The organism is Lacrimispora amygdalina (assembly GCF_003432035.1).
In the GTDB taxonomy this organism is placed as follows: domain Bacteria; phylum Bacillota; class Clostridia; order Lachnospirales; family Lachnospiraceae; genus Lacrimispora; species Lacrimispora amygdalina.
The window spans coordinates 1-57671 of the sequence record NZ_QOHO01000027.1 but is presented as its reverse complement, the minus strand read 5'-3'; the positions used below and the strand labels follow the sequence as shown (position 1 = coordinate 57671).

The window sequence follows — 57671 nt, the reverse complement described above, 5'->3', positions numbered from 1 at the left end:
TTTGGTTATAAAGCTGAAGATAGTAAAATTATAGAGCAAAAAGAAATAGATTTAAAAACAAGAATACATATTAATGTCTGGTAAGGCACGTAAATTTATAATTAGAGCATATGTAGAAAATTATGTTATATGGGAATGATTTATTATGTGTTCGATTGGGGTATATTTAAACATTGCAAAAGGGGAAATACTTCCAGGACAAACTCATATGGAATCAACCCTTTTCCTCCAGGTCATGGAGGATGCAAAGGTTGTCACAGATGGTAACGGTTTCATAAGCCCCCCCAATGTCAATTTTTCAAAAAATCCCTTTAATAAAATATAGAAGTCTCTTTTTACTTCAATCTGGATTATTGCAATTTCAGGATACTTTCTGGGAAGTTCAGTTATGTTATTAAAATAAAAAAATATTTCTTTTGATGCTCAACATTCGCTTTTAATAGATCATTGAATTCTTCAAAAGTCATCTCCTCAGTACATTTTCTGCATTGTCTCTGCATTGCTGTTGCACGATTGCATAAATAATATCCTCTTTTTTCTTAAAATGTTATGTGAGGTTCCCTGGGCTAATGTTTAGCGCTCCTGATATATCTCTCATTTTAACTGATTCGAAGCCATATATGTTAAATAGATCCAATGCTTTATTAAGAATCTTTTCTTTTATATCTTCGCTCATTGAGATAATCCTTTCTTACTTTTTGATTAGTATAATTGTACTAAAATTACCTGGGTTTGTATATAGATAAGTAAAATAATTGTTGACAGAAAAAAGAAATAAATACCTTCTTCTGTTATGAAAGAGCCAGATATTGCTAATTCAGTTATTTACAAAGTTGAAGATGTTGTTTATGTGTTCGACACAGGTGCTACAACTTTTTTTGGAAGGAAATTAATTAAGGCAATTGAAAGGTTCAGGCCTTTTCGAAAGTTAGTCCTTTTTAATAGTCAAATGGATTCCAAACCGAAGGTAAGTACAGGAAAATAATATTTTGTAGATTAATTAACTTAATTTCTGCCGTTCTGGCCTTTTCTTTATCTATAAATATTGTTTTGATAAACATTTATCTGGGAAATGGGGTATATTAAAGTTTAAGATAAAATGAAGGGAGAATTTATCCATGAACAAATTTATTTTCACTGATTATTTTCATGATCCTCAGGGAAAAATCGCTAAACGGATGCTTTTCAAAAGCGATAATGTAATTGCGTTTATTCTAAACATCGCAAAAGGGGAAATACTGCCAGGACATACACATCTGGAATCAACTCTTTTACTGCAGGTTATGGAGGGGGACGCCAAGGTTGTCACGAATGGCAATGAAACTCCGCTGCAGGCGGGGGAGCTGATGCAGGTTGACGGACAGGAAAGCTTGCAGGTTATAAACATCGGCGAAAACGTCTTGCGCCTTTACGTTACAATTTCCCCAATGGGTTCAGAGGCATTTGCAGCAGATGCAAATGTATAACCTATCTTATCTAAAACCCTCAGTACGCTGGGGGTTTTATTATAAGTGGTGCATGGATTTTATTTATGATACGACTAAATTGTGCACAGAATATCGGATATATAAATGTATCCTATGATATTATGGTTGATGAAAGGAGGTTGTTTTATGGATTCAATAAGCAGTATGAATGAAGCATTATTATACATTGAAAATCACTTGACGGAAGATATCGATTATGGTGAGACAGCAAAAATCGCTAATTGCTCCGAATATCATTTTAAACGAATGTTTTCTTTCTTATCAGGCATCAGTTTATCTGAATATGTTCGAAGAAGAAGATTAACATTAGCAGCACTTGATTTGAGGGATAAAAATTTCAGAATAATTGATGTTGCTGTGAAATACGGTTATAACTCAGCTGATTCATTCGCCCGTGCTTTTCAAAGCATGCATGGTATTCTGCCCTCTGAGGCAAGAGGTGAACAGACAAAACGAAAGGCTTATCCAAGAATGACTTTTCAATTATCAATTAATGGAGGATGCGAAATGAATTATAGAATTGTGGAAAAAGAATCGTTTAAAATAGTAGGATTTAAGAAAAGAGTACCAATTATTTTTAATGGTATAAATCCGGAGATTGCAAAAATGTATGAACTTCTGACTCCTGCAATTATAGAACGATTGAAAGCGCTGTCAAATATTGAACCTACAGGTATTGTCAGTGCTTCAACAAACTTTTCCGAAGAAAGAATGGAAGAAAATGGAGAACTGGATCATTATATCGGTGTAGCAACCGCAAGCAGAGAAACAACCGGATTTGACGAGTTAGACATTATTGCTGGTACCTGGGCCGTTTTTGACTCGGTAGGACCATTTCCTGAAACGCTTCAAAACGTGTGGGGAAGGATTTACTCAGAATGGTTTCCTGCGTCGGGATATGAGGCAGTAGAGGGACCTGAAATTCTTTGGAATGAAAGTAAGGATACTGAGAATCCGAAATACAGAAGTGAGATCTGGATTCCGGTAAAGTAATCCAGAGGCATTGAGAAAGAAAAATCTCGATGCCTCTGCTTTTATATGGTACATGTTTTTTCCTCCTAATGTAAAGCTTCATTTAATTTTGTACACACCAAATCAAGAGCATCCCGGGCTTCCTCAACCGTTCTTTGCATATTGAAAAAGCCGTGAATAATTCCGTCATATCTCTTAAGGCATACGTCAGCACCAGCTTCTGATAAGTTCTTTGCATAGTGTTCGCCTTCATCTCTTAGCGGATCATATTCACATGTAATAATGCATGCATCTGGTAGATCTTTGAAACTTTCTGCTAGTAACGGTGAAGCCAGGGGATTCTTAGCTTCGCTTAAATCATTTAAATATTTAGGAACATACCATCCTTCAATTGCATGTGTTTCCAGTCTGTATCCCTTTGCGTTTTCAACTCTGGATAAAGGCTTTGTTATTCCAAGCAAATCAAACATTGTATTAATCAATACGTGATAAGTAATTGAAAATTCTTTTCTTTCTCTTGCCATCTGAGTAACCGCTGCCGTAAGTGTTCCGCCGACACTGTCACCACCAACCGCAATTTTATCCGGCTGTATATTTAATTCTGCTGCATTGTCATATACCCATTTTATAACGGAATAACATTCTTCCCCTGGATCAGGAAATTTGTGTTCTGGAGACAGACCGTAATCGATGGATACTACAGTGCAGTTCACTTTGTTTGTTATTTTGCGGCATATAGAATCGTAAACTTCCATGCTTCCAAAAATAAATCCTCCTCCGTGTATCCAAATAAATGCAGGGTGAATACCCTTGGTTTTGGGGTTATAAATTCTGATTGGAGTATCTCTTTTTGCAGTTTTAATGGTACGATTGATCACAGTTCCTACATCAATTACATCTCCTTTAAAATCATCCCAGCTTTTTTCATAATACTCTCTAAACTGTTCAATACTAAGGGAATACATACTGTCAAAATCTGTTTCTAGTAATTTGTTAAATATTGGATTTAACGGCATAATAAAAACCTTCTTTCTTAAATAATAATTTTATATTAGTTAACTAATGACGAGATTATAACAAAACTAGTTGAATAAATCAACTAAAATAAACTATTTTTATTTTAAAAGAAACTATCTTTTTATAAAAATTCTATTTAGAGATTAATCTTTACATTATAATATATATTATACTAACATGCGAAATGACAAAAAAACACTGTAGTAATAAGTTGACAATATATAGTAAAATATATATAATATAGTTGAATATTTCAAAAGTTATAACTGAACATAAGACATTGCCGTGTAAATAAGAATAAGAAAGGAAAACTATAATTCAATCAACTTAAAAAGGAATTATTGGATTATACGAGACAAAAATGAATATAAAACATGATACAAGATATTTTGGGATTCTAAACAGACAACTTCAAACTTATATTAATCTTGCTTTTAAAGAATTAGATTTGGATTACTGGGAATGTATATTTATGGTAAATTTGTATGATAACGAGGGAATTAATCAGGAGAAGCTTTCTTCCATTCTTCTGATAGATAAATCAATAACTACAAAAACTATAAATTCGCTGGTAAATAAAGGATTAATAATAAGAAAAGTTTGTGAAAAAGACAAAAGAGCTAAAAACCTTTATATATCAGATAAAGGAAAGGAATATAAAGAGCAGATTATTTATTTAATAGAAAAATGGATCGATTATATTTCGGATGGAATAGATAAAGAAACCCAGGAATTCGTACTTAATAAGCTTCGTATTATGGCAGAAAAAGCCAGAGATGCAGATTTCGACTGGATTCTGCAGATGAAAGCGGACTGCAGGCACCAGGATCCCTCCAATAATAAACCTATTCTATTATAATTTATTTCACTATCATGGTCGATTGGACTTTTAGGGGGTATATATGAATACTGATTTTATAAACTTAACAACAGAAAACCTTGCAGGTGAACATTTATGCTGCATTATCCGAAGTAAAAAAATGCATCCCGGGGTTGAAGCAAAGCGGCAATGGCTCTCGGACCGGTTAAAGGAAGGGCATGTCTTTAGAAAGTTAAATGAGAAGGCGACAGTCTTTATTGAATATGCCCCTCTTGAAACCGCCTGGGTTCCCATAATCGGAGATAACTATTATTATGTGTATTGCCTGTGGGTGTCTGGCAGCTGCAAAGGGAAGGGGTATGGGAGAATGCTGATGGAGTATTGTCTTGCAGATGCCAAAGAAAATGGTAAGTCGGGTATTTGTATGCTTGGAGCAAATAAGCAGAAAGCCTGGCTTTCTGATCAGACCTTCGCGAAAAAGTTCGGTTTTGAAGTTGTTGATACTACCGAACAGGGATATGAATTACTTGCCCTTTCATTTGATGGAACAACTCCCAGGTTTGCTCAAAACGTTAAAAACCATGGAATCGAAAAAGAAGAGCTTACAATTTATTATGATATGCAATGCCCCTATATCTTTCAAAAACTAGAGACGGTAAAGCGGTATTGCGAAATAAATGAAGTTCCGGTATCTGTCATTCAGGTGGATACGTTGCAAAAAGCGAAAGAACTGCCCTGTGTGTTCAATAACTGGGGTGTGTTTTATAAAGGTAAATTTCAGACCGTGAATTTATTAGATGCCGCCAGCTTAGAACGAATATTGAAAAAAGAGTAATTATGAGAATGAAAGGCAAAAACCGATAAAAGATGGTTTTTGCCTTATTATATATGTGGACATACAGATCTGTTAATGTGGACAAAATTAGATAAAAATAGTCGAGAAAAAATTTAAGTAAATGTTATAATTATATGAGGAGGTGACAGTATGCCAAAGGAACAGTCTCTTCAAAAAGCCATGGATTATATTGAAAAAAATTTAATCAATGATATCAGCTACTATGATATTGTACGGGAAGCCGGCCTTTCAGTACCGCATTTTTACCGGCTGTTCAAGAGATTGACGGGGGACACCGTAGGTGCCTACATAGTAAGGCGCAGGTTATCAATGGCTGCAAATGATTTGGCGGATCGAAATAAATCTATTGTAAGTATAGCATTTGAATATGGTTTTGAATCACATGATGTATTTACCAGAGCATTTACCAGAGTATATGGAATGTCTCCAAGCAAGTACCGTAAAAGTGCTGCATCAGCACCCTTAAAAAGACTGACAGCAATAAGTGATCCATCTGTGAATGATGAACATCAAATGAAGTTCAGCTTGTTGCATACGGAAGGCTTTGCTGTTGCCGGACTGGAGTGCAGGGCCGTGAAGTGGGATAGTGACGGAGCCGTAGGTAAAATGTGGAGTGATTTTTTAACTCACCTGGAAAAAATAGAACTGAAACAAGATGCAGTAACCATGTATGGTATTTGTGAACAAGAAACCTGCAAGAATGGAGATTTTACATATATGGCTGCAATCGGCATCGATTCTGGAACTGATGTACCGCCTGGTATGACAAAGAAATTCATACAACCCCAGAACTTTTTTCAGGCAAGTGTTCCTGATCGTATCAGCACGCCGGATGCTTATGCTGGTGCAATTGGTTACGCGAGAAGTCTGGGGTATACTTTAAAAGACAACGATATTATTGAGGCTTATGATGGAATCTTTCATAATCCGGATGTGAACAGGTTCCGGTTATTGATTCCAATTATGTGATAAAAATAAGAATAGGAGTGTGTTGACATGGCAAAGATATTTAAAAATGTTGACTGTATTGAGCTTTATGTTTCTGATTTAAATGAAGGAATACAATATTATTGTGACGGTATGGGTTTAAAACTTCTCTGGCGCAATGAGGATATGGTTGGACTGGGAATGGAGAACGATATTACCGAGATAGTTTTACAACGCCAAAGAAAACAGGTTCTTGTTGATATAAAGGTGGAGTCTGTGGATGAATCCATAGAAATAATTAAAGAAGCAGGCGGAACAGTAGAATATGGTCCGTTTGATGTTCCTATCGGACGCTGTGCGGTGATCCTTGACAAATGGGATAACAAATATGTGATATTGGATATGACAAAGGGCAGATATGTCACAGACGAAGATGGTAACGTAACCGGTATAAGGAAAGAATAATGGCGGATCAGTGTACTGCTGAATATGGGGTGAAAAATATTGATGAATCAAATATTATGGAATGCGTAAGGCAGGGATATCGATTTAATTATTTCACAAGATGATTATCATGCACTTTCTGAAAAGTATCCGGATAACAAAAAAGAGCTGTATGGTGATTTGGGCTTTATTATAAATACATTTGAGATCTGGAGGAGCATTGCACTTATTGACTATGATTTTTTTCTTAAGGATGCTGTTGAGGAAGGAACTGTTTTAGTTGTATCCATAGACAGGCTTCTATGGATGAGAGTCAGTGCCATGGAGGTTGAGAAGTACAAAAAGGATTTGGACTTAATGAAAGAATATTATTATAGAAATTATAGAAATCAATGTTACCTGAGGAATATAGTGTAATGAATCATCGAGTTAATTTTGAAGAAAGGGGGGCTGTATGCTTCTCTTTTTTTACTTATTGCTCAAATCTCTAAAAATGGATAAAATTTATGGTATTTTGATACAGAAAAAAATTTTACAAGAATTTTACGTATAATTCACATAGATAATGCTTTAACTTTTCTTAATTCATGTATAATTAATAATCGGTGTAAAAAAGTTGTAAAATCAAAGTATAGTAAAGGATAAGTGTTTCTTATTAGATTATAATAAGGAGCCAAATAGTGAGGGTGACGAATGGATGATCTTATGTTAAAGTCTGGGCACAGAGCCAAGATAAAGACAGATGCAGTAAACCTTTTTTATGGCAGCTTCCAGGCTCTTAAAAATGTTACAATGGATATTGAAGAATGCGCTATAACAGCAATCATTGGTCCTTCAGGCTGTGGGAAATCTTCACTTCTGCGTCTGTTTAACCGTATGAATGACCCGATACCGGGAGTCAGGGTAGAAGGTAAAATTTTACTTGATGATACTTCGATCTATGATAAAAGTATGGATGTTGTTGCGCTGAAAAAAAGAGTGGGTATGGTTTTCCAGAAGCCGAATCCATTTCCCATGTCTGTATATGATAATATGGCTTTTGGCCCCAGACATCATGGAGTAAAGCAAAAATCCAGTCTTGATGAGATTGTGGAGAAGTACTTAAGTCAGGTGGCTTTATGGGACGAAATAAAGGACAAACTGAAGGGACCTGCTTTTGACCTTTCCCCAGGACAGCAGCAGCGGCTTTGCATTGCCCGCGCACTGGCTGTAGAGCCAGAAGTTCTGTTAATGGATGAGTCCTGCAGTGCGCTGGATCCGGAATCCACCATGCAGGTCGAAGGATTAATGGAAGAGCTTGCTCAGAAATATACCATTATCATTGTAACTCATAGCATGGAACAGGCGGCGAGAGTGTCTCATATGACTGCATTTATGATGATGGATGAGGACAGAGCAGGGACATTGGTGGAATACGCTCCAACAGAACAGATTTTTGCCAATCCCAGGGATAAACGAACCGAAGACTATATTACAGGCCGGTTCGGATGACAAGTATACCAGAGAACATGTAGTTCTTTCTATATTCTGAGAAATGGAGGAAATCAGGCATTCGAGTTTGATGTTTGATTTTTGTGAAGATATGAAAAAAAGGATAGTAACATGTAAATTATTAAAAGGAATAAAAGTATCTGCCTGTGCAGTGATACTGACCCTTTCTATGGGTTTGCTGTCTGCCTGCAGCCAGGCACCTGAATCGGCGACCATCGTTGCCGGATCAACTTCGGTGCAGCCATATGCTGAGATTCTGGCTGAAGAGTTTATGGCTCAGGACCCGGAGGTCGTGATTGATATCCAGGGCGGAGGATCCTCCGCTGGTATTACAGCAACCCAGACACACAGTGCTGACATAGGTATGTCTTCCCGTTCATTGGAAGATGGTGAGAAAAATCTGTGGAGTGTGGAAATTGCCAGGGATGGACTGGCAATTATTGTGAACCCTGAAAATCCGATAAAAAACCTTACCTCAGATCAGATCCGCGATATTTATGCTGCTGAAATTACCGACTGGAGTCAGGTGGGAGGTACAAAAGCCAGGATCAATATTATTGCAAGAGAAGAGGGATCCGGCACAAGAAGTGCTTTTACAGAACTGCTCATGGGCAAGAAAGAGATAACTCCCAAAGCCATCGTCCAGGACTCCAATGGAGCAGTACGCCAGTTGGTTGCAGATGACCCCAATGCCATCGGATTTATTTCTTTAGGGCTGGTTTCGGATGAGGTAAAAGCGCTTAACTTAGACGGTGTTGAAGCGAAACGGGAAAATATCATGAATAACAGTTATAAGCTGTCCAGACAGTTTTTGTTTGTCACAAATGGTGAGCCAACAGGAATACAGAAGAGTTTTATTGATTTTACCCTTTCTTCGGAGGGGCAGAATTTACTGAGCAAAGAGGGACTTATCCCATCAGCAGAGGGGGCAGCAAAATGAAAAGCTTTAAGGAAAAATTAACGGAGCGTGTGTTTCTCTTAATCGCTCTTTCTACTTTATCAGTATTGGCGCTCATCACCGTATTTATCTTTATAAAAGGTGTACCGATTATCGCCAAAGTAGGTATTATTAAATTTGTTTTTGGGATGAAATGGGCTCCCAGCCAGGGTTACTACGGAATTTTCCCCATGATCGTGGGATCCGTATCGGTTACTTTGGGAGCAGCAATCATAGGAGTTCCTATCGCCATTTGCTGCAGTATTTTTCTGGCTGAGTTTGCTCCTGTAAAACTTAGAAATATATTCAGGCCCGCCATTCAGTTACTGGCTGCTATTCCTTCCGTTGTATACGGGTTCTGGGGAGTTTTATTCGTTGTGCCTGCGATCCGTAAATACCTGGGAGGGCCTGGCTTAAGCATACTGGCAGGTTCCATAATTCTGGGTATTATGATTTTGCCAACCATAATAAGTATCACCGAAGTATCCCTTCTTGCTCTGCCCCGCCATTACAAAGACGGAGCACTTGCACTGGGGCTGACACAATGGCAGACAATCCGTTCCCTATTGCTGCCCGCTGCCAAATCAGGCATTGTTGCTGCTATCATTTTAGGTTTAGGAAGAGCAATTGGTGAAACAATGGCGGTAATTATGGTTCTGGGTAATGCGGTTGCACTTCCTCAGTCCGTTCTTGATCCTGTCAGAACGCTGACCACAAATATCGGTATTGAAATGGGATATGCATCCGGTGAACACCAGCAGGCGCTTTTTGCCACGGGTATTGTATTATTTGTTATTATCATGATATTAAATGCTACTGCCCAGTACATTACACGAAAGAGGTGAGGTCACTATGAGAATGAATGCAAACACTTCACAAAAGATAGCAAAATTCACAATTTGGACAGCGGCTCTTTTTGTTATAGCCATTCTTTTTTCCATAATTGCATATATACTAATAAAGGGTATCCCTATGCTCAGCTGGGAATTTTTAACAGATATTCCCAGGGACATGGGGCGTTCCGGCGGTATTGCCTCCTCTATTGCCGGGACTCTGGTTGTAACTGCAGTGGCCGTTATTGTGGCAACACCATTTGGAATTGGAACAGCGATCTATCTTACTGAGTACACAAGAGAGGGAAGAATCACCCGTATTATCCGTTTCAGTGCCGAATCTCTGGCAGGGATTCCTTCTATTGTATATGGACTTTTCGGTTTTATCTTTTTTGTGATATACTTAAAAATGGGCTGGTCAATTTTATCCGGCGGATTAACCATGGCGATTATGATTCTGCCTACAATCATACGTACATCCGAAGAGGCAATCCGTACTGTTCCCCAGTTGTACAGAGAGGTAGGCTTCTCTCTGGGATTGACGAAATTACAGACCATAACCAGGACGGTACTCCCATCAGCGCTTCCTGGTATTGTAAATGGAGTGATATTAAGTATCGGCAGATGTGTAGCTGAAACAGCAGCTGTTATTTTAACGGCCGGTTCAGCGCTTCGTATGCCTGAATCACTGTTTTCCCCAACCCGGACGATGGCAGTACATTTTTATATACTGGCGAGGGAGGGAATATCCATGGATAACGCTTACGGAACGGCAGCGCTCCTTATTATTCTGATTCTTCTGCTTAATGTAGGTTTCAATATGCTGGTCAATCGCTTCATAGCGAAGGGCCGTTAAGAGGTGAAAAATGACGCAGAAAGCAAAAATAGATATAAAGGGATTGAATTTCTATTATGAACAAAATCAGGTTATTAAAGAAATGAACCTGGAAATACCCAAAAACCGGATTCTTGGTATTTTCGGTCCGGCAAACAGCGGTATCACAACACTGCTTCGCACATTGAACCGTCTTTGTGACTTAACTGTGGGAGCCCGTCAGGAAGGTGAAATACTTTTAGATGGGAAAAACATCTTCGATCCGGACGTTAATGTGACAGAACTGCGCCGCAGGGTAGGGATGGTTTTTGATGTACCAACGCCTCTGCCTATGTCCATTTTTGACAATGTGGCATTGGGACCCCGTATGGGAGGAATGAGATCTAAGACAGATCTGGAAGAAAAAGTAGAAACGTCTCTGCGTATGTCTGCTCTCTGGGATGATGTCAAAGACAGACTGGATACTCCCGCAGCCAGATTATCAGGCGGCCAGCAGCAGCGTCTGTGCATTGCCAGGGTTCTGGCTCTTGAGCCGGAGGTTATTCTGCTCGACAGACCATGTTCGGCACTTGACCCCATATCAACAGCGAAGATTGAGGAATCTTTAGTTCAGCTGAAAGAGCAGTATACCATCGTCATTGCTCCCCACACGGTTCAGCAGGCCGGCCGTATTGCGGACCGGGTAGCATTCATGCTGATGGGAGATTTAATAGAACAAGGCTATACCCAGGAAGTTTTTTCATTCCCCAGGGATAATCGGACTAACGACTACCTTACCGGTAGATTCGGCTAAAAAAGGAGATGGGAATTTTGGTTAGAGAACATTTTACACAGAAGATGACTGAAGTAAAGCAGAAGGTAGTAGAAATGGGAGCCCTGGTCGATCATATTATTGAAATCGCAGTCACTTCTTCACAGACACAGAATCTTGATCTAGCTAAAAGCGTAAGTGATAAAGATGACGAAATAGATGAGTTAGAGCTTGAAATTGAAAAGGAGTGTATCATGCTTCTTGCTCTTCAGCAGCCTCTCGCCAAGGACTTAAGGACAATTACATCAGTTCTGAAAATTATAACAGATCTGGAAAGAATGGGAGACAATGCGGTAAATATTGCAAATATTACACTTGAGATAGGAAAAGAACCAATCATTAATTCCATCACCGATATACCAAAGATGGCAGAAATTGGCCGGAAAATGTTAAAAATGAGCATTGACGCCTTTGTAAATCAGGATATTGTTCTGGCAGAAAAAGCTGCTGAGAGGGATGAGGAGGTTGACAGCCTCTATGAAACCGTTATTAATGATATCCTTAATATTATTACAGAAAAAAGAGAACTTACAAAACAGGGGACGAAACTTATGTTCTTAGGACGGTACCTTGAAAGAATTGCTGACCATTCCACAAATATATGTGAAAGAACCATATATATGATTTCAGGTGAGTTAAAGGAAATAAATTAATTGCTTAGACGAAAACCCTCAGTACGCTGAGGGTTTTCGTGTTAACTCATTCAAAGAGAAGCCTTTGTTCATTGGCATACAAATTCATTTTGGTTCCTCTTGCAAAACCAGCCAGAGTTACATTATATTTTTGGGCCATTTCAATAGCCGCATCTGTGGGAACCGAGCGGGCCACCAGGATGGGGATTTTTGCTTTTATAATTTTTATTATCATATCATTGGGGACTCTGCCACTGGTAATGAGAACGGTTTCAGACAGGTCAATGTCGTGATCAATGGCGAAGCCCAGGACCTTATCCACGGCATTATGCCTGCCAATATCCTCCATCAGATAGAGCGGCCCGCGGTCATTATACAATGCACAGGAATGGATTCCCCTGGTTGTTTTATAGATGTCACTGCTTTTTTGAAAGTCATTCATATAAGATAAAACCGTTGAAAAGGTAATGGTAAAAGAGCGTTCCAACGGAGTCAGATCTCCATCGTTCATAAGATAATAAGCGATAGAATGCTGTTTTCCACAGGCAGTGGTAACTGTGCGGATTCCTTCGGTTGCCTCAATCATATCTTTAAATATATCGTTTCTGGTTAATTTCACAAATGCTTTTCCCTGGTCTTCTTCGATTTCAATGGATATTATTTCTGATATTTTGTGAATAATCCCTTCCGTAAATAAATTTCCGAGAACTAATTCATGTAAATTCTTATGGGTGCAGATCAGGTTAACATAACGAACGCCGTTTACGTAGATGGCTAACTTGTATTCGATGAGGATCTGCTGAGGTTCTTCCGACTGTGTATCACTGCAGCATACTAAAATATTATAATTTTTACTGATTTGATTTGTATCTGGCATGGTATTCTCCTTTTCTTACATAACATGTGGTTAGAAAGCTTCATCAGGCAGATATAACAGAACATTTACAGTAAAGAGTCCTTTTTTTCCTTCCTGAGGTTCGCCGTAATTACATTCAAAAACTCCGTTATATTTTTTGATGGTATGATTAACGGAATTCAGCCCGATTCCATGCCAGGTCTTATCTTTTTTTGTAGAGTATGGTTTTCCGTCTTTGATACTTAGCTGGGAGGAATCATAGGTATTTACCACCTGTATAGTAAGAACACCGTGGAGAGCGGAAACTTGGATGAGGATCTCCCTTTGCTCTCTTGGAAGTTTAATACAGGCTTCCAGTGCATTGTCCAAAAGGTTTCCTAAAATAATGGTGAGGTCCATCTTATCTATTTCAAGAATTTTGGGCAGACGGATATTTACATCCGTTTTAACATAAAAATGCTGGGAGAGATAAAGCTTATTGTTAATTAATGCATCAATAACGGGGTGCCCGCTGTTGATCCCGGCTTCCTGGACTTTTACATTGACCGTAAGCTTTTTAATATATTCGATCAATACTGCGTTTTGCCCCTGTTCAGCCAGACCGGATATGGCTGCCAGATGATTGTGCAGGTTATGGCGGTCTTCCCGCAGACTTTTTTGAAACCGCTGGATCAGAACCGATTGCTTTTCGTAGGCAGCGTTCTGCTGGGAGAGCAGAAGATTCTCATACTTTAAATTCTCTTCCAGCAAAAGCTTATCATATAAGTAAAACAGTAAAATATTAATGACCAGCATAATAAGAGTTGCACTTGCCAATAAAAATGAAGATTCAGTCTGATTGGAGATTATCTCCAATGTCATACTGTTTAAGATATAGATACTTCCCGCAGGAATCAAAAACATAGCCAGCCAGCGAAGCGGTTTAATATCTGCGTTATAAACCTCCTGTTTATAAAAAAAGACTTTACTCCATTTAACCAGACCAAACATCATAGTATTTGATAAGATGATTCCAATGATTACAAAATGGTCCTGTTGTATTATGGTTTTAAAAGAAGCTCCTATAAAAAGAACGAGTGCTGCCGCCGTACAATCTTCGCTTGTAAGAGACAGGATGTAAATAAAAGAAGCAGCAAGGAGGCGCTTAAATACTGAAGTTTTATATAAAAAACAAATTACAAAAAAGGCAGTCAGATTAAATGCGATATTTAAAATTGGATTAAATAAATTAAAATACAGATATGCCCCTGCAAGATAGTAGGCCGTATAAGCAATTCCAATGACCCAGACGGGGGCTTTCCTTTTTTTGAGGAATGTATCAATAAAATCATATATCACATAAGTTCGAAGGATATTCATAAATAAATATGTAATAATTACGTTCATCTGTCATCTTCCTTATTTTTCCTGAGCTGCATATAGTTCGCCCTTATTTCCTTCCGTTTTGGGCCGCTGATTGCCAGTTCAGCGTCATTAGACATGAGTACTTTCTCATAAGAGATCTGCCTGATATGATAATAATTGATCAAAATGGAATGATGAATCAATAAAAATCCTTTTGTTTCTAATTTCTTAAATGCCTCCGATAGTTTTCCATAGAAAACATAGATGATGTCTTTCGTTATTACATTGATTTTATGACCTTTGGATATTTCTAAATAGATAATATCTTCAATGGGAATATTACATTGTCCTCTGGTGATATCTTTAAAACAAAAAAAATCATCCCGTATTTCACTTAACCGGTTACAGGCACTTAAAAGATCTTTTTTAAAAAGCTCAGGATCAATGGGCTTTGACAAAAAGCGAAAAGTGTCTAAGCAGAAAACTTCTTTTGCCCGGTTATCATAGGAAGAAATGTAGATAATAATCGTTTTTTTAATTTGAAAATAGTGTCTCAATCTTTCCCCGGCTTCAATGCCGTTCATACCATTCATACTGATATCCAGAAATGCCAAATCATAAAAAGTACCTCCTTTTAGTTTTTCACACAAACTCTCCCCTGATGTGAAAGAATCGGTTAAGTAAGAGATTTGTGCCCCTGATAATGTGCTTTTTATCATGGATTTAATCTGCTCAATAAATATGGGCTCATCATCACAGATTGCAATTTTAATCATGATATTCTCTGTCTCCTTCCATTCTTTTACTAGATAACATTTTATCATAGTAATGTTAAAAAAAGTAGAAAAAAAGTGCGGTAAAATGAGAAAAAAAGAGAAGAAAAAAGAAATATAAGAGAATTTGCTTATTTTTACAGAGAAAATGAAAAGATATTTCACAGCGAAAAAGGTTATGCTATACTATGCGAAATTAAGTAACTTAACTTAATATTCTAATACAAAGGAGTGTATAAAAATGAAAAAATTATCTGTTATTATGGGAAACATGGTGTCTGGTCTTGCTCTTGTTTCCGCAGTGACAACAAGTAATGTGGCGTGTGGATATATTTATTATCAGCCAGAGATGCCAAAAGAAGTAAAGAAATTAAGAAAATTCTAATGCTATGGTCAGTAAATTAAGCAATATGATAGCTGATCAGCTGATCTCAATGGGGAGATTTAAGGAAGAGGACAGGACTGTTTATCAGTTTGGTCTTGAGATTCTGTTACTGAATATTTTTAACATTTTAACCGCAGCTTTAATAGGAGCTGCAATGGGGCAGATACTGGAAAGTTTTCTGTTTCTGGCACTTTTCATTCCTCTTCGCTGCCATGCGGGAGGGTATCATGCAGGTAACCCATTGTTGTGTTATTTAATGTCAAATGCGGTAATCGTTATCATTCTCCTGCTTTTGCGCACCCCTCCCGAAATGGTGGAGCGGGGCGCAGGTCTGGTATTCCTGATTCTGTCCTCCTGCCTGGTGGCATTTCTGGCTCCTGTGGAAAACTTAAATAAACCTTTAGATGAAGTGGAGAAAAAAGTTTATGGGATCCGTACCCGAATCGTACTGGTAATAGAAGTGCTTATTGGTCTTGTGTGCTATGCAGCCGCCTGTTTCCAGGGAGTATGGATTGTTATACTCACTATTGTTCTCATGGTGATAACTGAAATTTTGGGTCTTTTGCAAAATACCTATACCCGCAGCCGAACTCCGGAAAAAACAGGCGGATACAGCAAGGAGGCTGGTGATCGTGGAAGATACTCATGAAAATCAGATTGCTTATATTAATTTGACCACTGGTGATGTGAAATTAGAAGCGATCACCAGAGAACTTAGAAAGAACTACATAGGAGGGCCAGGAATCAATACAAAGATTTTGTACGACTCTGATGCGGCAGAATATGATGCGCTTTCAGAAAAAAATTTATTGATTTTTGGTGTCGGGCCAAGTGTAGGTACCGGACTTCCGGCCAGTAACCGTTGTACAATTACGGCAAAGAGTCCCATTACCGACGCATATGGAGATTCCAATGTGGGCGGAGAATTTAACGTCAGACTCCGCGCGGTGGGTATCGATCATCTGGTATTTTCCGGAAGGTCCGGTCATCCGGTGTATGTTCTCATTAAGAGCAGCGGGGAGATAGAAATCTTAGATGCCGCCGGGCTCTGGGGAATGCAGACGGAGAAGGTCACCGATCTGCTGGCAGAGCGTCATGGAAAAGGTTCGGAAGTTACATGCATTGGGCCTGCGGGAGAGAATCTGGTGCGTTTTGCAAGCGTCATCATGTCCAAATGCCATGTGGCAGGAAGAACCGGCATGGGTTGTGTCATGGGGGCGAAGAGGCTGAAAGCCATTGTAGTAGAAAGAAAGATTGGAAAACCTCAGGTATTTGATTCACAGCAGATTAAGGAAATCCGGGATCAGTGGATCAAAAAATGCCGTGCATCGGTCATTTTAAAATCCGGAAGCATTCAGGGAACTTTAATGCTGATCAAACGGTATCACAAACAGGGAGCCTTGCCAATCCGGAATTTTCAGGCGGCCGATGATAAAAAGGTCAAAGACTTATATGCCGAAAACTTTTTATACAAACATGAGACGAAACGAAAAGCATGTATCTACTGCCCGGTTGGGTGCGCCAGAGAATATGAGATCAAAGAAGGACGGTATAAAGGAGAAAAAGGAGATCGTCTGGACTATGGAGCCGTAGCAGGTATTGGCCCGTTAAACGGTATCTTTGACTGGGCCAGCATACTTCATCTGAAAAATCTAAGTGATAATCTTGGGTTTGACGCCATTGAGGGCGGCTCCACCATTGGGTTTCTCTTAGAGTGTTATCAAAGAGGAATCATTAAAGATCCGGAAAAGACCTATGAATTTGGTAATCCAGATGATGTGGAAGAATTGATGTATAAGATCTGCCGCAGGGAAGGGATTGGAGATATTGCCGCTGAAGGTGCCTACCGGGCCTCCATCGTGCTGCATGCAGAAGAGTATGCATTCTGTATCCGAAAGTCCTCTTCCGGGCTTCATTCAAATTCTCATCTGGCCAAGTCCTTAAGCTATCTTACTTCCACCAGAGGGGCAGATCATCTGAAGGGTTATGTATTTACCGCAGTTTTTGGCGGATTTTTCTCCGAAGTCGTTTCAAAACATATTTTTAAAACAAAAGCCGAGAAGAATTTTTCCAAGGTGGAGAAAAAAGGCCGAGTGGTGTGCTGGCATGAAAATTATAAGTACGTTATTGACTGCCTGGGACTGTGCCTTTTTGCCATAACTGCACTCCCAAGTGCGGGCGCTGCTTATTTTAATGAATTCGCAGAGGTCACAAATGCAATATTCAATATGGATTTAACCGATGAAGACATGTACTGTGCAGGAGAGCGTATTTATCAGCTTCAAAACGCTTTTAATGTAGCATGTGGTTTGAAACTGGAAGATTATCACTGGCCCCAGCGAAAGAAAGAAAATGGCGTAGAAGATAAATTCATTAAAGACACTACCATTAAAGTTGGAGGAGAAGAAGGTATGCTGCCGGAATATTTCCGGTACAGAGGCCTGACTCCAACAGGGACACCTACCGTAAAACGCTTTCAGGAATTGGGCATTTCCATGTACATAGATAAGGCAAAAGCCACAGAAGCTGACGATGTTATTTCCATTGAAGCTTTATTAAAAGAAATCGGACTAAATGCAGAATTGACTAAAAAAGAAAACAGGATCAATGAGATTATGAGCTCCCTGATTTGCAAACTGATGACAAAACAGGACGAAAAGGCACTGCGTCATATGAAAAACGAGTAGTATTCCACAGAGGCGGATATTCCATGGATTGGTTAAAGAATGAAGAAAAAATAGAGATACGGTCACAGGTTTTTATTCCCATTTCAAAGAATCATATAGACATAGTTTTTGAATATGTGTATGACAGAGAAAAGTTCCATAACTGGTTTGACTTCATACCAGCCCTCTGGATCAGCTTTGATCGTAAAAAACTGGAAGTAGGCTGCATTGGAACAATCTGTTTTACCATGCCGCTGTTCTATTACAAATTAAAGGTGACAGAAGTGGTGATGGGAAAATCAATTGTCCTTAGCGGAGCAGGCGGCCCCATGAGCGGGAGGGCATACTTTAATTTACACCCCGCTGATGGCGGAGTCATCCTGGAAAATATTCATATACTATCTGGAAAAAATAAGTTTGTGCATAAATATTATGTTTTTTGCCTGGTTCCAAATCATCTGGCTTTTATGAATTGGAGATATTCTGTTTTAAAAAAACAAATAAAAAGGGAACTTGAGAGAAACAAAAAATCACATAAGTAGAGAGGTGCTGTTTATGAGAGGTGTTATTTTAGCAGGAGGTCACGGAACGCGTCTTAATCCGTTAACGATCATTACCAACAAGCATTTGCTTCCAGTCTATAAAAAACCCATGATTTATTACCCCATAGAGACCCTGGCTAAAGTGGGAATCAAAGATATCCTCATCGTAACAAGCGGAGAATATTTAGGGCATTTCTACAAGCTGTTAAAGACCGGTGAAGAATTTGGGGTAAAGCTTCATTATGAGATTCAGGAAGGCAACGAAGGAACCGGAGCAGCCTTATTATGTGCGGAAGAATTTGTAAGAGGCGACGAGTTTATGGTCATTCTTGGCGATAATATCGTGACGGAAGATTTAACCTCCTTTGTAAAGCTTTTTGAAACAGAAAAGGAAGAATTCAGTGCTAAGATTCTCATTACTCAGTCGGAAAATCCAAAGCTTTACGGCGTTGTTGAATTTAAGAAAAATAAGATCACCAGGCTGGTGGAAAAGCCGAAAGAGCCCTTTTCCAATTATGTAAACACCGGTTTATGGATTTTTAAGCCAGAGGTATTTGAACTGTTGAAACAGATGAAACTAAGCGCAAGAAATGAATATGAAACCACTGATGTTCTCCACCATTATGCAGAACAGGGAAAGCTTACCTATGGAATTTTAACTTCCAAATGGACCGATGCGGGAACCTTCGAACAGTTATATGAGGCAACAGTTTTAATGAAAGAGTTAGAAGAGAAGGAGAAAAAGGAAATTGAAAAAGATCATGTTTATCAGTCTTCCGGTATCAGGACACGTAAACCCGCAGCTCAACCTGTGTAAGGAATTGTCCCGGCGAAATGTAACCCTTATCTACTATACCTTTGAGCAGTATTTCCACAAGTTTGACCAGATGGATGGAGTGGATTTACGGAAATATCCTGATGATTTCTATCATTATTACAATACGCTTGCTGCAGACGAGAAACTCCAGTCCCAGTTTATGAATCTGCTTTATATATTTTATACATTTACGGAGAAGATTCTTCCCTTCATCATGAAAGAGGTAGAAAAAGAGAAGCCGGATCTTATTATATGCGATACCTTAGCCATCTGGAGCAAGATCGCTGCCAGGTACTTTCAGATTCCGTATGTGTATTTTGTAAGCAGCTTTATGGGAGATAAGATCATGATGAAAGAAACGCCTGCATTTACACTGAGTCTGGTAAAAAGCGCGGCGGTTTCCATTCCCTATATCATGAAATTTAACGCTATCATTAAACGGCTGGAAAAGCAGTATGGCAAGGTGGTTGACAAACCATGGAATATCATGGAGCCGGAAGGAAAATTCACCATGGTGGTGACATCTAAGGATTTTCATCCCGGCGGCTATAAATATCCTTCTAATGTTAAATTTGTAGGCCCCGCCTTTGTGGATAAAGAAACTCTCACCGAGAAAAAAGACACCATATTTATCAGCCTTGGGACCATCTGCTTCAGCCATACCTACTGGGATATCTGCATTGATGCCTCCAAAGACTTGGGATATCAGGTTGTAGTATCTTTTGGCGGCAACAAAAACAATAAAGTGAATGAAGTCAACTTACCGGATCATGTAAAGATATACGAAAACCTCAGTCTGGAAGAATACCGCAACGTACTAAAGCGTTCTGTATTGTTTATCTCCCACGGAGGTTTTAACAGCATCAGTGATTCTATTCTTTATGAAACTCCCCTTATTATATGCCCCGGGCATGCAGAACAGGCCAGCAATGGACGAGTAGTGGAAGCGGATGGCTGCGGAAAGCTGTTTATGGCAAATACCCAAGAGTTCAGGAAAGATAATTTAAAGGCGTTGATTCTTCAGGTAATAAAAGATGAGAATATGAAAAAGAATTTATCAAAATATCGCCAATCCTTTTTAGAATCCCCTGGTTTTAAAAGGGTGGTTGATGAGATGAACCAGGAATTTCAATTATTCTGATACATACACAAGGGAGATGAATGATGGCTTTTATCGTAAATACGGCACAATACCTGCCGTCCAATGAAATATCCAACCATGACTTAACCCAGTTTCCGCCAAAATACCGGCAGCTCATTGAAGAAAAGGCAGGAATTAAGACAAGAAGGCACGTAACAGATGAATGCACTTCAGATATTGGAGCTTTGGCAGTGAAACAGCTCTTTCATAAGACCGGTATCGATCCGGCTAAGATTGATGTCCTTATTTGTGCCACATCATCTCCTGACCGGATACATCCTGCGACTGCTACCAGAATCCAGGAAATCTGCGGATTAAAAAATGCCTGTGCTTTTGACATTAATTCAGTCTGCAGCGGAGGAATCTACGGACTGAAAATCGCATCTTCTCTTATAAAGGATGGGGCAAAGAACGTGATCGTGGCGGCTTCAGAGGTATACAGCAAATTATTAAATCCCAAAGATATTGCCACGTACCCCTATTTTGGAGATGGGGCGGCGGCCGTTCTTTTATCCGGTCATGGAACCTATGAGCTTATGGATATTCAGCTTTTTTCAGACGGAAGCGGCTGTGATGTAATCCAGGTTCCGGCAGGAGGAAGCATGCTTCCGGCATCAGCAGTAAAAAAGGAACGGGATTATTATTTTTCCATGGAAGGACAAAGCGTGTACCGCTTTGCCTGTGAAAAAGGAAGTGAGTTGATTGAACTTCTGTCAAAAAGGAATGCGGTGACGGCAGACAGGATCATCACGCATCAGGCCAACTTAAATATTATCAAAGAAATCGCCCGGCGTACGGACATTTCCATTGAAAAATTTTTTATCAATGTGGAAAAATATGCGAATACAGCTGGTGCTTCTGTTCTCATTGCCTTAAATGAATATCTTGAGTCGGAAGAAGCCCACAATGAGGATCATGTATTTCTTGCAGCTTTCGGAGGTGGTCTTTCCTGGGGTGGATGCTATCTAAAGAAAGAAAATGATAAAAAATAAGCGGAATAGAAAAGGGGAATGGAACTATGTTAGATATGATTATGACACTTGCCGCAGATGTTTTTGAGGATGACGATATTCGGCCCTCTACCAGGCTGGAAGAGACAAGGAGATTTGATTCCATGAATCTGGTTCAGTTCATTATTGAACTGTGCGGGATGCTGGATATGGATATTGAAGATGAAGAAGTGGATAAAACCATGACATTTGCGGAGCTGGCAAAGAACCTGGAAGCAAAAAAATTACTTAAGTGAAACCAATGATGTGAGGTATGTGCCATGGAAATCAGACTGCTTACGAAAGAGTGGGAGAGGCTTGCGTTTGTGGAAGGCTGGGAACATGCATTTAACCGGTCCTTTGAAATGCGGGATTATAAATGGATCTTTCATCCCCGTAATTTTGTCTATGGAGCCTTTGATCAGAAGGTTTTGTGTGCAGGATACTGTATCCTGCGAAGTCAGGCTGTCTTTCATGGGCAGCTGGTAAAAAGCGGGCTGTGCAACAATGTGTTTGTTACACCAGAATATCAGGGGTGCCATTTGTTTACAAAGCTTGGGCGGTATGTGCTTTTAGAAGCCGGTGAACAGGGAATAAAAATTTTAATTGGATTGCCAAATGAAAATTCCCTTCCGGGCCACCGGAGAGTAGGGTGGACCATATTTCCCAGGAATTATTATCTGGAAAAAAAGATGGAAGAAGAGGTTTTGGGTGAAAGGAAGGATGATAGCATCATTCCCATCACTCCTCTGGATTTTCCGTTGTGGAAAGAGAGTTTATCGGAATTCAGCTTAAAAATTTCTGCCGGAAGATCGTTTTCCATACTAAAAGAGGCGGATTATTTTTCCTGGCGTTATCTGGAACGTCCCTCGGTAGATTACAGGATATTTATCTGTCAGGAAGAGGAGAAAGTGCGGGGATACGTGGTTTATAAATATTACCAGCCGTTTCAACGGATTCATATTCTTGATGTGGAAGCAGAAAATGAGACCATTTTTCTCAAATTATTAAAGGCAGCGGGGACTATAAAAACCCCGGTTTCCCTCATTAATGTGTCAGGCTCTACTATTTATGCGGATTATTTTAACCATGCCGGATTTAGTAAAAGTACAGAATACAGTAACCTTATAGCATACACGCCCCTTACAAAGTCCCCGGTCAATCTTGGAGATACTTGTAATCTGGTGATTGGAGATAATGAAGTTTTTTAGTACAACAGATAAAGGAGATAAAGCGGTGGCATATGCAAATGCAAGCGTCGTGATAGACGGAGAATTAGATCAAATCTTTGAATTTATATTAGATGGAAGGAACAATAAGAAATGGCGTCCTGGTGTGAAAACCGTAGAATACCCGTCAGAGGAGCCCATCGGCCCTGGCGCTGTCTTTTTACAGGAGATGAACGGCCCTCCCTCAAGAACAATAAAGGCAGATTATAAAATCATTGAATGTGACCGCTATAAAAAAATATCCTTTTTTATTTTAAACGGTCCCTATACACCGGTAGGCAGCTTTTCATTTGAAGTGACTGGCAATCAGGTATCTGTGGAATTTTCAATGGAGGAAGCAGGTGTGGTCAGCCCTGAACGGGAAAAACATTTTCAAAAGGTTGTAAACGACATTTATAATCTCCAGGAACATTTCGAAAGGAAATGATATACGTATGAAAAATATACTTTTAGGAAATGAAGCAGTTGCAAGAGGTGCTTATGAATATGGAGTAACGGTTGCATCAGCCTATCCGGGGACACCCAGCACGGAAATCACAGAGAATATAAATAAATATGAAACCATTAATACCGAATGGTCTCCCAATGAGAAAGTAGCCTTAGAGGTGGGAATCGGGGCTTCCATCGCAGGAGCGAGAACCATTGTTTCCATGAAACATGTAGGTTTGAATGTAGCGGCTGATGCGCTTATGTCGGTATCCTATCCGGGAGTGAATGCGGGGCTGCTTCTTGCAGTAGCAGATGATCCCAGCCAGCACAGTTCTCAAAATGAGCAGGATACCAGATATTTTGGAATGGCGGCTAAGGTTCCCGTTCTGGAACCCTCGGACAGCCAGGAATGCAAGGATTTTGTTGGCTGCGGGCTGGAAATCAGTGAGACATTTGATACGCCGGTGATCCTTAGGCTGAATACGAGAATCTCCCATTCACAAAGCATGGTGGAGCTGTCAGAAAAAATGCCCTTTCAGTTAAAGGAGTATGATAAAAATCCCAATAAGTACATCGTGGCTCCGGCTGTGGCAAAAAAGAGAAGAGTCATAGCAGAGGAACGGCTAAGAAAGCTGGAAGAATTTGCAGATACCACGGAGCTTAACACGGTGGAATATAAGAGCAGGGACATTGGAATCATTACAAGCGGAATTGCGTATCAATATTCCAGAGAGGTGCTTCCGGAAGCTTCTTATTTAAAACTTGGCCTGACTTATCCCCTTCCCAGGAAAAAGATTACGGAATTTATCAGGAAGTGTAATACAGTCTATGTCATTGAAGAACTGGAACCTATTATAGAAGAGAAGATCAAGTCCTGGGGGCTTTCGGTTATTGGGAAAGAAGTGATTCCTGTGATAGGAGAGTTAAATCAGGAGATCATCCGGGCAGCAGTGCTTAAGGAGACCGTAGCAGGAGTGAGGGCAGAACTGTCAAAAAACATTCCCGTAAGACCGCCGGTTCTTTGCCCGGGGTGCCATCACAGAGGTGTGTTCTATGTTTTAAATAAGCTGAAACTTCATGTCTCCGGGGATATCGGCTGTTATACCCTGGCGGCATTTGCACCTTTAAGTGCCATGGATACGTCCATCTGCATGGGTGCCAGCATTGGAATGGCTTTTGGGTTTGAGAAGGCCAGAGGAAAAGAATTCTCAAAGAAAACCGTTGCAGTGATCGGGGATTCCACCTTTGTTCATTCCGGCATTACGGGTCTGATTGATGTGGTATATAACCAGGGAAATATTACGGTTATTATCCTGGATAATTCAACCACAGCCATGACCGGACACCAGGACCACCCGGGGACCGGATGTACCATTCGGGGTAAAAAGAGCCAGGCTGTTGATTTTGTGGCCCTTGCAAAGGCCATTGGTGTAAAAAGAATCCAAACCGTAGATGCCTATGATATCACGGAGCTGGAGCGGATCGTCACAGAAGAGACACAGGCCGAAGAACCTTCCGTGATCATTACCAAGCGTCCCTGTATACTTCTTAAAAACACCTCTTTGATTCATGAACCTCTAAGCATCATCAATTGCCGAGGATGCAAAGCATGTATGAAGATCGGATGTCCTGCCATATCCTTTTCCCGCGGCAGGGCAGAGATAAAAAAAGAACTTTGTGCAGGCTGCGGGCTTTGCGCCAGAATCTGCAAATTTGATGCTATTAAAAAAGAGGCGTAAAAGGGGGAAGTGAGATGAATATTCTTATAGCAGCAGTTGGGGGACAGGGAGCGGTGCTCGCCAGCAGAATTCTTGGAAAGATGGCCCAAAACAACGGGCTTGATGTGAAAGTTTCCGAAGTGCACGGCATGTCTCAAAGAGGCGGAAGTGTAGTAACCTATGTGAGGTTTGGTGAAAAAATTTATTCTCCCATCATAGAGAGAGGAACTGCAGACATAATTCTTGCCTTTGAGATGCTTGAAGGGGCCAGGTACGTGGAATGGCTAAAGCCGGGCGGAACCTTAATTACAAGCAGACAGCGGATTGATCCTATGCCGGTAATCACCGGCACAGCAGAGTATCCGGAGGATTTGGAGGAGCAGCTTCATGCTTTGCCAATTCATTATATGAGCATTGATGCCCTCACCTATGCCAAAGAAGCGGGAAATCAAAAGACCGTAAATGTGGTGCTGATCGGAGCATTGGCAGCCACCACGGACATAGAGGCAGAAATTTGGCGTACAGCCATAAAAGAAGCAGTACAGGAAAAACTGGTGGGTATCAATTTAAAAGCGTTTGAACTTGGGTATGAAAACAGCAGATTTATGAAATCTAATGGGGAGAATGATGAGATATAGAAAGTCAATCGGTTTGTTAACCATTTTAATCGTTATACTGGCCGCAATTGCGGCTGCCTGCGGAATCTTTTTAACAGGGGGAAGCAGAGAGATCCCGCTGCGGTCCATCCACCACAATCTGGTGATGGCTTATGGACAGGGGCTTTATAAGAATGATTCCGTATCTATGGCATTACAGGCAAGAGCCCAGGACTGGGTAACTCTGGTTCTTGGCGTTCCAGCGCTTTTGTGGTCGTTCTTTCTTGCGGGGAAAGGTTCTTTAAAAGGCAGATTTCTGCTGCTTGGACTTTTGGGCTATCTTCTTTATACCTATACCACCTATTCTTTTGGAGCGATGTATAACGGACTGTTTCTCATATATGTGGCATTGCTGTCGGCTTGTTTTTTCGCTTTTGTACTGACCTTTCTGTCTTTATGGGAAGTAGATATACAGTCCAGATTAAACGAGGGATTTCCAGAAAAGGTTGTAGGGGTCATCCTCATTGTAACGGCTGTATTGGCGGGCATGATGTGGTTAAAACGGATTTGTGTACCACTGATCAAACAGGAAGTTCCAGGTGAACTGGAACATTACACCACACTGGTGATTCAGGCGCTGGACCTTGCCATTCTGCTTCCTGCAGGAATCCTGGCAGGCATCTTACTTATGAAAAAAAATAAGTTTGGCTATCTTTTGGCTCCGGTTATGGTTATCAAGCAGATGGTACTTGTCATAGTTATCATTGCCATGTTTATCAATCAGTCAATCAATGGAGTTACCACAGATAGTTCAGAGCTTGTTGTTTTTTTGTTGATTGCAGTCATCTTAAGCAGGTGCCTGTACTTATTTTTAAAAAATATCAAAGAATGATCGAAAAGAACGAAGGAGAAATCATATGAAACAATTAAATGAAGAGACAAAGAAAGAAATCAAAGAGATGGTGTACTCATTTTTAGCAGATGAGTGTGAGGTTTCCATAACAGAACTTAAGGAAGACTTATCTGTAATTGACGATTTAGATGGAGATTCTCTGATGTTTGTTGAATTGATTGAGCAGTTAAAGAAGAAATACAGCTTAAACATACAGATGCAGAACATTGGAAAATACCTGCTGAAGAATCCGGCTAACACGATTAAAGAAGTGGTGGAGACTGCCTGTCTGGTCTATGAAAAGGAAAATGCCATCGTAGAGGCCTTATAATCATGAACAGAGAGTCTGCTCCCATGGTGGAATATGATACGGCGGGAGAGAACATCGGAGTATTAAGACTTCATAATGGAAGAGATAATATGGTGGATCATGCCGTTTTTCTGGATCTTACAGAGTTTAAACAGTGGCTGCATCATAATCCTTTTAAGGGACTGATTATCACAGGAAACGGAAGGAACTTCAGCAAAGGTGCCAATATAGAGCGGATCAGGGCGTATAAAGATTGTCCGGAGATTCTTCAAAAAGAACTGAATGAGGGGAAGAAGATCTTATCCTACATAGAAGGCCTGCCGCTTATAACGGTTGCAGCTATTGAAGGAGCCTGTTTTGGAGCTGGGCTTGAAATTGCTCTCAGCTGCAATTACCGGCTGGCAGCTGAACAGGCTTTGTTTTCCTTCCCGGAGATTACACTGGGGCTTTTGCCCGGATTCGGAGGAACGATAAGACTTCCAAATCTAATCGGACAAAGAAATGCAAAAAAACTGATTTTATCAGGTGATATGATCACAGGTAAGGAGGCTCTGCGTCTGGGGCTGGTGGATGAGACGACTGGAAAAAGAGAAGCACTCTCAAAAGCGGTGGACTTGATTGAGGGACTGGCGTACCGTTACACTGCCAGACAAAAGGAATGCTTCGATCAGATCTGGGATCAGCCGGAGACCGATTGCTGGCCCATGTACGAGAAAGAAAGCAGATATTTTACGGAGCTCATAAAGACTATGGATATCTGACTGGACAGGAGATGAATATTATTTTAACCAATCAGTGTTGGTTTGAAGTTCAGGGACATGAACTGGATTCTTTCAAACATGTAAATAATTCCGTTTATTTAAATTATTTAGAAACCGTGCGCTGGAATTTCTTTCGTGAATTTTCCATGATGGAGGATTTAGAGCGGGAGAAACTATATCCGGTTGTCATTGAGGTAAACGTCAGATATATGAAAGAACTGCGGTTGTTTGATCAGTTTGTTATAAACAGCCGCTACTGGATTGAAGACAACTATATCGTATCCGACCATAAGGCGGTGTGTAACGATCGAAAAGCCACCATGATGAAAGCAAAGGTAAAGATGCTTCTGGTGTCCGAGGACCGCATTGTGTACGATATTCCGCCTCATATCAGAGAGCTGTTTTCAGCCGGAGAACCAATCCTGGCCCACAGGGGGGAATGACTTGATGGAAAACCAGATGTTAATCTGCCAGATCATGTCCGAAAGGGATCTGGCACCATTTGTAAGGGGAGCCATTGAGACAGGAGAGAAGAACATCATAGTCCTGCACCTGAAAAAGGACTGTTTAAGTGACCTGCCGGACAGAGATTTTCTGCAGATAAAAAAAGTTCTTCTTGATCCTTATATCATATCTGTTTTAGTCATTGACTGTGAGTTTGCTATGAGTCTATGCGAAAAGATATATATATTTGATATGTGCTTTCTATCCGATCAGGGAACTCTGCGGTATGATCCGGAGCATAGGACTGGCCGTTATTTTTTGCAGCTGCTGTCCGCACCCAAATTTTCATTTGGAAAAGAAGCCCGTATCATGAATTGTGAAGAACTTATAAACCATGGATTTGCCAATGCCATTTTAAGGAACGAAAGCTTTAATGAAGACCTGGAAACACAAATGTCAGACCTTACGATGGAACGGACGAGAGAACAGCTTCATGGGATTAAAAGTTGTATGGTTGCCTACAAAGATTGCTGCCTGTCAGGAGAAGCACTCACAGCTGATCCTGAGACCGGTTATTTTTGTAAACTGGCACTTATAAAAATTGAGGAAGATACGAAGTGATGAGACTTAAATTTGAGACAATTGTTTACGAAGAATTGGAAGGCATTGCATATATCTGCATTAATATGCCTCCAGCCAATAAAATGAAATCCCAGTTCCTTTTCGAGATTTCAAAGGTTATAAAAGAATATGCCCTGTCCACAAGTGCTTCGGGAATCATTATATATGGGAGCGGAAGGCATTATAGTTCCGGGGCAGATGTTGGAGAACTGTTAGATTTTATCAGCTCCCATGCTGAGGTAGAAGACGGTGTGGTGACTCATTATCCGGAATGGTATTTGGATTGTAAAGAAAGCTTTAAGAAACTGTTTCATATGAAAATTCCAGTGGTAAGTGCCATTGGAGGCTTTTGTATCGGATCCGGATTTGAGCTGGCGTTATCTTCCCATGTAAGAATCTGTGAGTCAGGTGCCAGGCTTGGTTTGCCGGAATCCACCTTTGGACTTTTACCTGGGGTGAACGGAACCTTGAGACTTTCGGAAGAGGCAGGATTTTTTCATGCCTATGAAATGATTGTAAAGGGCAGCCTGATTGATTCCCAGGAAGCGGACAGGCTGGGAATCATTGATCTTCTGGTACCAAGAAAGAGCTCCTTGGATTATGCAAGAAAGCTCATTGCTTTTATTAATGAACATTGTTGCGATTATGATTTTGCCAACCGGTTTCATTTCATAGATGGGTTTAAAGAATATTATTTTACTTAAAGAGGGGAGTCTATCCGATGGCTATCAATGTAAAATTATCTGGCGCAGGTACATACCTTCCTGGAAATCCCATTGATTTTGACGATATCAATGATTATCTGGGAGAATTTAGTGAGGCGCCTAAAAAGATCAGAAACTGGGCAGGAAGAGTCCAGCCTATTATTAAAGAAATGCTTGGGATCAATCACTGCTACTATGCCTTTGACAACAAGACAAGGACATTTGTGGATGACAATTTAACAATGTCAGTCAAAGCGGCTGAAAAGGCCATGGAAGAAGCCGGTGTTTTGGCAAAGGATATTGATCTTTTAATATACGGCGGTGCTTATTCCCATCAGATTCCACCCCTTACTACCAGAATACAGGAAGAACTGCGGATCGATATGTGCGGAGAAATCCACATTCATTCCAACTGCACTTCTATCTACAAAGCAATTAAGCTGGCCCATGTCATGCTTGCCTCAGGGGAATATAAGAATGCGCTTGTGATCTCTTCCAGTGTGGCAAGTTCCTGTTTTATCCCCGAATTTTATAATCAGACCCTTATTACCAAAGAAGACATTTTCCTGCGCTGGTATCTCTGTGACGGGGCAGGTGCCATGGTATTTTCTGCGGTGAAAAATGAAATGGAAGGGCTTTATCTGGAAGATACCTACTTTGAATCCGCTGGAAGCAGAAAAAAGTCAGCTATGGGAAACAGCTATCCCTACCACTGGACCAATCCCAAAGAGGATTATCAGAACGGCTGCCATCATATCCGCCAGATTTACTTAAATGAAATGCGGGATTATGCAATGGAAGAAAATGGGAAAACCATCTTTTATAATGCCCTGGTTCGCATGTTAAATGAAAAAAATATTGATTTAAAAGACTTAAAGCATTTTGTAGTAAATATGCCCTCTAAATTTGTGAGAGAGCTGATTATTGAAGAATGCCTTGGCCTTGGCATCCGCAAAGACCAGTTTTACAGTGCAATCGAAGATGTGGGATATGCGGGTCCTCCTGCCGCTCTTATTTCCATTGACAATCTGTTAAAGGAACACACTTACCAGAGCGGGGATCTGATTTTCAGCTTTGTCATGGAGGTTAGCAAATTCATGCAGGCAGGTTTTACATTAAGAAAAATATAAAGTGAGGAGCAGGAAATGAAAATACTATTGGTAAATCCGCCCATTCCCAGAGTCTTCCGTATGTTTGATTTTGCTGACGAGGCCGTAAGAAAATCGTTTGGAAGAAGAGTCATGGTGGGTCCGCCTCTTGCTTTAAATGAGCTGGCAAGCATGGTACCTGACGATGAAGTGGTGATTCTGGATCAAAAAACAGAAGAAGATAATATACCGGGATATGATTTTGCCCAGGCGTATGTGGAAGAGTTAAAACGGTTTTCACCTGATTTTGTGGGAGTTACCTGCATTACCGCCCAGTATAATTCAGTACTGAAAATCTTAAATATCACAAAAGAATATGACAAAAACATTTTAACTATGGTAGGCGGCATACATCCCACCCTCTGCCCCGATTCTTTTTCAGGCTCCAAGGCCGATCTTGTTACAGTTGGTATTGGAAAATACAGCTTTAAAAAGATGATAGAGATATTTAAGGCGGACGGCTGGCTGGCAGATTTCAGCAAGATTCCAGGACTTGGGCTCAATAGAGGAACCAGCATTTTTTATACCCAGTCCATCTGCAGTCTCAGCACAGAGGAGATTAAGGAGCAGCACATCCTGGATACTGTTATGCCAAACCGGAAGCTGACGGATAAATATAATTATACCATTCGGCAGATGGGAAAAAAGATTCACTATATCAGTACCTCCCAGGGGTGCACCCACAAATGTAACTTTTGCAGCATCTGGCAGACCACGGGCGGACGGTATTTTCATAAAGATGTGGAATGCATAATCCGGGAATTAAAGACAATGGATGAATATCCCATTATCCGTTTCTGCGATGCCAATACCTTTGGTGATATAAAAAAGGCCAGACTTTTATTTACCAGAATTATTGAAGAAGGTTTAAATAACCATTATTATCTGGCAGATGTGCGCACGGATACGGTGATCCGGCATCCGGATATTATTGAGCTTGCTGTAAAAGCAGGGCTTCGGATCACAATCTGCGGATTGGAAGCTACCAGCAATGAAGAGCTGGAAGCTTATAATAAGCAAAACACCATCGAGAATATTTCCGGTGCCTTAAAGTTTTTAAACAGCCTTGGGATCTTAGTCAACGGCAACTACATTGTAAGACCGGAATATGTGGAATCAGATTTTGACCGGGTGGCACAGTTTGTAAGCGATAATCCCATTTATCATGCCGGCTTTACGGTACTGACTCCATTTCCGGGAACAGAGCTTTATGAGACTATGAAAAAAGACATCATCAACCATAATCTGGATTACTACAATTTGACCAATGCTGTAGTAAAGACCGTGTTACCGGAACCGAAATTTTATGAACAGGTTGGAAAACTATATAAGACCAGCAAAATTGCAGGAGATGAATATCGCCTTAAATTTGGAAGTGACCTGCTGGTAGAATAGGAAAAAAATGACAATAGGAATCGTTGGATCAGGAAGAATGGGACAGGATCTTTTCTATTCGCTGATGGAATATGACTGCCAGGTCATCCTGGTCTCCAGAAACCAGGATCAGATTGATAAGATCACAAAGAGAATACAGAAAAAACAAAGAAGAGACCCGCAGCTCATGGGGGGAAAAACTCCCATAATCACAGACAAGCTGACTGACTTAGCTGACTGTGATATAATGATAGAGACTGTAATAGAAGATTTAAACGTCAAGCAGGAAATCTTTCAAAGATTGGAAGGGATTGCAAAACACACCTGTATCTTCGCAACCAATACCTCTTCTCTAGACGTAACAGATGTGTTTTTTTATGGAAAGGCGAAAGAGCGATGTCTGGGACTTCACTATTTCTATCCGTTAAAAGTGATTTCTGCAGCAGAAGTAAATGCGGGTCCGGATACAAGTGAGGAGACGGTGAAAGAAATGGTCAAATTCCTTTCTATGACCGGAAGAAAACCTTTGGTATTACGGGGGGAAAGCCGCCTGGTGTTATCAAAGCTTTTGATCTCATTGGCCGCATATGCCTATAAGCTGTCATTAGAAGGGGAACTTACTTTAAAAGAGCTTGACCAGATCACAAAGCAGGTGCTTCTCTTTGGAATCTTTGAAATGGTGGATTCGACCGGTTTTCCAATCATCTCTCAGTGTCTGATTAATCTGCCGGATCACCTTCATTCTAACCTTTTTAAGCCTCTTCTTTTACAAGTCTCTGATTTCATGAAGCAGGGGAAAGACGGAAGAAGGGGAGAGGGGTTTCTATCCTCAGAAGATTCCGGTAAGAGAGCTGCCGCTTATATTGTAAACCGGGAAGAGTGTTACGAGGCATATGGGATAAGATTTCTTTCCTTTCTGCTTAATGAAATTGCGCGGTACATGGAAGATCCGCTCTTAGACAATAAGCAGTTTCAGGAAACTATAGAGGAAGTCTTAGGCGTATCTGCATCACTAAAATCTCTTTATCAGGAGCTGAAAGAGGAGACGATTTTAGAAACCTTAATGACTGAATATAAAAAGACTTTGGATCCGTTGTTTCTTCCGGCAGATTTTAAGGTATATCGTAAACTTTAGGGGGTATCCATGAAAGATAACAAGACCGTAATTACAGGTATGGGAATGATAAATGCTTTAGGAAACACCATGGAAGAAAGCTTTTGTAAAATGATCAGAGGAGTCTCTGGAGTAAGACCGATTACGCTGTTTGATCCGACCGGATTAGAGACAAAGATTGCTGCTCAGGTGGATAACAGCTTTTTAGAAAAGGCAAAAGAGCTGATAAAAAAGAGAGAGCGCGGCAAGATGACCCGCTTAACCCAGATGGCGTTAGTGGCTGCGGACGAAGCCGTGAAAGACAGCGGAATCGATTTCGATTCCTGTGACAGAAGCCGGGTGGCAGTGATTTTGGGAATCGTAACGACTGCTTACAGTGACGCGGAAAAAGAACAGTCAGAAAGTAACAGTATTGTTAAATCAATGCCTAATGCTCCCAGTGCATGGATCTCTATCCGATACGGACTTAAAGGTCCGAACTTTAATGTATCCACAGCCTGTGCCTCATCTGCCTATGCCATTGCATTGGGGCAGCAGCTGATTCAATCCGGTTTTGCAGATGTGGTCATTACCGGAGGCGCCGACTCACACATTCAAAAAGACTATATCAAAGGCTTTAATCAGATTATGACACTTTCCGTAAAGAACGAAACGCCGGAATCTGCCTGCTGCCCTTTCTCCAGGAACCGGGATGGATTTGTTATGGGGGAAGGGGCCGGCATTATGATCCTGGAATCAGAAGCACATGCAAAGAAACGGGGAGCCAGAATCTATGCTGAGGTAGGAGGCTGTGCCATAACAAGCGATGCAGGAGACATCACGGCACCGGAAGCAGACGGTGTTATGATGGCAAAGACCATGAAGCTTGCCATGGACCAGGCGGGAGTGAACCCGGCAGACATTGATTATATCAATGCACACGGAACCTCCACCTATTTAAATGACAAATACGAGACGATGGCAATCAAATCCTGCTTTGGCTCCCATGCAGATGACCTTTATGTATCTTCCACCAAATCCATGATCGGCCATACAGTGGGGGCATCCGGAGTGATTGAGGGGATTGTTACAGTTTTAACTATGGATCGGAGTATCATTACTCCAACCATCAATTATAAGGAGCCAGACCCGGAACTGGATTTAAATTATGTACCCAATGTCCCGATCCAAAAACAGGTGAATATGGCAATCTCTAATTCCTTTGGTTTTGGAGGGCATAATGCCAGTATATTATATAGAAAATACGAAGGAGAATAAAAATGAAAAAATATTTAGTTACTGGCGGTGCCGGATTTATTGGTTCAAACTTCGTGAAATATTTATATGAAAAGGAGACCGATATCCATGTGACTGTGCTGGATAAGCTTACATATTCCGGTAATATGGATAATCTGGCAGATGTTACAGACCGGGAAGATTTTACGTTTGTTAAAGGAGACATCTGCGACTCTGATCTGGTAGAAACGCTGATGGAGGGGATTCATGTTGTAGTCAATTTTGCAGCAGAGGTTGCAGTGGATCGTTCCATCGGAAACACGCAGGACTTTTTAATGACCGATGTGATTGGTGTATATGTCCTTTTGGAGCATGCATTAAAAAACCGGGATACTCTGGAAAAATTCATTCAGATCTCCACAGATGAGGTGTATGGCCAGATTCAGGAGGGGAGTTTTTATGAAACCTCAGAATTAAAGCCCAGGAACCCTTATTCTGCCTCAAAGACAGGAGGAGATCGTCTGGCTTACAGCTATTTTGCTACCTACGGTCTTCCTGTCTGTATTACGAGGGCTTCCAATACCTACGGACCGTACGCATATCCGGAAAAGGTAATTCCCTTATTTATCACCAATCTTTATGAAGGAATTCCGGTTCCCGTGTTTGGTGACGGCAGCCAGATCAGAGACTGGCTGTATGTAAAAGATCATTGCAGCGGAATCTATCACGTAATCAAAGATGGAAAAGACGGAGAAGTTTATAACGTGGGCGGTGCTCAGGAAGTTACAAATTTAGCTCTGACGAAACAAATATTATCTCTTATGAGAAAAGACGAATCCCTTATCCGTTATGTGAATGACAGACCTGGCCATGATCTTCGTTACAGTTTAAATACGGATAAACTCCGGGCGCTTGGCTGGCAGCCAGAATATGATATCTCTACCGGGCTTTCCCAAACGGTGGATTGGTATGTCAATCACACGGAGTACTGGAAAAAATTAAGAGATGGAATGGATCAGCGTTATTTCAAAGGGTTTTGGAACTGAGAGCGCTGTGTACGGTCTTTTAACTCTTATGAAACTTGGGGCAGTCATTCTCTTAAAAGAAGACGTGTATCTGGCTGACTTAGACCAATGCAGAGCAGTAAGTGGGATCCCTTATGAAAATTATTTATCAGAAGATGAAAAAAAGCGGTTAAGCCTTATCACGGTTTCACAGTCAAGAAACACAATGATGCTCCGGCGTTCCCTGACCAGAATGATAATAAGCAGTTATCTGAATTGTTATCCGGAAAAGATACGATTTTACAGGAATTCCTACGGAAAACCTTCAGTCATAGAACCAGTCACAGATTTGAAATTCAATCTCTCCCACAGCGGAAAATATCTGATTCTGGTTACAGACAGAAATCGGGAGGCAGGTGTTGATATAGAAACAGCACATTCCTTAAGAAAAAGAAAGTATGAGGTCATGGAATCCCTCTACTCCCCGGAAGAATCCGCCTTCTATCAGAGTCTTTCTAAAACGGAGCAGTACCAGATGTTTTGCAGAACCTGGGTTATGAAAGAAGCAGTCATAAAGGCACTTTCACTGGGACTTACTGCAGATTTGGGAAAGATCTCTCTTCCGGCTGCTGCAGATCGTTCCGGTTCCATACTGACTTTGGATTTTTATAATGCAGTGCTAACAATACAGTGGATCATAAAAGAAGACAGTCACATTGCAATTGCATATCGGGAGGAAGAAATATGAATGTGCTGATCACAGGCATCAATGGTTTTGTGGGAGGGTATCTTTTTTCCAGACTCAAGTCTGATGGACATAAGATCTATGGGCTGGGAAGGGAGCTGACTTCCCGTTATGACCTAGACGGATATTATCCGGTGGATATTACAAAAAAATTTCAGCTGGATCGGGAATTTGATTTTGTTATACATCTGGCTGCTTTAAACCGTACTAATATTGGAGCAGGTATCGACAGCCGGATTTTTTGGCAGGTAAATGTGGAAGGAACAAAAAATCTCATTGAATCCTGCGGATATTCTAAATTTATTTATATTTCCACTGCTGCAGTTTACGCGAGAGAAGGTAAGATCATCACAGAAGAATCTCCTGCCGTTCCAGAGGGAAATTACGCTAAGACAAAATATGAAGCGGAGCTCCTCTGCCAGAGCCTGATTCCCTGTAAGAAGCTGATGATTCTCCGCCCTGTTAACATCTCCGGAGCCGGGCAAAAGAAAATTGCAGCGGTTCCCCTGTTCTTTGACCGGGCAGAAAACCATGAAGCATTGGAGCTTTTGGTATCTCCTTCTAAGATCATTCAGTTACTTGATGTAACTGATTTTACCCAGGCCATCAGTCAGTGCCTTGATTATTTTTGCAGCGGGATCTTTAACTTAGCCCCGGACGATTCTATGACTATGCTTCAATTGATAAATAAAATACGCAAGTTATGCGATTCTAAGTCTTCACTGGTTATAAAGGAAGTAAAAGAGGAGGCTCCTTCCCTTATTTGTGCTGAAAAAGCCCGGCAGAAGTTGTCTTTTCAGGCATCAAAGTCCATGAATCATATACTGGAGGATTACTATGAGTCACGAAAGGGAGGAACGAAACAATGAAAGTACTGGTAATAGCATCCCATATTGATGATGAGGTGTTAGGGTGCGGAGGAACCATAAAAAGACATACAAAAGCAGGAGACCAGGTTTATGTGGTGTTTATCAGTTCAAAGTATTCCAGGCGCTTTGATGAAACGCTTATGAATACAAGAAAATCACATGCAAAGAAAGCTGCAGAAGTGTTGGGGATTCAGGAGATATTCTTTGCAGACCATCCCCTCATTATGTTAGATACCATTCCCCAGCTGGATATAGTAACGTCTCTGGAGCAAATTATCTTTGAGATAAAGCCAGAAGTTTTATACTGCCATTATGATGCGGATATGAATTCGGATCATCGGATCGTTTCTCAGGCAGCCATGGTCTGGTGCCGGCCGTCAAAAACTCCTTTTCTAAAAAAAGTATTATTTTATGAAATATTTGCTTCCACACAAAAGTTTGATCCCAATTACTATGTGGATATCAGCGATGAGATCGAGGATAAGCTGGCGGCTCTTTCTGTATATTCTACAGAAAACAATGCCCAGACCAGAACCTTAGACACCAGCAGACTGGTGGCAGGATATCGGGGAGCGGAAATCAATACGGCCTATGCGGAAGCATTTTATTTATACCGGCAGATTGTTTAGAGGTACTTATCTTGATTGGAGAGGAGTGTGGATGTGGTGTTTAATGGAATAAAACTGTTATTGATGTGTGCCACTGCTATCATGTTATCTTCCGTCAGCTGGTTTGTATGGAACAGGCGGACAAATAAAATCTATTTTAAAATCAACGAGGACCAGAAAGATATAGGAGACAGAAGTGGAACGTAACCTTGAAAAGAAAAACAATATGGCAATGATGTTTGCCGGAATCGGTACGGATTACCGGAAGGCAATCCATAAAATTCCCGAGAAGGAAAGAAAAAGAATCCGTCAGCTGTCAGCCGTATTAAAAGACAGATATGAACTGGATATTGATGCCTATCTTAATGGCGATCCCCTGGATACGGAAAATAATTTCTATAACTGGCTGACGATCTATACCTGTGATTATACCATGTATGAGTGGTATGTCTCCCACGGCGCCGTTCCTAACTATCTGATTGGGTACAGCATGGGACTCATAACAGCACTGGCTTGCAGTCATGCCATTACGTTTGAGGATGGGGCTTTTTTGCTTTATGAAATCAACCGGAAAGAAAGTAAAAAAGAGGGTATGGCAACCATCATCGGATTTGAAAAGGATGAGCTTGTTCAGATTATAAAGGACAGCCAGTGTGAGAACAAGGTGTTTATCGCCTGCGAAAATAATCCCTATTGCTTTGGAATTTCAGGATATGAGAATTTCATTCAGTCGGTATGTGATTTGGCAGCAGAGAGGGGGGCGCTCAATATTTATACCATTGATTCCAAATTTGCATTTCACACTCCCCTGTATCATATACCGGAGAGGGATTTGTCGGTCAGCGCAGCGAAGATCAAAGTGGTTGATTCCGCTATTCCTGTGGTGTCAGCCATCGATCAGAGCATTTTATGGAAAGCTGACGATCTTTCGGAGGAGTTGATACGAAACATGTACAGCACCGTGAAGTGGGGAAAATTAATTTCCTCACTCGCCCAGTCAGGAACCAGACATTTTATTGAGGCAGGACTTGGGAAGGGATTGACTAAAATCTCAAGATCCATGGAAGATGCCTGCCGGTTCGATACTTTTGACACCATATGCAGGGAAAATGTGACCACTTTAATATAGTAACTTAAGCCTTATTTACGAAATAATGGCAAGATTAAATGGACTGTAAGAGTTAAAAGAATGAGCAGGTTGAACCTTATTCATGTAATAAGGTTTTATCTGTTCATTCTTTTTCATTTTTTCTTTTTCAGGATAAAAACTATAAAAAATGTAACAATATAATATTGTGCTGTTTTTTTATAAAAATAGGCAAGCTAACTAAAAAAGATGACATTATATTTGAAGGATTTCTTAAATAAGGAGGAGCTTCTATTGCAGATCTTTCTGGATAAAATTAATTTTAACATAAATTCACCGTTTCTGCCGGTCATTTTATTAATTCTGAGTTTCTTAATCTGCCTGATTCTGTTTCTGTTATATTACCGGCTTTACCATTTTAATAAGAACGTGCGTTTTCCGTCCTGCTTTCAGGAAACAGGAAATAAGCCGGGGCCGGCTGAATGGGAGAAGCAGATGTTTGAGCTGGCAGAAGGACACAGTCAGGTGAGGCTGACCGGGAACAGCTTTGTTCTTAATGATTACAATCAGGCTGCTTATAAAAAACTCAATAAGATCAGAGACACGATCTCTGCTCTGTCTCCAGGCATCATTTCCCTGATACCGGCTGCACGCTGGCTCTATGATAATTTCCAGATGATGTACAGGGAGATGAAAAAAGTACGTACTTCCGGAACGAGCTATGCTGTATTGCCAATTCTGAAGGTAAAAGAATACTATAACTTTCCCCGGATCTATGTTGTAGCGAAAAAGATGGTGTCTCTTACCGGCGGACATCTGAGTGAAGAAAACATCTCAGTGATGCTGACAGCTTATCAGCAGAAGATAGCACTTACAGACAAGGAGATCTGGGTTCTGCCGGAAATGCTGGGCTTTTGCATTCTGGAAGAAATTATTGCAGTTGCAGATGAAATTCTTCATATGATTGAAGTGAAGTCCAGGGCGGAACAGTTTTTAAGGGAAAAGCTGGAGCGCAGCCAGGGACCGGCTGATTTATCAGCGCTTCTTTGCAAAACAGAGGACAGCCTTCCGTTTAACTACTCATTTCACGCTCATGTCATCTATCTGATGAAAAATATGTCCTTTGATGAGGCATCCATTCAAAGATACCTGGAATATCATTTTGGATCAAAGGACAGACAGGTGAGAAACTCTTCTGTATTCCAGGAAGAAGGAAAAATCCAGTCATTTCTCGAGACAAATATCAGGACGTTAATTGTCAGCTTAAGAGACATGAATGAGATCGATGAGGAAAAGTTTTTTGAAAAATACTCCTGTCTGGAGCAGATTTTGTCCCAGGATCCGGCAGGTGTCTATTCAAATATGGATTTGGAATCCAGAGGCATGTACCGCGGAATAATTGTGAAATTATCTCTCCGTTACCGGCTGATGGAAGAAAAGATTGCAAAAGACTGCCTGGAACTGGCAATACAGGGACGGGAAGGTCTGCATTGTTCCCATCATGTGGGGGCCTATCTGTTAGGAAAGGGATATCCGGTTCTAAAAGCAAAGGCATTGGGAAAGCCGATTCCCCTAAGGATTAAGAAAAAATGGAATGCAAAAGGTTTTCTTTATTTCTTATCCCTGTTTCTTATGTTTCTGGGGCTGGGAGCATGCCTGCTGTGTGCGTTTCGGACACTTGGAAAAATGCAGACGGTAAGCCGGTCTGTGATTATCCTGCTGGCGGTCATGCCGCTGTTGACCGGCATTTCCATGGAAATTATTAATTTCATTTTCACCAGAAGAATAACGGTTAGAAAAATTCCGGCCCTTGATTATCTTAAGGAGATCCCGGAAGATGCAAGAACCTTTGTAGTCATGCCGGTCATCGTCTCCTCAAAGGAACAAGGGCTGGAATACATGGAGCGTCTGCAAAAGCATTATCTCGCAAACCGGCAGCCAAACCTCTTTTTTGCATTGCTCCTTGATTTTGAAGATTCCGGGGACCAGTTCATGCCAAAGGATGATGTAATCCGCAATGCCCTCGCTGCCCGCATGAATGAACTGAATGAACTCTATCCGTCAGAGCATCAGCGCTTTTCCCTGTTTTTCCGCTGCCGTAAATGGAATGAGGCAGAGAACTGTTATATGGGCTGGGAGCGCAAGAGAGGAAAACTGGAAGAGTTCAATAATCTCTTAGACGGTACAGGAAAAGAGAATACCACTTTTTCCGATGTTTATTGTGAGGAACAACTGCTTACCACCTTCCGGTATGTGATTACACTGGATGCAGATACGAATCTCATTCGTGACAATGCGGCAAAACTGGTGGGGTTAATTGATCATCCATTAAATAAACCAGTTCTGGATCCGGCAGGTCAGAAGGTTTTGGAAGGTTATGTCATCATTCAGCCTTCGGTTAGAAACCACATTCCGGATAGAAATGGCAGCAGATTTACAAAAATTTTCGGAGGAGAATCTGGTCTTGCACATTATGGAACCGTAATATCAGATATTTATCAGGATATTTTTAATGAAGGGATCTATATCGGGAAGGGTATCTATGACAGAAAAGCCTTTCGCACGGTGCTTCATAATAAAGTACCGGAAAACCGCATACTCAGCCATGATCTTTTTGAGAGCTGTTATGCACGGACGGCTTTCTCCAGTACAGCTAAGATTATGGACAATTTTCCCAACAGCGTTTTATCCTTTACGAAAAGGGAGCACCGGTGGCTGCGCGGCGACTGGCAGCTTCTGCCATGGCTGTTCGTGAATAAGACGGGGGATGGAAGAAGTCTGAGCCTGTTATCGAAATGGAAGATTTTTGATAACCTCAGACGCAGCCTGGTTCCTTTGAGCAAAACCTTGTTTGTATTGCTGAATCTGCTATGGATGCCAGAAGCGTTTTATCTTTGGCTGCCTCTTGTTTTCTTTAATGATCTGTTTAATCTGGTTATTTTATTATTTGCTGTGGGTACCCAAAAGCTTATCCGGCCAAAGCTTGCGATAGTGTATAAGGGCTTTTTAAAAGACCTGGCTGTGATGTTGATAAGAGCATTCCTGGAGTTTACGATTACACCCTATCGTGCTTATGTTGCACTGGATGCAATCGTCAGAACCCTGTACCGGATTTTGATCAGCAAAAAAAATCTGCTTCGCTGGAATACGGCAGAGGCAGTGGATGCTTCTGTCATCAATACCAGAAAAGGTTATTTTCTCACCATGTGGAGTTCCCTCCTCCCGGCATTTTGTCTTTTATTCATCTTATGTTCGGGGAATCTGCCCCTGCCGGGAATGATTTTAGCAGCGCTCCTCATGGCGGACTGGTTTCTTGCTTCTGAAATTGCTTATGGGATCAGTCAGCCGGAAAAGAAGCTGCATCAGCGGGATCATGCAGAGGATAAGGAACTGCTTATGGATACTGCCCGCAGGACCTGGCAGTTTTTTAAAGAATTTTCCACAAAGGAAAATAACTGGCTTTGTCCGGATAATTATAAGGTTTCAAAGGTTGAAAAAATCAGCGATAAAACATCGCCCACCAATATCGGACTTCAGTTTCTGTCAATTCTTTCAGCCAGAGATCTGGGATTTGAGACTTTAAGCTCCACAGTGGAGGCAGCAGAAAACCTGATGGAGACGGTACAGAAAATGGAAAAATGGAAGGGACACCTTTATAACTGGTATCATATTGAAACGCTGGAGGTGCTTAATCCTGCTTATATATCAACGGTGGACAGCGGTAATTTCTGGGGTCATATGATTGCCCTGAAAAACGGCCTTCTGGAACAGATCGGCAAGCCGGTCTGCCCCGATGATTTACTTTCAGAACTCAGGATAGCAATAAGAAACAGCAATGAAGAGATAAAGCAAAGAACAGGAAATCCATCCGAAAACAGCCTTAGGACAGGATACCAGAAGATAGGGGAACTGATCGAAGACCTTGCAGATATATGGGAAAATTTAAACGAGAGAGAACTGAAACCGTCTTCCGGTTACCGCATGACCAGACATTTAATGAACCTCATCGACAGTATTGTGAATGAAGCTTCGGCTTTAAAGCTAAAAGAAGAACTGCTTTCTTCTTATCCCACATTATGCCGCATCGCGGCAGAGGATAATAAATTTGCAAACAGCATGATTGACCGGATCAGAAAACTGTGCAGTAAAATAGACAGCATGATGGCAAATGTTGATTTTCGGTTTTTGTTTAATGAAAAGAGAATGCTGTTTCATATAGGATATCATGTTTCCTCACATACGCTGGATGAGGGCTGCTACGACCTGATGGCATCGGAATCATCGCTTACAAGTCTTCTTGCTGTAGCAATGGGAGAAGTGCCTTTAAAACACTGGTATAAGCTGGGAAGACCGCTGACTGTAGTAAAGGGTATTCCATGCTTTGTATCCTGGAGCGGTACGATGTTTGAATTTCTGATGCCAGGACTTGTACTAAAGGAATATGAAGGTTCTGTCTATGAACAGACCTCCAGGGCAGCGGTACTCCAGCAGATGAAGTATGCAAAGGAGGCAGAAATCCCCTGGGGGATATCAGAATCCCAATATTACCGTTTTGATTTAAATGCGAATTACCAGTATAAAGCATTCGGTGTTCCAAAGATAAGGCTTCAGCCGGTCCGGAAAAATTCCCTGGTAGTTGCACCCTATGCAACAATACTGGCACTGGATACTGCAGAAAAGGAATGTATCAGTAATTTAAGGAGGCTGAAAGAATTAGGGGCTTTCGGCGATTACGGTTTTTATGAATCCGTTGATTTTAATGTACCAAACTCTGTGGAACTGACACCTTACTGCATTGTAAAATCCTATATGGCACATCATCAGGGGATGAATCTGGCAGCAATTAATAATTACCTCAATGAAGGGATTCTCCGGGAACGGTTTCATGCGGAAATGATGATAAAGGCCACGGAAGTTCTGCTGGAAGAAAAGCGCCAGTCATATTTGATTTCCATTGCAAGACAGGGGTATACGATTAAAATCGGAAAGTCTCTATTTACAGAAGACCGTTACAATGACCGTTATATCAGTCATGCAGGTGAAAACCCGCCGGTTGTAAATTATCTGTCAAACGGGAAGTATTCCCTGATGATTACTTCAGATGGGGATGGCTTCAGTAAATATGAGGACCGTATGCTTTACCGCTGGAGATCAGATATTTATGAGAATACAGGTAACTATATCTATATCAAGGATATGAAGCAGGGGAAATACTGGAGTGCAGCCTATCATCCCACCAGTACAGAGCCGGATGATTACCAGGTGGTATTCAGCCCGCACCAGGCGGAATTTAAACGCAGGGATGGGGATATCTCGACGCATATGGTTGTCAGTCTGGATGCGGATCACAATTTTGAGATACGCAAGATCACATTAACCAATCATGGAAATGAGGAAAAACAGCTGGAAGTGACCAGTTATATGGAAGTGGCAGATGATACCCATATGGCAGAGATCAGCCATCCGGCGTTTAATAAGCTCTTTCTTGAAAGTGAGTATTTAAAGGATCAGGATATTTTTCTGACCAAAAGGCGGCAAAGGAAAGAACCCGACAATCCTTATGTGATGCATATGGCAAAAACCAGTGCTGTATTAAGTCAAAAAATAGAATTTGAAAATGACAGAAAACGATTTATCGGCAGGAACAATACTCTGGAAAATCCCGATTCTGTAGTTAACAGCACTGCCTTTTTTAATGATTCAGGTTTTTGCAACGATCCGATTATGAGCCTGCGGGGACGGCTGAGTATCGGAGCAGGTGAATCAGCCTGCATATCTTTTATTACCGGTGTGTGCAGCAGTAAAAAAGAGGCAGTAAAAATTGGGGAGGAACTGAATGTAAGTTACCGGATTGATGATATCCTGGAAAAGTTCCGGCTTCAAAGCAACCTGGAGCTGAAGTATCTGGAGATTACCAGAACGCAGCTGAATTCGTTTCAGGAAATGATCAGTCCCATCTTTTATCCTGCCGGCATTTACCGGGGACCCCATGAAAATATCAGACGTAATTTTAAGAATCAGAGTTTCTTATGGAAATTTGGCATATCCGGAGATAATCCGATTCTTCTGTTAATGGTAAAGTCTATGGAAGAGGAACGGACGATAAAGGATGTACTAAAAGCGTACGAATACTTGAGAGTCAATCTTGTTATGGTAGATCTGGTTATCCTTATTGATTCCAAATATGGGTATCTTCAGGAGGTAGATCAATTAATCAACGATCTGACAAGCTCCCTGCGTATTTATGATTCCGGAAGCGGGAAGCCAAGTTTCTTTACACTGCACACGTATGAGCTGCTCCCTGCAGAGATTGATTTGCTGTATACGGTAGCACGGGTGGTATTTTCAGATAAAACAGGAATTTATTTTACTAATGTAAAGGAAAATCAATTGGAGCTGCTGGAGGAATATTAAGTCTTATGGAAACTTATGAATTTTTTAATGACTTCGGGGGATTTGTCTGTGATGGCAGAGAATATGAAATTCTGCTTGACGGAAATAACAGGCCGCCGGCACCCTGGATTAATGTTATCTCAAACAAGAACTTCGGGTTCCAGATATCGGAGTCGGGCGGGGGCTTTACCTGGAGCATTAACAGCAGAGAGAACAAGCTTACTCCATGGTCCAACGATCCGGTCAGTGACAGAGCCGGCGAGGCAGTCTATATTCTGGATGAAATAACCGGAGAGGTTATAACGCCTATGTCTCTGGGAAGATCTGACAGGGGCATATACCGGGTGAGGCATGGTTTTGGATATAGCAGATTTCTTCATGAGGAATCGCAGATTGATCAGGAGCTGACTGTTTTCTGCCCTCTGGATGAATCATTGAAGCTATGGAACCTGACGCTTAAAAATCAGTCAGATAAAGTGAAATATTTAAGCCTCACCTATTATGTGGAATGGGTTCTGGGTACGCAAAGAGAGCAGACCAATCCCTTTATTCTCACCTCCTATGATAATGAACATGAATATTTGTATGCAAAGAACATTTATACCATGAACTTCCAAAACAATATTACCTACCTGTTCTCCAGTGAAACGATTGTGGGCTATACCGGAGACAGACAGGAGTTTCTGGGGCGCAGGGGAAATATCCGGGAACCCAGGGGAGCGGAGGTCAAACTCACCTGCAATACGGGTGTATGCTATGATTCCTGCGGCGCTATACAGGTATCGGTTGCAATTCAGCCCCAGGAGAGTAAAACTGTGGTGTTTGGGCTTGGGCAGAGCAGCAGTCTGAATGAGATAAACAAAATCAGAAACAAATACAGGGAGGCAGCTGCGGCACAACAGGAACTTGAAAGAGTCAGAGCCCGCTGGGACAGGTTATTAGGGACCATTCAGGTAAAAACGAAGGACAGGGCAGTTGATATTCTTGTTAACGGCTGGCTGCTTTATCAGACGTTATCCTGCCGTATTCAGGCGAGAGCAGGATTTTATCAATGCGGAGGAGCTTATGGATTCCGGGATCAGCTTCAGGATACCCTTTCTCTGCTTTTTACAGATCCGGGTATCCTGCGCAGTCAGATTCTGACTGCCTGCAGCAGACAGTTTGAAGAGGGGGATGTCCAGCATTGGTGGCATCCTCCCATGGGAATCGGCGTAAGGACGCGAATAACCGATGATTTGCTCTGGCTGCCTTATTGTACCGCTGCTTATATACGAAATACCGGAGATACAGCAATTCTAAAGGAACAGGTTCCTTATATCAAAGGTCCCGCATTAAAGGAGGACCAGCATGATATAATGTTTACTCCGGAAGTATCCGTGCGTTTTGAAAGTGTCTATGAACATTGTAAAAAGACCATTGACCGAACGTTCTTCGGAGAACATGGACTTCCCCTTATGGGGGGAGGCGACTGGAATGACGGTATGAATGAAGTTGGAATATTGGGAAAAGGAGAAAGTGTCTGGCTTGCCTGGTTTTTGTATACCGTATTAAGTGAGTTCATTCCTTTATGCGGTCTGGAAGGCGACAAAGCATACGGCCAGGAACTGGAGCAGAAGCGGGAAACCCTTCTAAAAAGCATTGAAGAACACGCATGGGATGGGGAGTGGTATCTGCGTGCCTTTTATGACGACGGATCGAAGCTGGGTTCCAAGGAAAACGACGAATGTATGATTGATTCCATCAGCCAGTCCTGGAGCGTTATCTCAAAAGGAGCCCGGGCAGAGCGGGCAAAGAAAGCGATGCAGTCGGCATGGCGTTATCTGGTAAGGGAAGAGGATGCTCTTTCCTTACTTCTGGCGCCTCCTTTTCATAAAACGAGCAAAAATCCGGGTTATATCAAAAATTATATCCCCGGGATTCGGGAAAATGGAGGTCAGTATACCCATGCAGCGGTATGGCTGGCAATTGCGGCAGCGATGCAGCACGATTATGACATGGCACAGACCCTGTTCACCATACTTAATCCGATTTACATTACGCAGAAAAAGAAGGATATGCTGCGGTATGAAAAAGAACCATATGTAATGACAGCTGATATATCCTTAAGCCCGCCCTACACAGGAAGAGGCGGCTGGAGCTGGTATACAGGTTCCGCAGGCTGGATGTATCAGGGACTGTTAAGCTGGTTTCTGGGTATTCAAAAAGAGGGGAACGAGCTGGTAATTGATCCGGCAACGCCTGCGAGTTTCGGCGATTTTTCCATCGAATACAAGTATGGGAGCTCTCATTATGAAATCAGGGTTGAGAGCAGAAGCAGGGGAAAGCTGACAACGGAAACGCTTACAGTGGATGGAAAACTGATTCAGGGAAACAGGGTTTTACTGGAAGATGATGGAGAAAATCATCTTATTATGGTATGATTAAAACCAGGCAGTTAATAAGCAGAAAGGCGGATTTTATGTCAGACAAAAATAATATGGAACAGCAGTTTAACCAAATAGACTTTCATCTGCTTCATGATGATTGTCCTTGTGAATATCTGGAACAGATCAGCCTGGAACCGTGGTTTTCTGATTATCCGTTTTCCATGCTTTTAAAACTGAAGGATACGCCCCAGTCACAACGTTACCATCCCGAGGGAAGTGTATGGAATCATACTATGATGGTGGTAAATGAGGCGGCAAAGCGGAAAAAGGAAAGTAAGTCAGAACGGACCCTGATGTGGGCAGCGCTGCTTCATGACATCGGTAAACCGGGAACAACAAAAATAAAAAAAGAAAAAATCACCTCCTATGACCATGATTTTAAGGGAGAACAGCTGACAGAAGATTTTTTATCCTGTTTTACCAGTGATGTTTCATGGATTAAGTCAGTTGCAAAATTAGTCCGTTATCATATGCACATTTTATATATTACGGAAAAGCTGCCATTTGGCAATGCCGGCAAAATGAAACAGGAAACGGATATCAATGAAGTTGCGCTGCTGGGGCTTTGTGACCGGATTGGCAGGGGCGGAAGTGATCCGGAATATGAAAAAAAAGTAGTCAGTAAATTTCAGGAAATGATGGGGAGATAGAGACTATTATTGTGTCTGGTAACAAACAGCTGAATTGTTCCATTGTATTTTCGTTTATTACCGGACACACAGGCCACATCAACCTGGCTAATGGGTCACCCAAAAGTATTAAAATATCTGGAATAAGCTGGAAAGGAACAGGAGTATTAACATGAAAGTAAAAGTATATAAATTAAATTCTTTTGCCAAAACGAAAGCAGGCGGTAATGCAGCAGGCGTTGTGATTGATGCAGATTCGTTAACGGAAAAGGAAATGGGAAAGATTGCTGCAATTCTTGGTTTCAGCGAAACAGCTTTTATATTGCAATCAGATGCAGCAGATTTCAGGGTAAGATTCTTTACGCCTAAAGAAGAGGTTGATTTATGCGGTCACGCAACAATTGCTGCCTTTTATACCATGGCATATCTGGGATTGTTAAAACCAGGTAAGTACAAACAGGAGACAAAAGCCGGAATTCTGGGAATTGAGATTAATGAAGATAATTCCGTTATGATGAACCAGTCAGTCCCCGTGTTTTCTGAAATAATCGATAAAAATGAACTTGCGGATTCCTTAAATATCAATGAATCGCAAATGCTGGGAGACTTGCCGGCCCAGATTGTATCTACAGGACTTCGGGATATTATGATACCTGTAAAAAATATTGAGATTTTAAATGCAATGAAACCGGATATGGAGAAGATCAAAATGATCAGCCAAAAATATAACACAGTAGGTTACCATGTTTTTACCCTGGAATCCCTGTATGGTGGGAAAGCCAATTGCAGAAATTTTGCTCCATTATATGATATTCCCGAAGAATCGGCAACAGGAACCTCAAACGGAGCACTGGGGTGCTATCTTTACCACTATGGCAAAATTAACAGCGGGCAGGAATCGAACATTGTATTTGAACAGGGGTATTCCATGAAAAAACCATCTGAAATTCTGGTTTCCTTATCGGTAAAGGAAAAAGAAATTCAGGAGGTCAGGGTTGGGGGCAATGCAATGAATCTGACTTTATCTGAAGTTGAGTTATAAAAATGATAAAGGGTAAAGAAACTACATAAATCCGGCTTCTGTGGTATAGGTTTTGCAGTAATTAATAAATTTCGCAAAACCTATACTTTTCATGTAATATGACGATTAAATTAATTTACGTTCACGAAAGACTTTTTTTGCTGTATTAACTGCATTCAAGACTTTTGGGAAACCAGTATATGGGATACACTGAAGGAATGTTTCTATAATTTTATCTGGTGTAATCCCTACATTTAAAGCACCATTAATATGTACCTCTAACTGAGGTTCACAACCTCCGGCAGTAAGAAGGCTGCTGATAGTGATCATTTCACGCTCTTTAACGGTAAGTCCATTTCTGGCATATATGTCCCCAAACGCAAATTCTATAATATATTTTCCAAGATCGGGGGCAATATTCTCAAGTGATTGGATTACCTGTTCCCCTCCTTTTCCATCAATTTCAGCTAAATTTTTTATGCCAGCTTCATATCTTGAATTATTCATTTCATTTTATCTCCTTCTGTTTTATAATAGTACTGTACTGCTTAGACTATAGTCTAAGTCAAGTTTTTTTCAATTTGTTTTTGGGAGGGATATTCATGACGATTGGAAAGCTGTCGGAAAAAACGGGAATCAGCACATATACATTACGCTATTATGAGAAGAAGGGATTGATAAAGGTGTCCCGGGACGCTGCCGGACGGCGTGTATTTGATGAGGCAGATGTGGAATGGATTCGTTTTATACAGCGATTAAAAGATACTGGAATGCTGTTGAGAGATATTAAACGCTATTCAAAGCTGCGTTACCAGGGGGACAGTACAATAGAGGAACGCATGAAAATATTAGAAGAGCATAGGAAGTATGTATCGGCAGAGCAGGAAAAATGGGAAAATAATATGAAACATCTGAATGAAAAAATTAAAATATACAGGAAAATGATTGATTTTAAATGAATTTAATTTTCTATGGAGAGAGGGATTAATATGAGTGTATTTTTTTATGGCTGCATAACTTTGGATGGCTATCTGGCTGATAAAAACCATAACCTGGACTGGCTGTATCAGACTGGAGATGTGGGAGAAACGGATTATGAGAGTTTCTACAACAGCATGGATGTTATTATTATGGGTAAAAAGACATTTAATGAACTAGAAAAGATGGAAAATATAGACAGTATTTATCCGACTACTGAAAACTATGTGATAACACATGCAGAAAGCTTATCAGCCAGAGGATTTGTTCCTGTCAATTGTGATATTGTTGAATTTGTTAAACAGATAGAAAAAGATAAAAATATCTGGATTGTCGGAGGCAGCACAATTATGGCTCCTTTGTTAGATAGTGATATGGTAGATAATATGATAATACAGATTGCACCTGTGTTATTGGGTACGGGGATACCGTTGTTTACTCAGAAGGAAGTATTAAAACGATTTTATTTGAAAGAAGTGAAACAGTACGGGCAATTCGCAGAACTAATATATTCTAAATTGCAGACAACGATATGATTATTTATGTTCCATTTACCTTAAGTGGGGTTCTTTCCCTTTAAAATCCCTGCTGTTTGCAAATAATAGTTACATAGTTGTAAATAACATATGCTTCGGAATTGAGGGCTGATCTGTTACTATATCTATAATCTTATTTTTGAGACTATTGTCAGATGGGCGAAATTTAATTGAAAAAACTAGACGAAGGATAGAGATTATGGATTATTTGATTTATGGATTAGCAGAATATGTGGTAAATCTATCATATGGAGATCTGCCTGAAACAGCGGTTGAAGCAGGAAAGCAGGTGATATTAGATTCTTATGGAAATTTGGTTTTCGGTCGTTATTGTGAAACAAGTGAAAAAATACTTAAATATGCAGAATTATCTGATTTTGGCATGAAAAAGGAAAAATCAGCCTCTTTTATAGGAGAAGAGGAGATTTTTACGGATTGTGAGACTGCTGTTTTTGCGCATACAATGATGGCAAGGTGTGCGGATTTGGATGATGGATACAGACATGCAATGGGACATCCTGGTTCAGGCCTGGTGCCATTATTACTTACAATGGCTCAGCAATACAAGAAGGATGGGAAAGAGATGATAACATCGGTTGTGGCAGCTTACGATATTTACGCCCGTTTAGGAGAGGCTGTCAATCCTTACATGTATAGAGAAAGAGGATTCGATGCGACCGGTGTATGTGGAGCGGTCGCAGCAGCAGCTTTAATATCTAAGATTATTGGTGCTGATGCTGAAAGGACAAAGAATGCGATGGGGATTGCCTCTTTGTTTACAGGAGGTCTGATTGAATATCAAAATGACGGAACTTCCGGTAAGATCATGTGCGGCGGCTGGGCAGCACTAACTGGTATAAGAGCTGTGAGACTTGCATCCTGTGGATTTACTGGTCCTGACGCAGCGCTTGAAGGGAAATATGGATTTTTTCAGGCTTTTAAGGGAACAAGCGGTCATTGCGAAACAGATCACGTGATGAGTAATCTTGGCAAAGATTTTAAGATTACTGAAATTTATTTTAAACGCCATGCATGCCAGAGAGGCCTGCATGCAGTACTTGATGCCATATTGGAATTAAGAGAAAGTTATGCGCTGACACCAGAACTTGTTAAAACAATTGATATAAGAACCTCATCTTTTGTACATCGTCTCTCCAATCCTTTCCCCCGGACAGCAGTTGGAGCGCAGGCAAGTGCTCAATTTACTTCTGCAGTAGCTTTAAAATATGGTCGTATGGATTCTGAAACGTTAATAGTTAACAGTTTCAATGATAACGAAATACAGAGACTGGTTAAAAGAATCACGGTTACTAAGGATGACGAAGTTGAGGAGTATTTAGATAAGAATCCAACACATTTTTGTGCTGCTAAAGTAATACTGGAGACATACAGAGGCTGTATATACAAAAAATGGGTTCCGGTTCCGCTGGGAGATGTGGAAACACCGTTTAACTGGGATATGCTGAAGGTAAAATTTGATCATTTAGTTGCCGGAACTCCAGGTGAAAAAACAAAGAATGAAAAATACGCACTGTTGAAAAATCTGGAAAAGGTTTCAGATATCAGTGCCGTATTCCGGTTGTAAAAAGCATTGGAGTGAATCAAAAAGTCACTCCAATGCTTTTTTCATACGGAAGAGATTCTATAAACTCTCTTTGGCACCAGGAGAATATGGAATACAGTATTTTTTTATAATTTTTTTAAAATCTTCCATATAGGATGGAAATTTTTTACTTTTATGATAAATCAGAGCAAGTGGATTTTCAGCCGTAAAGTTTGCAATAGGAAACACGTTTAAAAAAGAATCCGAAGAGCTGGATTCGTTTAACTGATTGATTCCTGAAAGATACATAGTCAGGCAAAAGCATGCCGCATAATCTTCTGCACATAATAGGTAATGTATATCTGGCTGAGTCAATTCACTGATGCAATTTAACGATATTCCAAGTTCGGCCAGATGACGGTCCAATAGTATCCGGGAGTTGAAGTTCCTCTTGTTTAGGACAAACGGTATTTCCTGTAGCAGACGCAGATCCACTCCTTTTTTAAACATGCTTTTATACTCCGTGTAGTTATCAGGAAAATATTTCTTTAAAAGATTATCTGATATAACAACATACATCTGTTCATTCAGAAGCACCTGATATTTTAGGTCGGTTGTAGTGATATTGCTTGTACCGGACAAGAACAGATCAAGGGAATTATCCAGGACCATTTCCTGCATTTTTGGTGAGGTTTCACGAAAAATATTTAATTCCACCTTTGGATAAAGGTCATGAAATTCTTTTAGCAGTTTGGGAACCAGAATGGAGTACCTGCCTTCGGTAATACCAAAATTAATAGTGCCGGATTTTGATTCTTTGATATCTATGAGTTGATTTTCTAAATTTTGTTCTTCCAGCTCAATTCTCCGTAAAGTTTCCAGCATAATCTTACCGGCAGGAGTTAATGAAAATTTTGGTTTTCGTACAAAAAAAGTAATGCCGTATTTCTCTTCCAGACTCTTGATATATTTACTTAAACATTGATGGGAAATAAAAAGGCGTTTTGCAGCACTGGTTATATTCAGTTCTTCTGATAAAACAAGAAAATAATTATAATTGTTTAACATGATTTTCACCCCCATTGTCTTATAGTGATGTCAGTTTAGCATAGAACATACATTTAATGCAACTAAAACTTACATACATAAAAATAATATGTGCTTTTCGGTTGCATATGATCATGCTAAACTAAGGTTAACAAAGATAGACCGATGGTATTTATAGATAGGAGGTAATAAAAATGAGCAGAGTGGCTGTTATTTTAGCGGAAGGATTTGAAGAAAGTGAAGCATTAACAATTGTCGACATTATAAGAAGAGCCGGCATAGAGTGCTCCATGATTAGTACGGCAGGAGAAAAAGTGAAAGGCTGTCATGATATTGTTGTCAGAGCTGATGAGATGATTAGTGAAGATATACTGGATTATGATATGGTGGTACTGCCAGGCGGATTGCCAGGAGCCGTAAATTTAAGAGATGATGACAGAGTCATTCAGATTATTGAAAAAATGAATCATGCCGGAAAGTTTGTATGCGCCATGTGCGCGGCTCCCATAGCATTGGCAAAAGCAGGTGTGCTGGAGGGGAAAGAGTTCACTGCGTATATTGGGTACGATGAGAAGATAAAAACAACTGGATCTTATAAAGAGGATATGGTTGTGGTTGACGGAAATCTTATTACCAGCCGTGGTCCTGCAACTGCTTATGCTTTTGCTTATAAGCTGGTAGATGTACTTGGCGGAGACAGTCTGGCAGTAAAGAACCGTATGGTTTATTTTAACTCATTTCATGAAGAACAGGAGGGAAACTCATGAATAAGATCGCAGTATTGATGGCAGAAGGATTTGAAGAAGGCGAAACATTAACAATTGTGGATATTTTAAGAAGAGCCGGACTTGTCTGCGATATGATCTATTTTGGAGATAAGCTGGTAAAAGGAATGCATGGTATGTACGTGGAGGGTGATAAAGCATTTGGAGAAGCAGTCAAAGAATATGACATGATTGTTTTGCCCGGCGGACGTCCTGGCGGACAGAATCTGAAAGAAAATCCGGAAGTTATAAAAATGGTTCAGTATTTCAACAATAACAACAAATATATCGGAGCGATGTGTTCCGGTACCGTAGTATTATCTGATGCAAACGTAATTGAAGGAAAAAAAGTGACAGGATATACCGGGTATGCAGAAAAACTGATTGGCGGCATCTTTATCAACGAAGTTGTTGTTGCAGATCAGAATATTGTTACCAGCCAGGGCCCTGCGACGCCATATCCGTTTGCGTATAAGATAGCAGAAGTGTTTGGAAAGGATACGGCTGTATTGCGGGAAAGAATGCTTTACAATTTTGCAGGTGGAAAATAAATCATATAACGGGAGAAGAATTATGAATAATGGGGAGTTAGCAAAAAAGATATTAGAAATTGTGGGAAAAGAAAATATTACGTATATCACTCACTGTGCTACCAGGTTAAGACTTAATGTAAAAGACGAGAAGTCTGTGAATCTGAAAGCGCTGGATCAGTTGGAGGGGGTATTAAAATCTCAGTATAAAAGCGGACAGCTGCAAATCATTATAGGAGCAAAAGTGCGAGGGGTATTTGAAGCTGTCAGTGAAATGGTTGATTTAAGTGAGAGTGGCATTGAAGTAAAGAGTGTTTCAGTTAAGAAGAATCCTGTTTCAAGAGTGATTGAAACGATCTCTGGTGTATTTGCGCCAGTGATTCCGGTTTTGATCGGCTGCGGTATGATAAAGTCTCTTCTTGCGATTATGACGGCTACCAAACTGATTGCAACGACAAGCGGAACTTATCAGATATTTAGTTTAATCAGCGATCTGATTTTTTATTTCTTTCCGTTTTTTCTTGCAGTCAGCGCAGCAAAGAAATTTAAAACCAGCGAATTTTTAGCGGTGGCTCTGGCAGGGGCATATATGTATCCCACAATTATAAACGGAGCGGCTGCTGCAGCAGAAACAGGAGTCAGAAGCTTAAGCTTTTTTGGTCTGCCTGTACTGCTTGTGAACTATAAAACAACAATTATTCCAATTATTATATCTGTATGGGTGATGAGCTATGTTTACAGGTACATAGACAAATTAATTCCTGATATGTTTAAAATTCTGTTTGTACCGATGCTGGTGCTGTTTATAATGGTGCCGCTTGAATTAATAGCGATTGGGCCGGTTGGGACATACATTGGTGTAACTGTAGCAAAGGTAGTAACTTATTTATATACTGCAAACGGCGTTTTAGGCGCATTTCTGTTCGGAACGTTTCGACCGGTATTAATTATATTTGGGATGCATTATGCAATAACACCTATTAATAGTCAGCTCATTGCCCAGTACGGATATTCCGTAATATCACCTGCAAATTTAACCGGAAACTTAGCGCAGGCAGGAGCCTGTCTGGCTGTGTTCTTTCTGTTAAAGAATAAGGCAAATAAATCAGGAGCATTAACAAGTGGTGTGACAGCATTATTTGGTATCACGGAACCGTCTATATTCGGATATAATCTGAAGTATAAGAAACCGTTTTTATGCGCTATGGTTGCCGGAGGTATTGGAGCTGCTTACATTAATTTCTGGGGCGGCGGCGCAACTGCATTGATTTTACCAGGATTATTAGCGCTCCCAACGTATATTGCCAAGAGCTACATTCATATTCTGATTGGTGTGGGTATCAGTATTGCTTTAGCTTTCATGGGAGTATTCATTTTTGGTATTACCGAAGAAGAAACACCTGAAGAGGGAGAGAAGCTGGCTGAAGTCAATTCCGTGAACCGTGTTTCAGGAACGGTTACTGTTAATTCTCCGCTGGAGGGATTTGTAAAGGATTTATCAGAAGTGAACGATCCCATGTTCTCACAAAAAATATTGGGTAACGGAGCTGCCGTTGAATCAGCGGATGGAAACGTATATGCACCTTTTGACGGCATAGTTGTATCTCTGTTTCCCACCAGTCATGCGATTGGTTTACGCTCGGAAGAGGGAATCGAAATGTTAATACACATTGGGCTGGATACGGTTAAGTTAGAGGGCAGATATTTCACTGCTTATGTAAAGCAAGACCAGAAAGTAAAGCAGGGCGATTTGCTGATCCGGTTTGATCAGGAGGAAATCAAGGCAGCAGGGTATGATACAATTGTACCAGTCATTATATCCAACACAGCAGATTTTAAGCGGGTGGAGCCGGTGGAGATCAACACAGCAGTGAATAAGGAACAGCCGCTGATTAATATTGAAATATAGAAAGAGGAAGACATGAGCAGATTACCAGATGATTTCTTATGGGGCGGTGCAGTTGCAGCAAACCAGATTGAGGGAGGCTGGAATAGGGGAGGCAAAGGGATCAGTGTCAGTGATGTCCTCACAGCCGGATCTCATGGAGTGGAAAGACAGATTACGGATGGGATTATTGAAGGGTTATACTATCCCAATCATGAAGCAAGCGGCTTTCATTCCAGATATAAGGAAGATATCGCTTTATTACACGAGATGGGATTTAAATGTTTTCGCACAAGTATTGCCTGGACAAGAATCTTTCCAAATGGAGATGAGGAAGAACCGAATGAAGAAGGACTTCTGTTTTATGATTCCATGTTTGATACCTGTCTGCAGTATGGAATCCAGCCAATCGTAACAATCTCTCATTTTGAGATGCCTTATCATTTAGTCAAAGAGTATGGGGGCTGGAGAAATCGTAAATTAATTGATTTTTATATGAATTACTGCAAAGCTCTCTTTATCAGATACAAAGATAAAGTTAAATATTGGCTCACCTTTAATGAGATTAATATGATTATCAGAAAGCCCTGGAAACCCGGTGGAATTAAGTTTTTGGAGGGAGAAAATAAGCTTCAGACCGAATACCAGGCCGCTCATTATATGCTTGTAGCAAGTGCAAAGGCGGTAAAGCTTGGAAAAGAAATTAATCCGGATTTTATGATTGGCGGAATGTTTCTCCATCCAACCTCATATGCTGCAACCTGTGATCCCGCAGATGTTATGGCACATGTAAAAAAGCTTCAGCAGGCTTATATGTTTTTGGATGTTCATGTGAGGGGAGTATATCCCCGCTCTCATTACAAATTTTTAGAGAACAATCAATTGGTTATTGAGACTTTGCCAGAGGACGCAGTTACACTAAAAGAAGGTGTTGTTGATTATATTGGATTTAGCTACTATTCCAGCTCTGTCGTAATGGCTGATCCTTCGAATCAGAATAAAAGTGAAGGAAATGAGATTAGCGGATATAAAAATCCTCTGCTAAAAGGCAGTGAATGGGGATGGCAGATTGATCCTGTGGGGCTTCGTATTACCCTGAACTGGTTATATGACAAATATCAGATTCCCTTGTTTATTGTAGAAAACGGGTTGGGAGCAGTGGATACACTTGAAGAAGACGGCGGCATCCACGATTCCTATCGCATTGATTATTTAAGAAGACATGTAGAAGAGATAAAAAAGGCTGTTTTTGAGGATGGAGTAGAAGTAATGGGTTATACCCCGTGGGGCTGTATAGATTTAATCAGTGCCGGCACTGGTGAAATGAAAAAGAGATACGGCTTTATCTATGTAGATAAGGACGACAAGGGAAATGGAACATTAAACCGATATAAAAAAGATTCGTTTTACTGGTACAGGGAATGCATCCGGTCAAATGGTGAAATAATTTAGTTTATGGTAGAAAAAAACAGTAAT

The 57671-nt window shown here is 40.8% G+C and carries 59 protein-coding genes (1 of these 59 running past the window's edge); 53 read left to right on the top strand and 6 right to left on the bottom strand.

Going from position 1 to position 57671, the window contains the following annotated elements:
* The 3 genes from DS742_RS09830 to DS742_RS09810 form a co-directional block, all read left to right on the top strand.
* Positions 1-84, top strand: partial view of a nitroreductase family protein gene (locus DS742_RS09830; protein ID WP_117416826.1) — the final stretch only. 531 nt of this gene lie to the left of the window's left edge; only the last 84 of its 615 coding nucleotides appear in the window; the start codon falls outside the window, past its left edge; it ends in the stop codon at positions 82-84.
* A 1034-nt stretch (positions 85-1118) separates the two neighbouring features.
* A complete protein-coding gene (locus DS742_RS09815; RefSeq protein ID WP_117416824.1) occupies positions 1119-1466 on the top strand; it encodes a cupin domain-containing protein in 348 nt (115 codons plus the stop codon).
* A 147-nt stretch (positions 1467-1613) separates the two neighbouring features.
* A complete protein-coding gene (locus tag DS742_RS09810) occupies positions 1614-2480 on the top strand; it encodes an AraC family transcriptional regulator (protein WP_117416823.1) in 867 nt (288 codons plus the stop codon).
* Between the two features lie 65 nt (positions 2481-2545).
* Here DS742_RS09810 and DS742_RS09805 read toward each other — a convergent pair whose 3' ends face one another.
* Entirely contained in the window at positions 2546-3475 is a 930-nt protein-coding gene (locus DS742_RS09805) for an alpha/beta hydrolase (protein WP_117416822.1), read from the bottom strand.
* 362 nt (positions 3476-3837) lie between these two features.
* Here DS742_RS09805 and DS742_RS09800 point away from each other — a divergent pair, with 362 nt between their 5' ends.
* The 11 genes from DS742_RS09800 (at position 3838) to phoU (ending at position 12083) form a co-directional block, all read left to right on the top strand.
* Positions 3838-4335, top strand: coding sequence for a MarR family winged helix-turn-helix transcriptional regulator (locus DS742_RS09800; RefSeq protein WP_117416821.1), 498 nt, complete (start codon positions 3838-3840; stop codon positions 4333-4335).
* Between the two features lie 43 nt (positions 4336-4378).
* The gene (locus DS742_RS09795; protein WP_117416820.1) at positions 4379-5131 is read left to right on the top strand and encodes a GNAT family N-acetyltransferase; all 753 of its coding nucleotides are present in this window, start codon (positions 4379-4381) and stop codon (positions 5129-5131) included.
* Between the two features lie 150 nt (positions 5132-5281).
* Positions 5282-6121 (top strand): AraC family transcriptional regulator, encoded by an 840-nt coding sequence (locus tag DS742_RS09790; RefSeq protein WP_117416819.1) that lies wholly within the window; start codon positions 5282-5284, stop codon positions 6119-6121.
* Between the two features lie 27 nt (positions 6122-6148).
* Positions 6149-6544 carry a VOC family protein gene (locus DS742_RS09785; RefSeq protein WP_117416818.1) on the top strand — a complete coding sequence of 132 codons (396 nt, stop codon included), beginning with the start codon at positions 6149-6151 and terminating at the stop codon, positions 6542-6544.
* 159 nt (positions 6545-6703) lie between these two features.
* Entirely contained in the window at positions 6704-6940 is a 237-nt protein-coding gene (locus DS742_RS09780; RefSeq protein WP_117416817.1) for a hypothetical protein, read from the top strand.
* A gap of 276 nt (positions 6941-7216) precedes the next feature.
* Positions 7217-8014 (top strand): phosphate ABC transporter ATP-binding protein PstB, encoded by a 798-nt coding sequence (gene pstB, locus DS742_RS09775; RefSeq protein ID WP_117416816.1) that lies wholly within the window; start codon positions 7217-7219, stop codon positions 8012-8014.
* A gap of 91 nt (positions 8015-8105) precedes the next feature.
* Positions 8106-8954 (top strand): phosphate ABC transporter substrate-binding protein, encoded by an 849-nt coding sequence (locus DS742_RS09770; RefSeq protein ID WP_117416856.1) that lies wholly within the window; start codon positions 8106-8108, stop codon positions 8952-8954.
* Positions 8951-9796, top strand: a complete 846-nt coding sequence (gene pstC / locus DS742_RS09765) for a phosphate ABC transporter permease subunit PstC (protein ID WP_117416815.1) — start codon at positions 8951-8953, stop codon at positions 9794-9796. Before DS742_RS09770 ends, pstC begins: the two co-directional genes overlap by 4 nt.
* 7 nt (positions 9797-9803) lie before the next feature.
* Positions 9804-10640: a phosphate ABC transporter permease PstA gene (gene pstA / locus DS742_RS09760; RefSeq protein ID WP_117416814.1), complete on the top strand. Its 837-nt coding sequence runs from the start codon at positions 9804-9806 to the stop codon at positions 10638-10640.
* A 10-nt stretch (positions 10641-10650) separates the two neighbouring features.
* The gene (locus DS742_RS09755) at positions 10651-11412 is read left to right on the top strand and encodes a phosphate ABC transporter ATP-binding protein (RefSeq protein WP_117416813.1); all 762 of its coding nucleotides are present in this window, start codon (positions 10651-10653) and stop codon (positions 11410-11412) included.
* Between the two features lie 17 nt (positions 11413-11429).
* Complete coding sequence (gene phoU, locus DS742_RS09750; RefSeq protein ID WP_117416812.1) at positions 11430-12083, top strand: phosphate signaling complex protein PhoU; 654 nt, start codon at positions 11430-11432, stop codon at positions 12081-12083.
* A 46-nt stretch (positions 12084-12129) separates the two neighbouring features.
* Here the strand turns inward: phoU and fdhD are convergent, their stop codons facing one another.
* Genes fdhD through DS742_RS09735 form a run of 3 tightly spaced genes read right to left on the bottom strand, consistent with a single transcriptional unit; the run spans position 12130 to position 15038 of the window.
* Positions 12130-12939 carry a formate dehydrogenase accessory sulfurtransferase FdhD gene (fdhD, locus tag DS742_RS09745; RefSeq protein ID WP_117416811.1) on the bottom strand — a complete coding sequence of 270 codons (810 nt, stop codon included), beginning with the start codon at positions 12937-12939 and terminating at the stop codon, positions 12130-12132.
* Between the two features lie 30 nt (positions 12940-12969).
* A complete protein-coding gene (locus DS742_RS09740; protein WP_117416810.1) occupies positions 12970-14304 on the bottom strand; it encodes a sensor histidine kinase in 1335 nt (444 codons plus the stop codon).
* Positions 14301-15038: a LytR/AlgR family response regulator transcription factor gene (locus DS742_RS09735; protein WP_170313417.1), complete on the bottom strand. Its 738-nt coding sequence runs from the start codon at positions 15036-15038 to the stop codon at positions 14301-14303. The genes DS742_RS09740 and DS742_RS09735 overlap by 4 nt, the downstream gene beginning before the upstream one ends.
* Before the next feature lie 238 nt (positions 15039-15276).
* Between DS742_RS09735 and DS742_RS09730 the strand changes: the two genes are divergently transcribed.
* The 32 genes from DS742_RS09730 (at position 15277) to DS742_RS09580 (ending at position 48933) form a co-directional block, all read left to right on the top strand.
* Positions 15277-15420, top strand: coding sequence for a cyclic lactone autoinducer peptide (locus DS742_RS09730; protein ID WP_117416808.1), 144 nt, complete (start codon positions 15277-15279; stop codon positions 15418-15420).
* Positions 15421-15424: 4 nt separating this feature from the next.
* A complete protein-coding gene (locus DS742_RS09725; protein WP_117416807.1) occupies positions 15425-16069 on the top strand; it encodes an accessory gene regulator B family protein in 645 nt (214 codons plus the stop codon).
* The gene (locus tag DS742_RS09720; RefSeq protein ID WP_147325757.1) at positions 16053-18107 is read left to right on the top strand and encodes an aldehyde ferredoxin oxidoreductase family protein; all 2055 of its coding nucleotides are present in this window, start codon (positions 16053-16055) and stop codon (positions 18105-18107) included. Before DS742_RS09725 ends, DS742_RS09720 begins: the two co-directional genes overlap by 17 nt.
* 23 nt (positions 18108-18130) lie before the next feature.
* On the top strand, positions 18131-18628 hold the full coding sequence (locus DS742_RS09715) for a hypothetical protein (RefSeq protein WP_117416805.1): 498 nt from the start codon (positions 18131-18133) through the stop codon (positions 18626-18628).
* Positions 18629-18641: 13 nt separating this feature from the next.
* A complete protein-coding gene (locus DS742_RS09710) occupies positions 18642-19445 on the top strand; it encodes a sugar phosphate nucleotidyltransferase (protein ID WP_117416804.1) in 804 nt (267 codons plus the stop codon).
* Entirely contained in the window at positions 19378-20586 is a 1209-nt protein-coding gene (locus DS742_RS09705; protein WP_117416803.1) for a nucleotide disphospho-sugar-binding domain-containing protein, read from the top strand. The genes DS742_RS09710 and DS742_RS09705 overlap by 68 nt, the downstream gene beginning before the upstream one ends.
* A 23-nt stretch (positions 20587-20609) precedes the next feature.
* Positions 20610-21578, top strand: coding sequence for a 3-oxoacyl-ACP synthase III family protein (locus DS742_RS09700; protein WP_170313416.1), 969 nt, complete (start codon positions 20610-20612; stop codon positions 21576-21578).
* Between the two features lie 26 nt (positions 21579-21604).
* Positions 21605-21832: a hypothetical protein gene (locus DS742_RS09695; RefSeq protein ID WP_117416801.1), complete on the top strand. Its 228-nt coding sequence runs from the start codon at positions 21605-21607 to the stop codon at positions 21830-21832.
* 24 nt (positions 21833-21856) lie between these two features.
* A complete protein-coding gene (locus DS742_RS09690; protein ID WP_117416800.1) occupies positions 21857-22786 on the top strand; it encodes a GNAT family N-acetyltransferase in 930 nt (309 codons plus the stop codon).
* A gap of 25 nt (positions 22787-22811) precedes the next feature.
* Positions 22812-23231: an SRPBCC family protein gene (locus tag DS742_RS09685; RefSeq protein WP_147325755.1), complete on the top strand. Its 420-nt coding sequence runs from the start codon at positions 22812-22814 to the stop codon at positions 23229-23231.
* Position 23232: 1 nt separating this feature from the next.
* The gene (gene iorA / locus DS742_RS09680) at positions 23233-24972 is read left to right on the top strand and encodes an indolepyruvate ferredoxin oxidoreductase subunit alpha (RefSeq protein WP_367575500.1); all 1740 of its coding nucleotides are present in this window, start codon (positions 23233-23235) and stop codon (positions 24970-24972) included.
* Between the two features lie 14 nt (positions 24973-24986).
* Positions 24987-25589: an indolepyruvate oxidoreductase subunit beta gene (locus DS742_RS09675; RefSeq protein ID WP_117416797.1), complete on the top strand. Its 603-nt coding sequence runs from the start codon at positions 24987-24989 to the stop codon at positions 25587-25589.
* The gene (locus tag DS742_RS09670) at positions 25576-26439 is read left to right on the top strand and encodes a hypothetical protein (protein WP_147325753.1); all 864 of its coding nucleotides are present in this window, start codon (positions 25576-25578) and stop codon (positions 26437-26439) included. Before DS742_RS09675 ends, DS742_RS09670 begins: the two co-directional genes overlap by 14 nt.
* Before the next feature lie 25 nt (positions 26440-26464).
* Entirely contained in the window at positions 26465-26770 is a 306-nt protein-coding gene (locus tag DS742_RS09665; protein WP_117416795.1) for an acyl carrier protein, read from the top strand.
* 2 nt (positions 26771-26772) lie between these two features.
* Entirely contained in the window at positions 26773-27510 is a 738-nt protein-coding gene (locus DS742_RS09660; protein WP_117416794.1) for an enoyl-CoA hydratase/isomerase family protein, read from the top strand.
* Positions 27511-27521: 11 nt separating this feature from the next.
* A complete protein-coding gene (locus tag DS742_RS09655; protein ID WP_170313415.1) occupies positions 27522-27953 on the top strand; it encodes an acyl-CoA thioesterase in 432 nt (143 codons plus the stop codon).
* 4 nt (positions 27954-27957) lie between these two features.
* Complete coding sequence (locus DS742_RS09650) at positions 27958-28575, top strand: hypothetical protein (RefSeq protein ID WP_147325751.1); 618 nt, start codon at positions 27958-27960, stop codon at positions 28573-28575.
* On the top strand, positions 28575-29279 hold the full coding sequence (locus tag DS742_RS09645; RefSeq protein WP_117416791.1) for an enoyl-CoA hydratase/isomerase family protein: 705 nt from the start codon (positions 28575-28577) through the stop codon (positions 29277-29279). Before DS742_RS09650 ends, DS742_RS09645 begins: the two co-directional genes overlap by 1 nt.
* Before the next feature lie 17 nt (positions 29280-29296).
* On the top strand, positions 29297-30409 hold the full coding sequence (locus DS742_RS09640) for a 3-oxoacyl-ACP synthase III family protein (protein WP_117416790.1): 1113 nt from the start codon (positions 29297-29299) through the stop codon (positions 30407-30409).
* A gap of 15 nt (positions 30410-30424) precedes the next feature.
* Complete coding sequence (locus DS742_RS09635; protein ID WP_117416789.1) at positions 30425-31822, top strand: B12-binding domain-containing radical SAM protein; 1398 nt, start codon at positions 30425-30427, stop codon at positions 31820-31822.
* Positions 31823-31829: 7 nt separating this feature from the next.
* Complete coding sequence (locus DS742_RS09630) at positions 31830-32936, top strand: 3-hydroxyacyl-CoA dehydrogenase family protein (protein ID WP_117416788.1); 1107 nt, start codon at positions 31830-31832, stop codon at positions 32934-32936.
* 9 nt (positions 32937-32945) lie between these two features.
* Complete coding sequence (locus tag DS742_RS09625) at positions 32946-34172, top strand: beta-ketoacyl-[acyl-carrier-protein] synthase family protein (protein WP_117416787.1); 1227 nt, start codon at positions 32946-32948, stop codon at positions 34170-34172.
* A 2-nt stretch (positions 34173-34174) separates the two neighbouring features.
* Positions 34175-35176, top strand: coding sequence for a dTDP-glucose 4,6-dehydratase (gene rfbB, locus DS742_RS09620; protein ID WP_117416786.1), 1002 nt, complete (start codon positions 34175-34177; stop codon positions 35174-35176).
* Positions 35136-35882 carry a 4'-phosphopantetheinyl transferase family protein gene (locus DS742_RS09615; protein ID WP_117416785.1) on the top strand — a complete coding sequence of 249 codons (747 nt, stop codon included), beginning with the start codon at positions 35136-35138 and terminating at the stop codon, positions 35880-35882. Before rfbB ends, DS742_RS09615 begins: the two co-directional genes overlap by 41 nt.
* On the top strand, positions 35879-36748 hold the full coding sequence (locus DS742_RS09610; protein ID WP_117416784.1) for an NAD-dependent epimerase/dehydratase family protein: 870 nt from the start codon (positions 35879-35881) through the stop codon (positions 36746-36748). The genes DS742_RS09615 and DS742_RS09610 overlap by 4 nt, the downstream gene beginning before the upstream one ends.
* The gene (locus tag DS742_RS09605; protein WP_117416783.1) at positions 36745-37377 is read left to right on the top strand and encodes a PIG-L deacetylase family protein; all 633 of its coding nucleotides are present in this window, start codon (positions 36745-36747) and stop codon (positions 37375-37377) included. Before DS742_RS09610 ends, DS742_RS09605 begins: the two co-directional genes overlap by 4 nt.
* Before the next feature lie 27 nt (positions 37378-37404).
* The gene (locus DS742_RS28785) at positions 37405-37563 is read left to right on the top strand and encodes a hypothetical protein (protein WP_170313414.1); all 159 of its coding nucleotides are present in this window, start codon (positions 37405-37407) and stop codon (positions 37561-37563) included.
* Positions 37553-38485, top strand: coding sequence for an ACP S-malonyltransferase (locus DS742_RS09600; RefSeq protein WP_117416782.1), 933 nt, complete (start codon positions 37553-37555; stop codon positions 38483-38485). The genes DS742_RS28785 and DS742_RS09600 overlap by 11 nt, the downstream gene beginning before the upstream one ends.
* Before the next feature lie 252 nt (positions 38486-38737).
* Entirely contained in the window at positions 38738-44857 is a 6120-nt protein-coding gene (locus tag DS742_RS09595; protein ID WP_170313413.1) for a glucoamylase family protein, read from the top strand.
* Positions 44858-44862: 5 nt separating this feature from the next.
* Positions 44863-47256, top strand: a complete 2394-nt coding sequence (locus DS742_RS09590; protein WP_117416780.1) for a glycoside hydrolase family 94 protein — start codon at positions 44863-44865, stop codon at positions 47254-47256.
* Between the two features lie 38 nt (positions 47257-47294).
* A complete protein-coding gene (locus DS742_RS09585) occupies positions 47295-47912 on the top strand; it encodes an HD domain-containing protein (protein ID WP_117416855.1) in 618 nt (205 codons plus the stop codon).
* A gap of 151 nt (positions 47913-48063) precedes the next feature.
* The gene (locus DS742_RS09580) at positions 48064-48933 is read left to right on the top strand and encodes a PhzF family phenazine biosynthesis protein (RefSeq protein ID WP_117416779.1); all 870 of its coding nucleotides are present in this window, start codon (positions 48064-48066) and stop codon (positions 48931-48933) included.
* A 105-nt stretch (positions 48934-49038) separates the two neighbouring features.
* Here DS742_RS09580 and DS742_RS09575 read toward each other — a convergent pair whose 3' ends face one another.
* Positions 49039-49419: a carboxymuconolactone decarboxylase family protein gene (locus DS742_RS09575; protein WP_117416778.1), complete on the bottom strand. Its 381-nt coding sequence runs from the start codon at positions 49417-49419 to the stop codon at positions 49039-49041.
* A 95-nt stretch (positions 49420-49514) separates the two neighbouring features.
* Here DS742_RS09575 and DS742_RS09570 point away from each other — a divergent pair, with 95 nt between their 5' ends.
* The 3 genes from DS742_RS09570 (at position 49515) to DS742_RS09560 (ending at position 52011) form a co-directional block, all read left to right on the top strand.
* Positions 49515-49871 carry a MerR family transcriptional regulator gene (locus DS742_RS09570; RefSeq protein ID WP_117416777.1) on the top strand — a complete coding sequence of 119 codons (357 nt, stop codon included), beginning with the start codon at positions 49515-49517 and terminating at the stop codon, positions 49869-49871.
* Between the two features lie 30 nt (positions 49872-49901).
* A complete protein-coding gene (locus DS742_RS09565) occupies positions 49902-50426 on the top strand; it encodes a dihydrofolate reductase family protein (protein ID WP_117416776.1) in 525 nt (174 codons plus the stop codon).
* Between the two features lie 199 nt (positions 50427-50625).
* Positions 50626-52011, top strand: a complete 1386-nt coding sequence (locus tag DS742_RS09560) for an MmgE/PrpD family protein (protein ID WP_117416775.1) — start codon at positions 50626-50628, stop codon at positions 52009-52011.
* Positions 52012-52068: 57 nt separating this feature from the next.
* On the opposite strand, the gene DS742_RS09555 is transcribed toward DS742_RS09560, so the two are convergent.
* Entirely contained in the window at positions 52069-53037 is a 969-nt protein-coding gene (locus DS742_RS09555) for a LysR family transcriptional regulator (RefSeq protein WP_170313412.1), read from the bottom strand.
* 173 nt (positions 53038-53210) lie between these two features.
* Here DS742_RS09555 and DS742_RS09550 point away from each other — a divergent pair, with 173 nt between their 5' ends.
* Genes DS742_RS09550 through DS742_RS09535 form a run of 4 tightly spaced genes read left to right on the top strand, consistent with a single transcriptional unit; the run spans position 53211 to position 57647 of the window.
* Positions 53211-53783, top strand: coding sequence for a DJ-1 family glyoxalase III (locus DS742_RS09550; protein WP_117416773.1), 573 nt, complete (start codon positions 53211-53213; stop codon positions 53781-53783).
* On the top strand, positions 53780-54331 hold the full coding sequence (locus DS742_RS09545; RefSeq protein WP_117416772.1) for a DJ-1 family glyoxalase III: 552 nt from the start codon (positions 53780-53782) through the stop codon (positions 54329-54331). Before DS742_RS09550 ends, DS742_RS09545 begins: the two co-directional genes overlap by 4 nt.
* 22 nt (positions 54332-54353) lie before the next feature.
* Positions 54354-56219: a beta-glucoside-specific PTS transporter subunit IIABC gene (locus DS742_RS09540; protein WP_117416771.1), complete on the top strand. Its 1866-nt coding sequence runs from the start codon at positions 54354-54356 to the stop codon at positions 56217-56219.
* 12 nt (positions 56220-56231) lie between these two features.
* Complete coding sequence (locus DS742_RS09535) at positions 56232-57647, top strand: 6-phospho-beta-glucosidase (protein WP_117416770.1); 1416 nt, start codon at positions 56232-56234, stop codon at positions 57645-57647.
* Positions 57648-57671 lie beyond the last annotated feature (24 nt).

Bases quoted from the DNA above. Each gene is read 5' to 3' on its own strand.
- DS742_RS09650 (WP_147325751.1), top strand. From the start codon at position 27,958: ATGGAAAACCAGATGTTAATCTGCCAGATCATGTCCGAAAGGGATCTG.
- DS742_RS09755 (WP_117416813.1), top strand. From the start codon at position 10,651: ATGACGCAGAAAGCAAAAATAGATATAAAGGGATTGAATTTCTATTAT.
- pstC (WP_117416815.1), top strand. From the start codon at position 8,951: ATGAAAAGCTTTAAGGAAAAATTAACGGAGCGTGTGTTTCTCTTAATC.
- DS742_RS09700 (WP_170313416.1), top strand. From the start codon at position 20,610: ATGGCTTTTATCGTAAATACGGCACAATACCTGCCGTCCAATGAAATA.
- DS742_RS09770 (WP_117416856.1), top strand. From the start codon at position 8,106: ATGAAAAAAAGGATAGTAACATGTAAATTATTAAAAGGAATAAAAGTA.
- DS742_RS09735 (WP_170313417.1), bottom strand. From the start codon at position 15,038: ATGATTAAAATTGCAATCTGTGATGATGAGCCCATATTTATTGAGCAG.
- DS742_RS09785 (WP_117416818.1), top strand. From the start codon at position 6,149: ATGGCAAAGATATTTAAAAATGTTGACTGTATTGAGCTTTATGTTTCT.
- fdhD (WP_117416811.1), bottom strand. From the start codon at position 12,939: ATGCCAGATACAAATCAAATCAGTAAAAATTATAATATTTTAGTATGC.
- DS742_RS09615 (WP_117416785.1), top strand. From the start codon at position 35,136: ATGGAATGGATCAGCGTTATTTCAAAGGGTTTTGGAACTGAGAGCGCT.
- DS742_RS09800 (WP_117416821.1), top strand. From the start codon at position 3,838: ATGAATATAAAACATGATACAAGATATTTTGGGATTCTAAACAGACAA.
- DS742_RS09815 (WP_117416824.1), top strand. From the start codon at position 1,119: ATGAACAAATTTATTTTCACTGATTATTTTCATGATCCTCAGGGAAAA.
- rfbB (WP_117416786.1), top strand. From the start codon at position 34,175: ATGAAAAAATATTTAGTTACTGGCGGTGCCGGATTTATTGGTTCAAAC.
- DS742_RS09710 (WP_117416804.1), top strand. From the start codon at position 18,642: ATGAGAGGTGTTATTTTAGCAGGAGGTCACGGAACGCGTCTTAATCCG.
- DS742_RS09805 (WP_117416822.1), bottom strand. From the start codon at position 3,475: ATGCCGTTAAATCCAATATTTAACAAATTACTAGAAACAGATTTTGAC.
- DS742_RS09795 (WP_117416820.1), top strand. From the start codon at position 4,379: ATGAATACTGATTTTATAAACTTAACAACAGAAAACCTTGCAGGTGAA.
- DS742_RS09565 (WP_117416776.1), top strand. From the start codon at position 49,902: ATGAGTGTATTTTTTTATGGCTGCATAACTTTGGATGGCTATCTGGCT.
- DS742_RS09560 (WP_117416775.1), top strand. From the start codon at position 50,626: ATGGATTATTTGATTTATGGATTAGCAGAATATGTGGTAAATCTATCA.
- pstA (WP_117416814.1), top strand. From the start codon at position 9,804: ATGAGAATGAATGCAAACACTTCACAAAAGATAGCAAAATTCACAATT.
- DS742_RS09635 (WP_117416789.1), top strand. From the start codon at position 30,425: ATGAAAATACTATTGGTAAATCCGCCCATTCCCAGAGTCTTCCGTATG.
- DS742_RS09695 (WP_117416801.1), top strand. From the start codon at position 21,605: ATGTTAGATATGATTATGACACTTGCCGCAGATGTTTTTGAGGATGAC.
- DS742_RS09585 (WP_117416855.1), top strand. From the start codon at position 47,295: ATGTCAGACAAAAATAATATGGAACAGCAGTTTAACCAAATAGACTTT.
- DS742_RS09540 (WP_117416771.1), top strand. From the start codon at position 54,354: ATGAATAATGGGGAGTTAGCAAAAAAGATATTAGAAATTGTGGGAAAA.
- DS742_RS09665 (WP_117416795.1), top strand. From the start codon at position 26,465: ATGAAACAATTAAATGAAGAGACAAAGAAAGAAATCAAAGAGATGGTG.
- DS742_RS09555 (WP_170313412.1), bottom strand. From the start codon at position 53,037: ATGTTAAACAATTATAATTATTTTCTTGTTTTATCAGAAGAACTGAAT.
- DS742_RS09730 (WP_117416808.1), top strand. From the start codon at position 15,277: ATGAAAAAATTATCTGTTATTATGGGAAACATGGTGTCTGGTCTTGCT.
- DS742_RS09640 (WP_117416790.1), top strand. From the start codon at position 29,297: ATGGCTATCAATGTAAAATTATCTGGCGCAGGTACATACCTTCCTGGA.
- pstB (WP_117416816.1), top strand. From the start codon at position 7,217: ATGGATGATCTTATGTTAAAGTCTGGGCACAGAGCCAAGATAAAGACA.
- DS742_RS09550 (WP_117416773.1), top strand. From the start codon at position 53,211: ATGAGCAGAGTGGCTGTTATTTTAGCGGAAGGATTTGAAGAAAGTGAA.
- DS742_RS09645 (WP_117416791.1), top strand. From the start codon at position 28,575: ATGAGACTTAAATTTGAGACAATTGTTTACGAAGAATTGGAAGGCATT.
- DS742_RS09570 (WP_117416777.1), top strand. From the start codon at position 49,515: ATGACGATTGGAAAGCTGTCGGAAAAAACGGGAATCAGCACATATACA.
- DS742_RS09535 (WP_117416770.1), top strand. From the start codon at position 56,232: ATGAGCAGATTACCAGATGATTTCTTATGGGGCGGTGCAGTTGCAGCA.
- DS742_RS09740 (WP_117416810.1), bottom strand. From the start codon at position 14,304: ATGAACGTAATTATTACATATTTATTTATGAATATCCTTCGAACTTAT.
- DS742_RS09790 (WP_117416819.1), top strand. From the start codon at position 5,282: ATGCCAAAGGAACAGTCTCTTCAAAAAGCCATGGATTATATTGAAAAA.
- DS742_RS09590 (WP_117416780.1), top strand. From the start codon at position 44,863: ATGGAAACTTATGAATTTTTTAATGACTTCGGGGGATTTGTCTGTGAT.
- DS742_RS09670 (WP_147325753.1), top strand. From the start codon at position 25,576: ATGATGAGATATAGAAAGTCAATCGGTTTGTTAACCATTTTAATCGTT.
- DS742_RS09630 (WP_117416788.1), top strand. From the start codon at position 31,830: ATGACAATAGGAATCGTTGGATCAGGAAGAATGGGACAGGATCTTTTC.
- DS742_RS09605 (WP_117416783.1), top strand. From the start codon at position 36,745: ATGAAAGTACTGGTAATAGCATCCCATATTGATGATGAGGTGTTAGGG.
- DS742_RS09655 (WP_170313415.1), top strand. From the start codon at position 27,522: ATGAATATTATTTTAACCAATCAGTGTTGGTTTGAAGTTCAGGGACAT.
- DS742_RS09575 (WP_117416778.1), bottom strand. From the start codon at position 49,419: ATGAATAATTCAAGATATGAAGCTGGCATAAAAAATTTAGCTGAAATT.
- DS742_RS09715 (WP_117416805.1), top strand. From the start codon at position 18,131: ATGGATTGGTTAAAGAATGAAGAAAAAATAGAGATACGGTCACAGGTT.
- DS742_RS09675 (WP_117416797.1), top strand. From the start codon at position 24,987: ATGAATATTCTTATAGCAGCAGTTGGGGGACAGGGAGCGGTGCTCGCC.
- DS742_RS09580 (WP_117416779.1), top strand. From the start codon at position 48,064: ATGAAAGTAAAAGTATATAAATTAAATTCTTTTGCCAAAACGAAAGCA.
- DS742_RS09660 (WP_117416794.1), top strand. From the start codon at position 26,773: ATGAACAGAGAGTCTGCTCCCATGGTGGAATATGATACGGCGGGAGAG.
- DS742_RS09690 (WP_117416800.1), top strand. From the start codon at position 21,857: ATGGAAATCAGACTGCTTACGAAAGAGTGGGAGAGGCTTGCGTTTGTG.
- DS742_RS09810 (WP_117416823.1), top strand. From the start codon at position 1,614: ATGGATTCAATAAGCAGTATGAATGAAGCATTATTATACATTGAAAAT.
- DS742_RS09725 (WP_117416807.1), top strand. From the start codon at position 15,425: ATGGTCAGTAAATTAAGCAATATGATAGCTGATCAGCTGATCTCAATG.
- DS742_RS09610 (WP_117416784.1), top strand. From the start codon at position 35,879: ATGAATGTGCTGATCACAGGCATCAATGGTTTTGTGGGAGGGTATCTT.
- DS742_RS09625 (WP_117416787.1), top strand. From the start codon at position 32,946: ATGAAAGATAACAAGACCGTAATTACAGGTATGGGAATGATAAATGCT.
- DS742_RS09545 (WP_117416772.1), top strand. From the start codon at position 53,780: ATGAATAAGATCGCAGTATTGATGGCAGAAGGATTTGAAGAAGGCGAA.